Source organism: Teichococcus rhizosphaerae, assembly GCF_002631185.1.
Lineage (GTDB): Bacteria > Pseudomonadota > Alphaproteobacteria > Acetobacterales > Acetobacteraceae > Pseudoroseomonas > Pseudoroseomonas rhizosphaerae.
Window position 1 is genome coordinate 1 of record NZ_PDNU01000027.1, and the last position, 56807, is coordinate 56807.

Annotated in this window: 52 protein-coding genes and 3 pseudogenes (1 of these 55 running past the window's edge); 26 read left to right on the top strand and 29 right to left on the bottom strand. The window is 72.0% G+C overall.

The features are described 5' to 3' along the window. Positions 1-148 precede the first annotated feature (148 nt). The 5 genes from CR162_RS13605 to CR162_RS13625 are packed head-to-tail and all read left to right on the top strand — an operon-like array spanning position 149 to position 4676. Positions 149-1132, top strand: a complete 984-nt coding sequence (locus tag CR162_RS13605; protein WP_176559849.1) for a Bug family tripartite tricarboxylate transporter substrate binding protein — start codon at positions 149-151, stop codon at positions 1130-1132. Between the two features lie 5 nt (positions 1133-1137). Next, a complete protein-coding gene (locus CR162_RS13610) occupies positions 1138-1995 on the top strand; it encodes an IclR family transcriptional regulator (RefSeq protein ID WP_099096082.1) in 858 nt (285 codons plus the stop codon). Next, entirely contained in the window at positions 1992-2969 is a 978-nt protein-coding gene (locus CR162_RS13615; RefSeq protein WP_099096083.1) for a Bug family tripartite tricarboxylate transporter substrate binding protein, read from the top strand. Before CR162_RS13610 ends, CR162_RS13615 begins: the two co-directional genes overlap by 4 nt. Before the next feature lie 11 nt (positions 2970-2980). Continuing rightward, a complete protein-coding gene (locus CR162_RS13620) occupies positions 2981-3874 on the top strand; it encodes an SDR family oxidoreductase (protein ID WP_099096084.1) in 894 nt (297 codons plus the stop codon). Positions 3875-3878: 4 nt separating this feature from the next. After that, complete coding sequence (locus tag CR162_RS13625; RefSeq protein ID WP_218014895.1) at positions 3879-4676, top strand: enoyl-CoA hydratase/isomerase family protein; 798 nt, start codon at positions 3879-3881, stop codon at positions 4674-4676. Here CR162_RS13625 and CR162_RS13630 read toward each other — a convergent pair. Next, the gene (locus CR162_RS13630) at positions 4642-5865 is read right to left on the bottom strand and encodes a CaiB/BaiF CoA transferase family protein (RefSeq protein ID WP_099096086.1); all 1224 of its coding nucleotides are present in this window, start codon (positions 5863-5865) and stop codon (positions 4642-4644) included. The two genes, CR162_RS13625 and CR162_RS13630, sit on opposite strands and share 35 nt — an antisense overlap. A 116-nt stretch (positions 5866-5981) precedes the next feature. Here CR162_RS13630 and CR162_RS13635 point away from each other — a divergent pair, with 116 nt between their 5' ends. From CR162_RS13635 to CR162_RS13690, 12 genes are all read left to right on the top strand, one after another. Further along, positions 5982-6965 (top strand): Bug family tripartite tricarboxylate transporter substrate binding protein, encoded by a 984-nt coding sequence (locus tag CR162_RS13635; protein ID WP_099096087.1) that lies wholly within the window; start codon positions 5982-5984, stop codon positions 6963-6965. Positions 6966-7071: 106 nt separating this feature from the next. Further along, positions 7072-7809 (top strand): FadR/GntR family transcriptional regulator, encoded by a 738-nt coding sequence (locus tag CR162_RS13640; protein ID WP_176559850.1) that lies wholly within the window; start codon positions 7072-7074, stop codon positions 7807-7809. Next, positions 7806-9011 (top strand): CaiB/BaiF CoA transferase family protein, encoded by a 1206-nt coding sequence (locus CR162_RS13645; RefSeq protein WP_099096089.1) that lies wholly within the window; start codon positions 7806-7808, stop codon positions 9009-9011. Before CR162_RS13640 ends, CR162_RS13645 begins: the two co-directional genes overlap by 4 nt. 5 nt (positions 9012-9016) lie before the next feature. Then, on the top strand, positions 9017-9412 hold the full coding sequence (locus tag CR162_RS13650) for a PaaI family thioesterase (protein ID WP_099096090.1): 396 nt from the start codon (positions 9017-9019) through the stop codon (positions 9410-9412). Positions 9413-9431: 19 nt separating this feature from the next. Next, positions 9432-10610 carry a CaiB/BaiF CoA transferase family protein gene (locus CR162_RS13655; RefSeq protein WP_176559851.1) on the top strand — a complete coding sequence of 393 codons (1179 nt, stop codon included), beginning with the start codon at positions 9432-9434 and terminating at the stop codon, positions 10608-10610. Then, a complete protein-coding gene (locus CR162_RS13660) occupies positions 10607-11734 on the top strand; it encodes an NAD(P)H-dependent flavin oxidoreductase (RefSeq protein WP_099096092.1) in 1128 nt (375 codons plus the stop codon). The genes CR162_RS13655 and CR162_RS13660 overlap by 4 nt, the downstream gene beginning before the upstream one ends. Positions 11735-11797: 63 nt before the next feature. Continuing rightward, positions 11798-12781: a tripartite tricarboxylate transporter substrate binding protein gene (locus CR162_RS13665; RefSeq protein ID WP_099096093.1), complete on the top strand. Its 984-nt coding sequence runs from the start codon at positions 11798-11800 to the stop codon at positions 12779-12781. 37 nt (positions 12782-12818) lie between these two features. Further along, positions 12819-13628, top strand: a complete 810-nt coding sequence (locus CR162_RS13670; RefSeq protein WP_099096094.1) for an enoyl-CoA hydratase/isomerase family protein — start codon at positions 12819-12821, stop codon at positions 13626-13628. 6 nt (positions 13629-13634) lie between these two features. After that, positions 13635-15818, top strand: a complete 2184-nt coding sequence (locus CR162_RS13675) for an acetate--CoA ligase family protein (protein WP_099096095.1) — start codon at positions 13635-13637, stop codon at positions 15816-15818. Further along, the gene (locus CR162_RS13680) at positions 15815-17449 is read left to right on the top strand and encodes an AMP-binding protein (protein ID WP_099096096.1); all 1635 of its coding nucleotides are present in this window, start codon (positions 15815-15817) and stop codon (positions 17447-17449) included. Before CR162_RS13675 ends, CR162_RS13680 begins: the two co-directional genes overlap by 4 nt. A 90-nt stretch (positions 17450-17539) precedes the next feature. Beyond that, entirely contained in the window at positions 17540-18769 is a 1230-nt protein-coding gene (locus tag CR162_RS13685) for an ABC transporter substrate-binding protein (protein WP_099096097.1), read from the top strand. Between the two features lie 123 nt (positions 18770-18892). Next, positions 18893-20536 (top strand): flavin-containing monooxygenase, encoded by a 1644-nt coding sequence (locus CR162_RS13690; protein ID WP_099096098.1) that lies wholly within the window; start codon positions 18893-18895, stop codon positions 20534-20536. A 49-nt stretch (positions 20537-20585) separates the two neighbouring features. Here the strand turns inward: CR162_RS13690 and CR162_RS13695 are convergent, their stop codons facing one another. The 8 genes from CR162_RS13695 to CR162_RS13730 form a co-directional block, all read right to left on the bottom strand. Further along, on the bottom strand, positions 20586-21572 hold the full coding sequence (locus CR162_RS13695) for a Bug family tripartite tricarboxylate transporter substrate binding protein (RefSeq protein WP_099096099.1): 987 nt from the start codon (positions 21570-21572) through the stop codon (positions 20586-20588). 61 nt (positions 21573-21633) lie between these two features. Beyond that, the gene (locus tag CR162_RS13700; RefSeq protein ID WP_099096100.1) at positions 21634-22614 is read right to left on the bottom strand and encodes a Bug family tripartite tricarboxylate transporter substrate binding protein; all 981 of its coding nucleotides are present in this window, start codon (positions 22612-22614) and stop codon (positions 21634-21636) included. A gap of 55 nt (positions 22615-22669) precedes the next feature. After that, positions 22670-23656: a Bug family tripartite tricarboxylate transporter substrate binding protein gene (locus CR162_RS13705; protein WP_176559852.1), complete on the bottom strand. Its 987-nt coding sequence runs from the start codon at positions 23654-23656 to the stop codon at positions 22670-22672. Between the two features lie 123 nt (positions 23657-23779). Beyond that, positions 23780-25762 carry an ATP-binding protein gene (locus CR162_RS13710; protein ID WP_099096102.1) on the bottom strand — a complete coding sequence of 661 codons (1983 nt, stop codon included), beginning with the start codon at positions 25760-25762 and terminating at the stop codon, positions 23780-23782. 9 nt (positions 25763-25771) lie between these two features. Then, positions 25772-26590, bottom strand: a complete 819-nt coding sequence (locus tag CR162_RS13715; protein ID WP_090664803.1) for an enoyl-CoA hydratase/isomerase family protein — start codon at positions 26588-26590, stop codon at positions 25772-25774. Between the two features lie 17 nt (positions 26591-26607). Beyond that, positions 26608-28227, bottom strand: coding sequence for an acyl-CoA carboxylase subunit beta (locus tag CR162_RS13720; RefSeq protein ID WP_099096103.1), 1620 nt, complete (start codon positions 28225-28227; stop codon positions 26608-26610). 19 nt (positions 28228-28246) lie between these two features. Then, complete coding sequence (locus tag CR162_RS13725) at positions 28247-29413, bottom strand: acyl-CoA dehydrogenase family protein (RefSeq protein ID WP_090571750.1); 1167 nt, start codon at positions 29411-29413, stop codon at positions 28247-28249. A gap of 26 nt (positions 29414-29439) precedes the next feature. Next, on the bottom strand, positions 29440-31554 hold the full coding sequence (locus CR162_RS13730; RefSeq protein ID WP_245870356.1) for an acetate--CoA ligase family protein: 2115 nt from the start codon (positions 31552-31554) through the stop codon (positions 29440-29442). A 284-nt stretch (positions 31555-31838) separates the two neighbouring features. Between CR162_RS13730 and CR162_RS13735 the strand changes: the two genes are divergently transcribed. Together CR162_RS13735 and aliB are read left to right on the top strand one after the other, a co-directional pair. Further along, positions 31839-32819 carry a hydroxymethylglutaryl-CoA lyase gene (locus CR162_RS13735; RefSeq protein ID WP_099096105.1) on the top strand — a complete coding sequence of 327 codons (981 nt, stop codon included), beginning with the start codon at positions 31839-31841 and terminating at the stop codon, positions 32817-32819. A 38-nt stretch (positions 32820-32857) separates the two neighbouring features. Beyond that, the gene (gene aliB, locus CR162_RS13740) at positions 32858-34024 is read left to right on the top strand and encodes a cyclohexanecarboxyl-CoA dehydrogenase (protein WP_099096106.1); all 1167 of its coding nucleotides are present in this window, start codon (positions 32858-32860) and stop codon (positions 34022-34024) included. Here the strand turns inward: aliB and CR162_RS23225 are convergent. From CR162_RS23225 to CR162_RS23240, 19 genes and pseudogenes are all read right to left on the bottom strand, one after another. Beyond that, entirely contained in the window at positions 33957-34316 is a 360-nt protein-coding gene (locus CR162_RS23225; RefSeq protein ID WP_367604123.1) for an AMP-binding enzyme, read from the bottom strand. The two genes, aliB and CR162_RS23225, sit on opposite strands and share 68 nt — an antisense overlap. Continuing rightward, positions 34304-35140: an AMP-binding protein gene (locus CR162_RS23230; RefSeq protein WP_367604124.1), complete on the bottom strand. Its 837-nt coding sequence runs from the start codon at positions 35138-35140 to the stop codon at positions 34304-34306. Before CR162_RS23230 ends, CR162_RS23225 begins: the two co-directional genes overlap by 13 nt. Before the next feature lie 22 nt (positions 35141-35162). Beyond that, positions 35163-35681: pseudogene (locus CR162_RS23235) on the bottom strand (AMP-binding protein); the annotation flags it as partial. 34 nt (positions 35682-35715) lie between these two features. Further along, positions 35716-36891 carry an acyl-CoA dehydrogenase family protein gene (locus CR162_RS13750; protein ID WP_099096107.1) on the bottom strand — a complete coding sequence of 392 codons (1176 nt, stop codon included), beginning with the start codon at positions 36889-36891 and terminating at the stop codon, positions 35716-35718. Between the two features lie 34 nt (positions 36892-36925). Then, positions 36926-37912, bottom strand: a complete 987-nt coding sequence (locus CR162_RS13755; protein ID WP_099096108.1) for a tripartite tricarboxylate transporter substrate binding protein — start codon at positions 37910-37912, stop codon at positions 36926-36928. A gap of 82 nt (positions 37913-37994) precedes the next feature. Next, entirely contained in the window at positions 37995-38780 is a 786-nt protein-coding gene (locus CR162_RS13760) for an enoyl-CoA hydratase-related protein (protein ID WP_099096109.1), read from the bottom strand. Positions 38781-38842: 62 nt separating this feature from the next. Then, entirely contained in the window at positions 38843-39586 is a 744-nt protein-coding gene (locus CR162_RS13765) for an SDR family NAD(P)-dependent oxidoreductase (protein ID WP_099096110.1), read from the bottom strand. 9 nt (positions 39587-39595) lie between these two features. Further along, positions 39596-40357, bottom strand: coding sequence for an enoyl-CoA hydratase/isomerase family protein (locus tag CR162_RS13770; protein ID WP_099096111.1), 762 nt, complete (start codon positions 40355-40357; stop codon positions 39596-39598). Between the two features lie 31 nt (positions 40358-40388). Next, on the bottom strand, positions 40389-41591 hold the full coding sequence (locus CR162_RS13775; RefSeq protein WP_099096112.1) for an ABC transporter substrate-binding protein: 1203 nt from the start codon (positions 41589-41591) through the stop codon (positions 40389-40391). 28 nt (positions 41592-41619) lie between these two features. Further along, the gene (locus CR162_RS13780) at positions 41620-42318 is read right to left on the bottom strand and encodes an ABC transporter ATP-binding protein (protein WP_099096113.1); all 699 of its coding nucleotides are present in this window, start codon (positions 42316-42318) and stop codon (positions 41620-41622) included. Continuing rightward, positions 42315-42899, bottom strand: coding sequence for an ABC transporter ATP-binding protein (locus CR162_RS13785; protein WP_099096114.1), 585 nt, complete (start codon positions 42897-42899; stop codon positions 42315-42317). The genes CR162_RS13780 and CR162_RS13785 overlap by 4 nt, the downstream gene beginning before the upstream one ends. Continuing rightward, positions 42896-43858 (bottom strand): branched-chain amino acid ABC transporter permease, encoded by a 963-nt coding sequence (locus CR162_RS13790; RefSeq protein ID WP_176559853.1) that lies wholly within the window; start codon positions 43856-43858, stop codon positions 42896-42898. Before CR162_RS13790 ends, CR162_RS13785 begins: the two co-directional genes overlap by 4 nt. Then, the gene (locus tag CR162_RS13795; protein ID WP_099096116.1) at positions 43855-44703 is read right to left on the bottom strand and encodes a branched-chain amino acid ABC transporter permease; all 849 of its coding nucleotides are present in this window, start codon (positions 44701-44703) and stop codon (positions 43855-43857) included. The genes CR162_RS13790 and CR162_RS13795 overlap by 4 nt, the downstream gene beginning before the upstream one ends. Beyond that, complete coding sequence (locus CR162_RS13800; RefSeq protein WP_245870358.1) at positions 44700-45377, bottom strand: TetR/AcrR family transcriptional regulator; 678 nt, start codon at positions 45375-45377, stop codon at positions 44700-44702. Before CR162_RS13800 ends, CR162_RS13795 begins: the two co-directional genes overlap by 4 nt. 117 nt (positions 45378-45494) lie before the next feature. Further along, positions 45495-46304 (bottom strand): NUDIX hydrolase, encoded by an 810-nt coding sequence (locus CR162_RS13805; RefSeq protein WP_099096118.1) that lies wholly within the window; start codon positions 46302-46304, stop codon positions 45495-45497. A gap of 84 nt (positions 46305-46388) precedes the next feature. Then, positions 46389-47354, bottom strand: coding sequence for a type I pantothenate kinase (gene coaA / locus CR162_RS13810; RefSeq protein WP_367604121.1), 966 nt, complete (start codon positions 47352-47354; stop codon positions 46389-46391). Positions 47355-47429: 75 nt separating this feature from the next. Then, positions 47430-49070, bottom strand: coding sequence for a flavin-containing monooxygenase (locus tag CR162_RS13815; protein WP_218014897.1), 1641 nt, complete (start codon positions 49068-49070; stop codon positions 47430-47432). Between the two features lie 34 nt (positions 49071-49104). Beyond that, positions 49105-49593: pseudogene (locus CR162_RS22850) on the bottom strand (tripartite tricarboxylate transporter substrate-binding protein); the annotation flags it as partial. A gap of 73 nt (positions 49594-49666) precedes the next feature. Next, a pseudogene (locus CR162_RS23240) lies at positions 49667-50005 on the bottom strand (Bug family tripartite tricarboxylate transporter substrate binding protein); the annotation flags it as partial. Between CR162_RS23240 and CR162_RS23245 the strand changes: the two are divergent. From CR162_RS23245 to CR162_RS13855, 7 genes are all read left to right on the top strand, one after another. Next, the gene (locus CR162_RS23245) at positions 49979-50179 is read left to right on the top strand and encodes a hypothetical protein (RefSeq protein ID WP_141563158.1); all 201 of its coding nucleotides are present in this window, start codon (positions 49979-49981) and stop codon (positions 50177-50179) included. The pseudogene CR162_RS23240 and the gene CR162_RS23245 overlap by 27 nt on opposite strands. 188 nt (positions 50180-50367) lie before the next feature. Then, complete coding sequence (locus CR162_RS13830) at positions 50368-50850, top strand: MarR family transcriptional regulator (protein WP_245870362.1); 483 nt, start codon at positions 50368-50370, stop codon at positions 50848-50850. 46 nt (positions 50851-50896) lie between these two features. Further along, positions 50897-51973 carry an HlyD family secretion protein gene (locus tag CR162_RS13835; RefSeq protein ID WP_218014898.1) on the top strand — a complete coding sequence of 359 codons (1077 nt, stop codon included), beginning with the start codon at positions 50897-50899 and terminating at the stop codon, positions 51971-51973. Then, entirely contained in the window at positions 51966-53588 is a 1623-nt protein-coding gene (locus CR162_RS13840) for a DHA2 family efflux MFS transporter permease subunit (protein ID WP_245870364.1), read from the top strand. Before CR162_RS13835 ends, CR162_RS13840 begins: the two co-directional genes overlap by 8 nt. Before the next feature lie 138 nt (positions 53589-53726). Continuing rightward, positions 53727-54893 carry an acyl-CoA dehydrogenase family protein gene (locus CR162_RS13845; RefSeq protein ID WP_099096123.1) on the top strand — a complete coding sequence of 389 codons (1167 nt, stop codon included), beginning with the start codon at positions 53727-53729 and terminating at the stop codon, positions 54891-54893. A 46-nt stretch (positions 54894-54939) separates the two neighbouring features. Next, positions 54940-55689 carry an electron transfer flavoprotein subunit beta/FixA family protein gene (locus CR162_RS13850; RefSeq protein WP_099096124.1) on the top strand — a complete coding sequence of 250 codons (750 nt, stop codon included), beginning with the start codon at positions 54940-54942 and terminating at the stop codon, positions 55687-55689. A gap of 2 nt (positions 55690-55691) precedes the next feature. After that, positions 55692-56615: an electron transfer flavoprotein subunit alpha/FixB family protein gene (locus tag CR162_RS13855; RefSeq protein ID WP_099096125.1), complete on the top strand. Its 924-nt coding sequence runs from the start codon at positions 55692-55694 to the stop codon at positions 56613-56615. Between the two features lie 139 nt (positions 56616-56754). Here CR162_RS13855 and CR162_RS13860 read toward each other — a convergent pair whose 3' ends face one another. Continuing rightward, positions 56755-56807: the final stretch of a CaiB/BaiF CoA transferase family protein gene (locus tag CR162_RS13860; protein ID WP_099096126.1), read on the bottom strand. 1129 nt of this gene lie beyond the right edge of the window; 53 of the gene's 1182 nt are visible here — the last part of the coding sequence; its start codon lies off the right edge, out of view; it ends in the stop codon at positions 56755-56757.

Sequence of the window (56807 nt, forward strand, 5' to 3'; positions counted from 1 at the left end):
GCCTTTCGGCGGAGCCGGTGCCCGACCCGACGCCGGCCGCAACCATGGCCTTCATCCGTTCGGAATACGACAAATGGACGCCGGTGATCCGCGCGCTTGGCCTGCGGGTCGAGTGAGCCGGCGCGACAAGCGACCAGGGTGCAAGATGATGAACCGCCGCAACATGCTGGGACTGCCGCTGGCCATCGGCGCCGCGGTGGGTCTGCCCGCCCCGGCCCGGGCGCAGGGCGTCTATCCCGACCGGCCCATCCGCCTGCTGATCGGCTTCGCCGCCGGCGGGCCGACCGACATCGTCGGCCGGCGCTTCGCCGACCGGCTCGGCGCGGTGCTCGGCCAGCCGGTGGTGGTGGAGAACCGCTCCGGCGCCAGCGGCGCGATCGCCTCGGTCGAGGTGGCGCGCGCGCGGCCGGACGGCTACACGCTGATGCTCGCCACCTCCTCGAGCCATGCCATCTATGCCACCCTCGCGGTGCGCCCGGGCTTCGACCCGGTGGCCGACTATGCGGCGGTGGCGCTGATCGGCGTGGTGCCGATGGTGCTCGGCGCCCATCCCGCCTTCGCCGCCGACCTGCCCGAGGCGCTGGGCAAGATCCGCGCGTCGCGGGGGGAGATCGCGCTCGCCACCTCCGGCAATGGCGGCATCGCGCATTTCGCCGCCGAGCTGCTGCTGCACCAGGCGGGCGGGCTGCGCGCCAACCTGGTGCATTACCGCGGCGGCGGCCCCGCCGTGCAGGACGCCATCGCCGGGCATGTGCCGCTGGTGGTCGAGACCTTCGCCACCACGCTCGAGCACCACCGCGCCGGACGGCTGCGAATCCTCGCCGCCTTCGCCGAGCGGCGCTCGGCCGCCGCGCCGGACGTGCCGACCGCGATCGAGCAGGGCGTGCCCGACATGCTCGCCAACACCTACAATGCCCTGCTCGCGCCCGCGGGCACGCCCGCGCCGGTGATCGCCAAGCTCGCCGAGGCCACCGCCAAGGTGGCGGCGGAGCCGGAGTTCCAGGCCTTCCTCCGCAGCGTCTCGGTCGAGCCGACGCCCGACAGCACGCCGGCGCGCACGGCCGAGTTCATCCGCAGCGAGCGCGCCAAGTGGGAACCCATCATCCGCGCCACCGGGCTGCGGATCGAATAGGAAAGGTGCCCGCCGCGCCCCGCCACGGTCGCGAAGCCGCCGAGGAGGCGGGGCCGCCGCGCGCGCTCGGCCGCACGCTCGGCATCTTCGCCGCCGTCGCGGCGGCGCCGGATGGGCTGCCGCTGGCGGAACTCAGCGCCGCGCTCGGCAGCCCGAAAAGCAGCCTGCTCGCGCTGCTGCGTCCCCTCGCCGAGGAAGGCTTCCTGCTGCATGGCGCGGGGCGCTACCGGCTGGGGCCGGGGGCCTTCCGCCTCGCCGCGGCGATGCTCGCGGCACGGCGGCTGCCCGAGCAGCTGCGCGCGGCGATGGAATGGCTGGCCGAGCGCAGCGGCGAGACGGTGATCCTCACCTCCATCGACCGCGCGGCCGGGCTGGTGGTCTATGCCGAATGCATCGACAGCCGCCAGCCGGTCCGCTACGTGGTGCCGGCCGGCTCGACGCGGCCGCTGCATTGCTCGGCGGCGGGCCGCCTGCTGCTCGCCTTCCAGGACGAGGCGTTCCGCGAGCACTACCTGGAAACGACGCCGCTGCGCCCGCTGACGCCGCTGACCGTGACCGACCGGGCGGCGCTGCGGGGCATCCTCGAACGGACGCGGCGGGACGGCATCAGCGTGACCGTGGGCGAGACCGTGCGCGGGGCGGCCGGCTGCGCCGCGCCGGTCTTCGACGCCGATGGCGGGGTCTCGCGCGCGCTGCTGCTCGGCGCCCCGGCCGACCGCTTCGGGCATGAGATGCCGCGGCTGGCCGCGCTGCTGCGCGAGGCGGCGGCGCGCGCCTCGGAACGCGGCGCCGGCCCGCCCGCCGCCCTCATGCCTTGCCGGCGCAGGCCGGCCAACCAGGTCAAGGGAGCAAGAGCGTCATGACCCATCGCCGCAGCCTGCTGCTCGCCGCCGCGGGCTGCCTCGCCGCGCCCGGCCTGCGCACCCAGGGCGCCGAATGGCCCTCGCGCACCGTGCGCGTCATCGTCGGCTTCCCGCCGGGCGGATCGGTGGACGTGCTGACGCGCATCCTCGCCGAACGCATGCAGGCGCGCACCGGGCAGGCCTGGGTGGTGGAGAACCGGCCCGGCGCGGGCGGCAACATCAGCGCCGAGGCGCTCGCGCGATCGGCGCCGGACGGGCACACCATCGCGATGCTGCCGATCAGCATCTACGCCATCAACCGCTTCCTCTATGCCCGGCTGCCCTTCGACCCGGACCGCGACCTGATCCCGGCGAGCCTGGTGTGGGATTTCCCCAACGTCGCCGTGGTGCCGGCGCAGCATGTGCCGGCGCGGACGCTTGCCGAGTTCGTCGCCTGGGCGAAGGCGCGGCCCGGCGGCATTTCCTATGGCTCCTCGGGCGTCGGCACGACGATCCACCTGTCCGGGGCGCTATTCGCCGCGCGCAACGGGATCGCGGCCACCCATGTGCCCTTCCGCGGTGCCGCGCAGACCATCCCGGCGATGCTCGCGGGCGACATCCACTTCGCCATCGACGGGCTCGCCTCCTACATGCCGCTGATCCAGGAGGGCAAGGTGCGCGCGCTCGCCATCACCTCCGACCGACGCTGGCCCACCCTGCCCGATGTGCCGACCATGGCCGAGGCCGGCGTGCCGGATTTCGTCATCATGCCCTGGAGCACCTGGAGCTTCCCCGCCGGCACGCCGCCGCGCATCGTCGCGCGCCTGGCCGAGCTGGTGCGCGAGCTGACGGCAGGCCCCGAGATGGAACGCCGCGCGATCGAGGTGGGGGCGCACTGGCGCGCCACCACGCCGGAGGAAACGCGCGCCTTCATCCAGAGCGAATTGCCGCGCTGGCAGGAGATGGTCCGCATCTCGGGCGCAAGGGTCGAATGAGGAACACAGGCATGGAAACTTCCGCCACATCACGACGCTACGGCTTCGACGACGCGGAGCTGCTGGCGCAGCCGACGGTGTTCCGTCCGGGGCTGTTCGCCGGGCAGACGGTGCTGGTCTCGGGCGCCGGCAGCGGGCTCGGCAAGGCGGTGGCGGCGCTGTTCGCGCGGCTCGGCGCGCGGCTGGCGATCTGCGGGCGCGATCCGGCGCGGCTGGAGGCCGCCGCGGCGCTGCTGCGCGGCCTCGGCGCCGAGGTGATCGCGGTGCCGATGAGCATCCGCGACCCCGACCAGGTGCAGGTGCTGATCGAGCGCGTCTGGGCCGAGGCGGGCGGGCTCGACCTGCTGGTGAACAATGCCGGCGGGCAGTTCCCGCAGGCCGCGCTCGACTACACGCCCAAGGGCTGGAACGCGGTCATCGACACCAACCTCAACGGCACCTGGTACATGATGCAGGCGGCCGCGCGCGCCTGGGTGGCGGCCAAGCGGCCCGGCGCCATCGTCAACATCGTCGCCGACATCTGGCGCGGCATGCCCGGCATCGCCCATACCTGCGCCGCGCGCGCGGGCGTGGTCTATGTCTCGAAAAGCGTCGCGGTGGAATGGGCGCCGCACCGCATCCGGGTGAACTGCGTCGCGCCCGGCTGCGTCGAGACAACGGCCTTCAGCCTCTATCCGCCGGAAGGCAGCGCGACCTTCTACGAATCCAACCCGATGCTGCGCGCCGGCGACGCGCAGGACATCGCCGAGGCGTGCTGCTACCTCGCCGCGCCATCGGGCAAGTTCGTCACCGGCGAGGTGGTCACGGTGGATGGCGGGCAGCAGCTCTGGGGCGACCCCTGGCCGATCGGCCGGCCCGACTATTTCAGGATCCCGCATGGCGCCGCCCCGGCGCCGAAGGAGTGAGAGCGTGGACGACAAGGACCCGATACTGTTCGATGTGGATGCGGCGAGCGGGGTGGCGACGCTCACCCTCAATCGCCCCGAACGCTTCAACGCCTTCAACCGGCCGATGCTGCTGCGCTGGCGCGAATGCCTCGACCGCGTCGAGCGCGACGGCGCCATCCGCGCCCTGGTGGTGACCGGGGCGGGCCGCGCCTTCTGCGCCGGCGGCGAGATGGACGAGCTGGAATCCTTCCTCGATGCCTCCTCGGAGGAACGCAAGGGCTTCCTGTGGGACAGCGTGCACCCGATCGCGCTGACGCTCGAGCGCATCGACCGCCCGGTGATCGCCGCGCTCAACGGCACGGCGCGCGGCGCCGGGCTCGACATGGCGCTGATGTGCGACATCAGGATCGCCGATCGCGGCGTGCTGCTGGCCGAAAGCTACATCGCCATGGGGCTGATGCCGGGCGATGGCGGCAGCTGGTTCCTGCCGCGCCTGGTCGGCGTGCCGAAGGCGCTGGAACTGCTGTGGACCGGCGATGCCATCACCGGGGAGGAGGCGGAGCGCATCGGCCTGGTCAACCGCGCCGTGGCCGACGGGCAGGCGCTGGCCGAGGCGCGCGAACTCGCCGCGCGCATCGCCCGCCAGCCCGCCGCCGCCATCCGCTTCACCAAGCGCGCGGTGCAGCAGGGGATGCGGATGGATCTGCGCGCGCATCTCGACATGGTGTCCTCGCACATGGCGGTGCTCGAGGACATGCCCGACTTCGCCGATCGCGTGCGCGCCTTCAAGGCGCGCCGGCAGGCGCCGCGAGGCGGGTGACGCCGGCCTCGGCGAGGGCGGCGATCTCCTCCTCCGTGTAGCCGAGCTCGGCGAGCAGCTCCGCGCTGTGCTCGCCGAGGCGCGGCGCGTGACGGCGGATCGCGGGCGGGCTCGCGCTCCAGTTGGCGGCGGGCGGGCGCATGGCGCGCACGCGCCCCTCGCTCGGGTGGTCGGTCCAGCGGAACATGCCGACCTGCCTGAGGTGCGGGTCCTCGAGCAGCGTCTCGAGCGTGTTGAGCGGCGTCGCCGGGATGTCGGCGCGCTCGAAGGCGGCCAGCCACTCGGCGGTGCTGCGGTGGCGCAGCTCATCCTCGAGCATGGCGTGGATCTCGCGCGCATGGATGGTGCGGCTGGTCAGGCTGGCGAAGCGCGGGTCGCGCTCCATCACCTCGGGCCGGCCGACCAGCTCGAAGAAGCTGCGCCAGTGGCGGTCGGTATAGACCATGGCGCAGACAAAGCCGTCGGTCGTCGCGTAGGGGTGGCGCTCGGGCGCGAGGGAACGCGGATAGCCCGGCGGGCCCGCCGGCGGGTCGTAGGCGAGGCCGCCCATGTGGTCGCCGAGCACGAGCTGGGTGACGGTCTCGAACATCGGCACCTCGATCGCCTGGCCTTCGCCGGTGCGGCCGCGATGCACGAGGGCGCCGAGCGCGGCATTGGCGACGGTGGCGCCGACATGGCGGTCCATGATGGCGAGCGGGATGTAGCGCGGCACGCCATCCCCCGCCTGCGCGATCAGCGAGGGGACCGAGGCGATGCCCTGGATCAGGTCGTCGAAGGCCGGGCGCGCGGCATAGGGGCCGTCCTGGCCGAAGCCGACGGCGGCGACGTAGATGAGGCGCGGATTGGCCGCGCGCACCGCCTCGGCGCCGAGGCCGAGCCGCGCCATCGCCGCGGGGCGGATGTTGGTGATCAGCACGTCGGCGCGCCCGGCGAGACGCAGCAGCGCGGCCCGGCCTTCCGCGCGCTTGAGGTCGAGCACGAGGCTGCGCTTGTTGCGGTTGGCGTTGAGGAAGAGCGGCCCCATGCCGGGATTCCGCATCGGCCCGATGCCGCGCACGGAATCGCCCTCGGGCGGCTCGACCTTGATCACGTCGGCGCCCATGTCGCCGAGGATCTGCGCGGCGACAGGCCCCATCAGGACCGAGGAGAGATCGAGCACGCGAATACCGTCGAGCGCCGCAACGGCCATGGAGTCTTCCTTCCCCTGATGCAGGCCGGCGGCGACGCTGGACGCGCGCGCGCCGGCTTCCGTAGTGTGCAGGCGCGGCGCGCGACGCGCCAGCCAATGCGGAGAGGAAACCTGCCATGCACCCGTCGCGACGCGCGATCCTGCTGTCCATGCCCGGCCTTGCCGCGGCGCGCGCCGGCCTCGCGCAGACGGCCGCCGCCTATCCCGCGCGCGCGGTGCGCGTGGTCATTCCCTCGGCGCCCGGGGGGCTGACCGACGGCTTCGTGCGGCTGGTCGGCGACGCGATGCAGCAGGCCTGGGGGCAGCCCTTCGTGATGGACCACAGGCCGGGCGCGGGCGGCATCGTCGGCACCGAGCATGTGGCGCGCGCGGCGCCGGACGGACACACGCTGCTGATGGGCAATATCGGCCCGCTGGGCATCAATCCCGGCCTCTATCCGCGCCTGCCCTACGACGCCGCGCGCGACCTCGCGCCGGTCTCGCTGGTCGCCGTCTATCCGAACGTGCTGGTGGTCAACCCCGCGGTGCCGGCGCGCAACGTCGCCGAGCTGGTGGTGCTGGCCAAGGCGCGGCCCGGCGCGCTGCGCTTCGCCTCGGCGGGGATCGGGCAGTCGCAGCATCTCTCGGGCGAGATGTTCAACGTGACCGCCGGGGTGCAGATGACGCATGTGCCCTATCGCGGCACCGGTCCGGCGCTGTCGGACGTGATAGGCGGCCATGTCGAGATGATGTTCAGCAACCTGCCGCCGGCGGTGGAGGCGATCCGCGCCGGGCGGCTGCGCGCCCTCGGCGTCACCGGCACCGCGCGCAGCGCGGTGCTGCCCGAGGTGCCGACCATCGCCGAGGCCGGCGTGCCCGGCTATGAGGTGTTCTCCTGGATCGCGCTGGTCGGCCCCGCCGGCATGCCCGGCGAGATCGTCGCCAGGCTGCACGCCGAGACCGCGCGGGTGGCGCGGACCGAGGAGGCGGGCCGCTACTACCTCTCCCTCGGCGCCGAGCCGCGCACGGAGCTGAGCCCGGAGCAGGCCGGCGCCTACATGCAGCGCGAGCGCGAGCGCTGGGCGGAGCTGATCCGCCGCGCCGACATCCGCCCGGAATAGCCGCCGCCGCGCCCCTTGCCGCGTGCCGGGGCGCATGCGATCCTGATTGCTCCAATAATTGACCGCGGTGCCCATGGCGGCGCCGCGGCGTGATGGGTGGACGTCGATGCGGCTGACCGAAGTCAAAACGCAGCGCGCCTTCGAGGCGATATCGAGCCAGATCACCGAACGGATCCGCCGCGGTGAACTGCGCGCGGGCGACCGCCTGCCCAATGAGCGCGAACTCGCCGACGCCTTCGCGGTCAGCCGCCATGCGGTGCGCGAGGCGCTGCGCTCGATGGAATCGGTCGGGCTGCTGCATCTCCGCAAGGGGGCGACCGGGGGCGCCTTCGTCTCGGGCGGGCGGCCCGAGGCGGTGGCCGAGGCGATGCGCGGCATGTTCTATGTCGGCGGCATCTCGCTGGCGGAACTGACCGAGGCGCGGCTCGAGATCGAGACGGCAGTGCTGCGGCTCGTCTGCGGCAGACTCGACGAGGCCGGGCTCGCGCTGCTCGAGGACAACGTCGCCGCCGCCGAGCGCGCCACCGAGGCGGGCGACAACGCCGCCAAGGTGACGCTGAACATCCGCTTCCACGAATTGCTCGCCACCCTGACCGGCAACACGGTGCTGGTGGTGATGATGAAGGCGCTGCTCGACATCCTGCGCGAATTCGCCCAGCGCGCCGGGCCGGTGACGCAGATGGACGTCATCGCCTCCCGCCGGCGGCTGCTGCGCCACCTGCGCGCCGGGCGGCAGGACAGCGCCGTGGCCGAGCTGGTCCGCTGCCTGCGCGCGGTGCACCGTCACTACCTCGGCGCGCTGAAGGGGCGCGGGGCCGCCGCGCCGGGGATGCCGGGGCGATGAGCACGCCCGCCGCCGCGTCCGGCCCGCTGGCGGGGATGCGGATCCTCGACCTCAGCACGCTGATCGTCGGGCCCTATGCGACGCAGATCCTCGGCGACTACGGCGCCGACATCATCAAGGTCGAGGCGCCGGACGGCGACATCATGCGAAACTCCGGGCCGGGGCGCGGGGCGGGGATGGGGCATATGTTCCTCCATGCCAACCGTAACAAGCGCTCGGTGGTGCTCGACCTCAAGCGGGAGGAAGGGCGGCAGGCGGTGCTCGCGCTCGCGCGCGGGGCGGATGCGCTGATCTACAACCTTCGGCCGGCGGCGATGGACAGGCTCGGGCTCGGGCACGACGCGGTGGCCGCGGTCAATCCCGGCATCGTCTATGCGGGCGCCTTCGGCTTCAGCCAGCGCGGCCCCTATGCCGACCGGCCGGCCTATGACGACCTGATCCAGGGCATGGCGGGCATCGCCTCGCTGTCGGCGATCGCGGCGGGGGAACCGCGCTACGCGCCGCTGGTGCTGGCCGACCGGGTGGTGGCGCTGCAACTGGCCAATGCGGTGCTCGGCGCGCTGCTGCACCGGGCGCGGACCGGGCGCGGCCAGCGGGTGGACGTGCCGATGTTCGAGGGGCTGCTCGAACTCGTGCTGGGGGAGCATCTCGCCGGCCTTGCCTTCCGCCCGGCGGAGGGGCCCTTCGGCCATGCCCGCAGCCTGTCGCGGGAGCGGCGGCCCTTCCGCACCGCCGACGGCCATGTCTGCCTGCTGCTCTACAACGACGCGCAGTGGCGCCGCTTCCTCGGCTGCATCGGCCGGTCCGAGCTGATGGAGGATGCGCGCTTCGCCACCTATGCCGAGCGGATGCGGCATGTGGACGTGGTCTATGGCTTTCTTGCCGAGACGCTGGCCGCGCGCTCGACCGAGGAATGGCTGGCGCTGCTGGCCGAGGCCGACGTGCCGGTGGCGCGCATGGCCGCCATCCCCGACCTGCTCGAGGACGAGCACCTGCGCGCGATCGGCTATTTCCGTGAGATGGAGCATCCGAGCGAGGGCGCCATCCTCGGCCTCGCGGTGCCGTCGGAATGGTCGGATTCGCCGCCCTCCATCCGCCGCCACGCGCCGCTTCTCGGCGAACATACCGAGGAAGTGCTGCGCGAGGCCGGGCTCGATGTCGAGGCGATCGCCCGGCTTTGCAAACCCACCGAGAAGATCTGAGGGACATGGACCGCGACACGCTCGCCGAACGCATCGTCAGGGCGCCCTTCCACCGCTGGCTCGGCCTTGAGGTCGCGTCGGCGGACGCGACCGGCGTCGAGCTCATCATGCCCTGGCGCGAGGAGATCATCAGCCGCGCCGACCCGCCCATCATGCATGGCGGGGTGGTGGCGGCGCTGATCGACACCGCCGGGCTCTATGCCGTGCTGGCGGCGGGCGGCAGCGCCATCGGCACCGCCTACATGCATGTGGACTACCATCGCCCGGTGGTCAGCGGCACGGTGCGGGTGCGCGCCCGCGCGCTCAAGCTCGGGCGCCGCATCTCGGTGGCCGAGGCGATGGTCTATGGCGAGGGGCCGGAGCCGCTGGCCAGCGGCCGCGGCGGCTATTTCCCGCCATGAACGACGGACGGAAGGACGCATGACGACGATGATGGGACTTGCCGGCACGCTGGCGGGCATCCGGGTGCTCGATCTCAGCCAGGGCATCGCGGGGCCGCATGGCGCCTGCCTGCTCGGCGACCTCGGCGCCGATGTGGTGAAGGTCGAGCCGCCCGAGGGCGACTGGGGCCGGCGCCTCGGCGCCGCGCCGGGGGAGGTCGGGCCCACCTTCCACAGCTTCAACCGCGGCAAGCGCAGCATCGTGCTCGACCTGCGGCAGGAGAGCGCGCGCGAGACGGCGCGTGCGCTCGCCGCGCGCGCCGATGTGGTGATCGAGAGCAACCGCCCCGGCGTGGCGCGGCGGCTCGGCCTCGACCATGCCACGCTGTCGGCCGGGCGGCCGGAGCTGATCTACGTGGCGGTCAGCGGCTTCGGCCAGGACGGCCCCTATGCCGAGCGGCCGGCGACCGATTCCATCGTGCAGGCCTTCACCGGCCTGCCGCACGGCGCCAGCACCACCGGCGAGCCGCTGCGGATCCGCTTCGGCATCGTCGATGTCGGCGCCGGCATCTATGCCAGCCAGGCGGTGCTGGCGGCGCTGCTGCTGCGCGCCCGCACCGGGCGGGGCGGGCTGCTCGACATCAACCTCACCCATGTCTCCGCCGCGCTGCAGGCCTACAAGCTGGCCGAGGCGGCGGGCCCCGCGGGCAGCGAGCCGCGCGAGCTGGTCGCGGGCATCGGCACCTATGCCACCGCCGATGGCCACCTGGTGGTGGCCGGCGTGCAGGAGCGGCATTTCGGCATCCTGCTCGACGTCGTCGGCCGCGCCGACCTGCGGAGCGATCCGCGCTTCGCCGAGCCCGGAGCGCGGCTGGCCAATCAGGCGGCGCTGCGCGGCCTGATCGCCGAGGCGATCCGCCTGCGGCCCACCGCGCATTGGGTGGCGGCGATGGGCGCGGCGGGGCTGCCCTGCCAGGAATTGCTGACCTATGGCCGCTTCCGGCAGGACCCGCATGTGCGTGCGGTGAACCTCGTGGAAGATGTTGCCTATGCGGGGCAATGGCCCCTGCCATCCGTGCGTTGCCCCGGCCTTCCGCAAACGGAGTTCGCGGCCCGCCGCGCCCCCGCGCTCGGCGAGCATACGCGCGAGATCCTGGCCGAGGCGGGGCTCGGCCACATGTCCGACTGCGAAACCCAGCGCCAAGAGGCCATGCGATGACTGCGAAACTCAAGGAACAGCTCGGCTACGACGCGCCGATCTTCGCCTTCAACCATTGCCGCGACGTGGTCGTGGAATGTACCCGGGCCGGCGGCTTCGGGGTGCTGGGCAGCAGCCTCTTCTCGCCCGAGGAGCTCGACCAGGAGCTGAACTGGATCGACCGCCATGTCGGCGACCGCAGCTATGGCGTCGATATCCTGATGACCTCCAACTACGACGAATCGACGCAGAAGGTGGCCGGGCCGCTGGCCGATTCGCTGCCCGAGGCGCAGCTGCGCTTCGTCGATGAGGTCCTGGCGCGCGAGGGCGTGGCCCCGCTGCCCAAGGAGGTCGAGCGCGAGCGCCGCGCCACCATGGCCGCCCGCGAGCGCTACATCACCCGCGACGGCGTGCGCGCCCTGGTCGATGTGGTCTGGCGCCATCCCAAGGTGAAGCTGCTGGTCAGCGCGCTCGGCGTGCCGCCGGCGGACATCATCGCCAAGGCGCATGAGCGCGGCATGCTGGTGGGCGGCGTCTGCGGCGCGCCCGAGCACGCCGAGCGGCAATGCGCGGCGGGCGTGGACGTGCTGGTCGCGCAGGGCAGCGAGGCGGGCGGGCATACCGGCACGATCTCGACCATGGTGCTGGTGCCGCAGGTGGTGGATGTGGCGAAGGGCCGCGCCGCGGTGCTCGCCGCCGGCGGCATCGCCCGCGGCAGCCAGATGGCGGCGTCGATGGCGCTCGGCGCGGATGGCGTGTGGTGCGGCTCGGTCTGGCTGGTGACGCGCGAGAGCGACCTGCTGCCCAACCACAAGGCGGTGCTGCTGAAGTGCCGCAGCCAGGACACCCTCCAGAGCCGCAGCATGACCGGCAAGCCGGTGCGGATGAACCGCAGCCGCTACACCGATGCGTGGTCGGCCGCGGGCGCCCCGGCGACGCTGGCGCCGCCGATGCAGAAAGTGCTCTACGAATACGCCCGCAGCCGCATCGACCGCGCCCAGCGCGACGACCTCTATTCCTATCCGGTCGGTCAGGTGATCGGCATGGTGCGGGAGGAGACCACGGTGCGCGAGGTGATGCTGCGGATGCAGACCGAGTATCTCGAGACGCTTGAGCGCATGGGACGGCAGACGGAATCAGCCTGACGCCGGCCGGCCGGCGCATGGCGCGCCGGCCGCCGGACATCGGGACAAACGGGAGGACGGAAGATGGCCATCAACAGGCGCGCCCTGATCGCGGGCGCTGGCGCGGCGATCGCCCCGGCATGGGCGCCGGCGGCCCTTGCCCAGGCCTATCCGGCGCGTCCGGTGCGCCTGATCGCGCCGATCCTGCCCGGCGGGGTGACCGACATCCTCGCGCGGCTGTTCGCGCTGCGGCTGACCGAGCGCATGGGCCAGCCGGTGGTGGTCGAGAACAAGCCCGGCGCCGGGCTCATCATCGGCATGGAGCATGTCGCGCGCTCGGCGCCGGATGGCTACACCATCATCATCGCCAGCCAGGGCGCGATGGCGGTGAATGCCTCGCTCTTCGCCCGCCTGCCCTACGACACGCTGCGCGACTTCGCGCCGATCACCCAGGTGGTCGAGTTCCCGGTGATGCTGGTGGTCAGGCCGGATTTCCCGGCCGCCGACATCAACGCCTTCCTGGCCATGGCGCGGGCGCAGCCCGGCGCGCTGACCTTCGGGTCGGCCGGCATCGGCACCATCTCCCATCTCGGGATGGAGCTGCTGAAGGCGCGGGGGAATGTCGACCTGACCCATGTGGCCTTCAACGGCGAGGCGCCGCCGCTGCAGGAGGTGATCGCCGGGCGCGTCTCGGCCCTGCTCGCCACCTTCGCGGTCGGCATGCCGGCGGTGCGCGGCGGGCAGGTGCGCGCGATCGGCATCGCCTCGCGCCGGCGCTCGGCGCTGGCGCCGGACATCCCGACCCTGGCCGAGACGGGCCTCGCGGATTTCTCCGTCACCGGCTGGTTCGGCATGCTGGCGCCCGCGGGCACGCCGCCTGCGGTGGTGCAGCGCCTGCACCGCGAATTCCTCGCCGTCCTGGAGGAGCAGCAGAGCCGCGAGCGGCTGCTCGCCCTCGGCGTCGAGCCGCAGGGGTCGGAATCGCCCGCCGCCTTCGGCAGATTCATCGCCGAGGAGACCGCCCGCTGGCGGGAGGTGGTGACGCGCGCCGGCATCCGTGCCGGCTGAGACCCGCCCCCGCCCCGCCACAGGAGGAAACAACGAGATGAACGCAGCCGAAGCCACCCCAACCCTGGTGCGGACCGAGCGGCGCGGCGGGGTGATGGTCATCACCCTCGACGACCCGCCGACGCGCAATTCCCTGACCAACCCGCTGCGCGCGCAGCTCGGCGCGGCGGTGGCCGAGGCCGAGGCCGACCGCTCGGTGCGCGCGGTGCTGGTCAATGCCAGGGGCCCGACCTTCTGCGCCGGGGGCAACCTCGAATCCATCCGCGACGACAGCGCGCCATGGAACGTGCACCAGCGCTTCCGCCGCTTCACCCAATGGCTGTTCCCGCTGATCTGGCTCGACCGCCCGGTGGTGATGGCGGTGCAGGGCCAGGCGGTGGGCGGCGGGCTCGGCCTCGCGCTCACCGGGGACCTGCTGGTGGCCGGCGAGAGCGCGGTGTTCATGGCCGGCTTCTTCCGCCTCGGCGTCATCCCCGACATCGGCGTGATGTATCACCTGCCGCGGCTGATCGGCATGGCGCGCGCCAAGCGCTTCCTGTTCGAGAACGCCACCATGACGGCGCGCGAGGCGCATGAGATCGGCCTCGTCGCCCATGTCGTGCCCGACGCGCAATTGCAGGAGGAGGCCTTCGCCCGCGCCGAGCGCCTAGCCGCCGGGCCGACCGCGGCGATGGGCCTGGGCAAGCAGTTCATGGCCCGCAGCTTCGAGACCAGCCTGCTCGACATGTTCGGCTATGAGGGGCTCGGCCAGATCCTCGCCATGACGCATCCCGAGTTCCGCGAGGGCATCGGCGCGATGATCGACAAGCGCAAGCCAGATTTCCCCGGTGCGGCGCAGGGGGGCTGAGCCGGCATGGACGACACCGAGGTGGGCTACGTGCCCGGCCCCCGCGCGCTGTTCGGCCAGGCCGAGCTGCGCCGCATGATGCACCCGCGCTCGGTCGCCGTGGTCGGCGCCTCGGAGACCCCGGGGTCGTTCGGGCGGCGCACCATCGAGAATCTCGACATCGGCTTCCCCGGCCGCATCCTGCCGGTCAACCCGCGCTACCGAGAGATGTTCGGCCGGCCCTGCTACGCCTCGCTCGAGGACCTGCCCGAGCCGCCGGACTGCGTCATCCTCACCGTCCCGCGCGAGCATGTCGAGCCGCTGGTCGAGCGCGCCGCGGCGATCGGCGCCGGCGGCGTGATGCTCTACAGCTCGGGCTATGCCGAGGTCGGGCGGCCGGAGCGCGTCGCCGCGCAGCGCCGCCTGGCCGAGATCGCCGCGCGCACCGGCCTGCGGATCCTCGGTCCCAATTGCGCCGGCATCGCCAACCTGACGCTGCCGGCCGGCCTGACCTTCATGCCGAAATTCTTCGAGATGCGGCGGGTCTGCGGCCCGGTCGGGCTGGTCTCGCAGAGCGGCGCGCTCGGCTATGTCGTGCTGCAGGCGATGGAGCGCGGCATCGGCTTCTCGCACTACCTCACCGCCGGCAATTCCTGCGATGTCGATGTCTGCGACCTGGTGAACTACCTGGTCGAGGAGGAGCAGACGCGGGTCATCGCCTGCATGCTCGAAGGCGTGCGCGACGGGGCGCGGCTGCTCGGCGCGGCGCAGGCGGCGCTGCGGGCGGGCAAGCCGCTGGTGGTCTACAAGCTCGGCGGCAGCGAGATCAGCCGGCAGACCGCGATGTCGCACACCGGCACGCTGGTCGGCGCCGACGAGGCCTATCGCGCCGCGCTGCGCCGCGCCGGGGCGGTGATCGTGGACCATTGGGAGGAGGTGCTGGAGACCGCCACCCTGTTCGCCCGCGCTGGCGCCCCGCGCTGCCCGGGCGTGGGCGTCATGGCGCCTTCGGGCGGGGCGGCGGTGATGGCGGCCGACGAGGCCGAGCGCGTCGGCCTGTCGCTGCCGCCGCCGCAGCCGCAGACCTCGGCGAAGCTCGAGGCGGTGATCCCGGAATTCGGATCGAGCGCCAACCCGAGCGACATCACCGCCGAATCGGTCAAGGACGTGACGATGTACGGCACCTGCATCCGCGCCTTCGCCGAGGATCCCGGCTATGGCGCGGTGGTGGTGCCGATGATGTCGGTGCACCTGCCCGGCGCGGTGGAGCGCGCGCACTACATGGCGAAGCTGGCGCCGGAACTGCCGGTGCCGCTGTGCGTGGTGTGGCTGAACGAGTGGCTGCAGGGGCCGGGCAGCGAGATCTACGATGGCTGCGAGAACCTGCCGACCTTCCGGACCATGGCCCGCTGCATCACGGCGCTGGCGCGCTGGAATGCCTATCATGCCGGGCGGGCGGAATTGCTGCGCGAGGACGCGCCGGCCGCCGCCCCGCCCGGCGCCGCGGCGGCGGCCCGCGCCGTGCTGGCCGCCGCCCCGCCGGGGCGGACCCTGGGCGAGCGCCTGTCGAAGGAGGTGCTCGCGGCCTACGGCATCCCGGTGACGCGCGAGGTGCTGGCGCGCGATGTCGAGGCGGCGGTCGCCGCGGCGCGCGGGATCGGCTTCCCGGTCGCGCTCAAGGCCGATTCGCCCGACATCCCGCACAAGACCGAGGCCGGCGTGATCCGCCTGGGCATCGCCGACGAGGCCGCGCTGAGGGCCGCCCATGCGGCGATCCTGGCGGCGGCGGCGCGCGTGCCCGGGGCGCGGGTCGATGGCGTGCTGGTGCAGCAGATGGCGCGGCCGGGGGCGGAGATGATGGTCGGCGCGCGGCTCGACGCGCAGTTCGGCCCGCTGATCACCTGCGGCTTCGGCGGCGTGGCGGTGGAGGTGACGCGCGACGTCGCCACCGCCCTCGCCCCGGTCGGCGCGCGCGAGGCGGGGGCGATGATCGCCTCGCTGCGCGGCCACCGGCTGCTGACCGGCTACCGCAACCTGCCCGCCGCCGATACCGGGGCGCTGGCGGAGATCGTCGGGCGGCTGTCGCGGCTCGCTTGCGACCTCGCGGACGAGATCGAGGAGATCGACGTGAACCCTGTCATCCTCGGCCCCGGCGGGGCGCTGGCGGTGGACGCGCTGGTGGTGCGCCGCGCCGCGGCGGGCGCGCCATGATCGGCGCCGCGCTGCCCGACGAGGCCACCGCGCAGGGCTGGCGCGAGGCCGGCTGGTGGGCCGGGGTCACCATCCTCGACGCGCTGGCCGAGGCGGTGCGCCGGACGCCGGGCAAGACCGCCGTGGTCGCCCCCGGCGGGGTAAGCATGACCTATGCCGAGCTCGACGCCGAGGCGGGGCGCCTCGCGGCGGGGCTGGCGGCGCTGGGGGTGGGGCCGGGCGACGTGGTGGCGCTGCAGCTGCCCAATTGCGCCGAGTTCGTCTGCCTGCACCTCGCCATCAGCCGGCTGGGCGCGGTGACCAACCCGCTGCTGCCGAACTACCGGGCGAAGGAGCTGGGCTACATCCTGCGCCATGGCGGGGCGAAGGTGGCGGTGATCCCGGCACGGCACCGCGGCTTCGACTATCCGCCGATGTATGCCGCGCTGGCGGCCGGGCTGCCGGGGCTGCGCGCGGTCGTGGTGATGGGCAGTGAGGCGCCGGGCATGGTCGGCTTCGCCGATCTGCGCGCCGGGGCGGCGGCCCCGCCGCCGGCGCGGGTGGACAGCGGCGAGATCACCGCGCTGATCTTCACCTCGGGCACCGAATCCACGCCCAAGGGCGTGATGCACAGCCACGACACGACGATGTACGCCACCCGCACCATGGCGCGGCTGATCGGCCTCGGCGCCGATGACGTGGTCTGGATGCCCTCGCCGATCGCGCATGGCAACGGCTTCCTGTGGGGCATGCGCCAGGCGCTGACCATCGGCGGCACGCTGGCGCTGCAGGACGCCTGGGACCCGGAGGAGGCGCTGCGCCTGATCGAGACGCATCGCTGCACCTTCACCCTCTGCGCCACGCCCTTCGCGGCGATGCTGGTCGAGCAGCCCTCGGCGGCCAGCCGCGACCTTGCCTGCTTCCGCATCTTCGCCACCGCCGGGGCGCCGATCCCGCGCCACCTCGGGCCGCTGGCGCGCGAGCGCATCGGCTGCACGCTGATCGGCATGTGGGGCATGACCGAATGCTTCGTCGGCACCGCCTCCCCCCCCGATGACCCGGATGAGCGGCTGTGGGGAACCGATGGGCGGGCGATGCCGGGCACCGAGGTCGCCATCTTCGACGAGGACCGCCAGCGCATCCTGCCGCCGGGCGAGGTGGGGGAACTGGCGACCCGCGGCCCGCATGTCGCGCTCGGCTACCTCAACGACCCGGAGCGGACGCTGCAGACCTTCACCCCCGGGGGCTGGCTGTTCACCGGCGACCTCGCGACCCTCGACGCGGCGGGCTACATCCGCATCGCCGGGCGGCGCAAGGACATCATCAACCGCGGCGGGCTGAAGGTCAGCGCCAGCGAGGTGGAGGAGATGCTGCTGCTGCACCCTGCCGTGCGCGAGGTGGCGGTGGTCGGCGTGCCCGATGACCGGCTCGGCGAGAAGGGCTGCGCCTTCGTGGTGCCGCGCGGCGATGCCGCGCCCGACCTCGCGGAGCTGGTGCGCCACCTGGAGGCGCGCGGTGTGGCAAAATACAAACTGCCCGAGCATATGAGGCTGGTGCCGGGACTGCCTATGACGCCGAGCGGCAAGGTGCAGAAATTCATGCTGCGCGAGAGTTTCACGCGCGAGCATGGGCAGGCGGGCGGATCGGCGTGATCCCCGCCGGGCGTCGCGCCGCGGGCGCGAGGCTGATGCGCGGGACCGGCGCGGAGTCACCGCAACCGGAGGAACGGACAGGGACAATCAATGACCATTGACAGGCGCAGCCTTCTCAAGACCGCGGCGGCGGCCAGCACCGCGGGCGCGCTGCCGTGGCGCAGCGCGAAGGCGCAGGCGGCCAATACCGTCAAGCTCGGCCTCATCATCGACATGTCGGGCACTTATCGCGACATCACCGGGTCGACCTCGGTTGCCGCCACGCGGCTCGCCATCCAGGAATTCGCCGGCCGCGGGATCAATGTCGAGCTGGTCTTCGGCGACCATCAGAACAAGCCCGATGTCGGCGTGGCCATGGCGCGGCAGTGGCTGGACCGCGACGGCGTGGACGCGCTGATCGATGTCGGCACCTCCTCGGTGGCGCTGGCGGTCAACGAGGTCTGCCGCGAGAAGAACAAGGTCCATCTCAACAGCTCGGCGGCGACCACCGACCTCACCGGGCCGCGCTGCTCGCCCAACACCGTGCACTGGACCTACGACACCTGGATGCTCGCCAATTCCACCGGCGGGACCATGGTGCGCGCGGGCGGCGACAGCTGGTTCTTCATCACCGCCGACTACGCCTTCGGCCATACGCTGGAACAGCAGACCGGCGGCTTCGTGCGCGCCGCGGGTGGGCGCGTCCTCGGTTCGGTCCGCACGCCCTTCCCCGGCACCACGGATTTCTCCTCCTTCCTGGTGCAGGCGCAGGCCTCGCGCGCCAAGGTGATCGGGCTGGCGAACGCCGGCGCGGACACGATCAACTGCATCAAGCAGGCGGCCGAGTTCGGCATCACCCGGCGCGGCACCAAGCTCGCCTCGCTGCTGATGTTCATCTCCGATGTCCATGCGCTCAGCCTACAGGTGGCCCAGGGCCTGGTGCTGACCGAGACCTACTACTGGGATCTCAACGACCGCACGCGCCGCTTCGCCGAGAAGGTGCGCGCGATCACCCCCACTAACCTCCCCGGCATGGGCCATACGGGCTGCTATTCCGCCGCGCTCCATTACCTCAAGGCGGCGTCCGACATGGGCGTGGCGGCGACCAAGGCGAGCGGCGCGGCGGCGGTGGCGCGGATGAAGGCGATGCCGACCGACGACGACTGCTTCGGCCCGGGCTCGATCCGCGCCGACGGGCGGAAGCTGCACCCGGCCTATCTGTTCGAGGTGAAGAAGCCCGAGGAAAGCCGCGGCCCCTGGGACTACTACAAGCTGCTGCAGACCACCGCGGCGGACCAGGCCTTCCGCCCGCTGGCCGAGGGCGGCTGCACGCTGGCCTAGCCCGCCGGCCGAGGAATCGCGGCGCGGCGGCCGGCTGCCCCCGGCCGCCGCGCCCGAAGCCCCCGGCGCGGCTGCACGCGCCGGAGGCATCCGCTGAGAACAAAACGGAAGGGAGTGACTGCCATGAATTACATCGCGCCCGGTTCAGGCGCCGGAGCACCGGCCCATGGCGGCGACTTCGACGCCATTGTCATCGGCGCCGGCTTCTCCGGCCTGTATCTGCTGCACCGCCTGCGCGACCAGCTCGGGCTGTCGGTGCGCGTGCTGGAAGCCGCCGACGGCGTCGGCGGCACCTGGCATTGGAACCGCTACCCCGGCGCGCGCTGCGATTCCGAGAGCCATTCCTACTGCTACTACTTCTCGAAGGAACTGCTCGAGGAATGGGAGTGGTCGGAACGCTACCCCACCCAGCCCGAGATCCTGCGCTACCTCAACCACGTCGCCGACCGCTTCGACCTGCGGCGCGACATCGCGCTCAACACCCGCGTCAGCGCGGCCCGCTTCGACGAGGCGGCGAACCTCTGGCATGTGACGACCGCCGAGGGCCGGACGCTCAGCGCGCCCTTCCTCATCACCGCGGTCGGCTGCCTGTCGGCCGCCAATGTGCCGAAGATCCCGGGCCTCGAGGATTTCGCCGGCCAATGGTACCACACCGGCGAATGGCCGCATGAAGGCGTGGACTTCACCGGCAAGCGCGTGGGCCAGATCGGCACCGGTTCGACCGGCATCCAGGCGGTGCCCGTGATCGCCGAGACCGCCGGGCATCTGTGGGTGTTCCAGCGCACCGCCAATTACAGCGTGCCCGCCCACAACGCCCCGTTGTCACCCGAGACCAAGCGCTGGATCCGCGAGCACCGCGAGGATATCCGGCAGGTGATGACCACCAACACCAACGGTCATCCCTTCCACATCGAGGACCGCTCCGCGCTTGAGGTGAGCGAGGAGGAGCGCCAGCGCCTGTATGAGCAGGCCTGGGCCAAGGGCGGGCTACAGTTCCGCGCCACCTTCCGCGACCTGCTGGCGGACAAGGCGGCGAACGACACCGCCTCGGAGTTCCTGCGCGCCAAGATCCGCTCGATCGTGAAGGACCCGAGGACGGCGGCCATCCTGTCGAACATCGACCATCCCTATGCGACCAAGCGCCCGCCGATCGACAGCGGCTATTTCGAGGCCTTCAACCGCGACAACGTCACCCTGGTCGATCTGCGCGCCGCGCCGATCGAACGCATCACGCCGCGCGGCATCAAGACGAAGGATGCGGAATATCCGCTCGACATCATCGTCTTCGCCACCGGCTTCGACGCGCTGACCGGGCCGCTGCTGCGGATCGACATCCGCGGCAGCGGCGGCCGGTCCCTGCGCGATGCGTGGGAAGCGGGGCCGGTCAACTATCTCGGCCTGCAGGTGCCGGGCTTCCCCAACATGTTCACCATGACCGGGCCGGGCAGCCCCTCGGTGCTGTGCAACATGCCGGTGGCGATCGAGCAGCACGCCAACTGGATCGCCGACTGCATCGCGGGAATGCGCGCGAAGGGGCTGAGGCGGATCGAGGCGCAGCCCGAAGCCGCGCAGGCCTGGGTGCGCGAGGTGAACGCCGCGGCCGAGGCGACGCTGCTCCCCGAGGCCGGCAGTTCCTGGTATCTCGGCGCCAACGTGCCGGGCAAGCCGCGCGTCTTCATGCCCTATGCGGGCGGCATGGCCCATTACCGCGCGATCTGCGACGAGGTCGCGCGCAAGGACTACGAGGGCTTCGCCCTCTCTGCCTGACGGCAGGCCGGGCGGCGGGCGGAACGCGCCCGCCGCCCGCGCCCCCGCTTCAGGTCGGCTCCATTCCGGCCTTGGCCATCAGTTCGCGGTTCGTTGCCAGTTCGCGGCGGATCCGCTCGACCAGCGGCGCCTCGCCGATCTCGGGCGGTGCCATGCCCTGGGTGGCCATGAAGGCCCGCACCGCCGGATCGGCGAAATGCTCCGCCAGGGCGCCGCGGATGCGCTCGATGATCGGCGCGGGGGTGCGCGGCGGGGCCTCCACCGAATACCAGGTGGTCGAGATGAAGCCGGGAAAGCCCTTCTCGATGAAGGTCGGCACATTGGGCAATTGCTCGGTCCGCGCGGCTGTGGGCACCGCCAGGGGGCGCAGCCGCCCGGCCTCGATATGCCCCTTGCAGGCACCGAGCAGGGCGAACATGCAGTCGGTGCGCCCGGCGATGGTGTCGGTCATCGCCGGCGGCGAACCTGCATAGGGGACGTGCAGCATCTCGATGCCGGCGCGATTGCAGAGGTCGAGCATCGCCATGTGCGCGGTGGTGCCGACGCCCCAGGTGGCATAGGAGATCGACTGGGGCCGCGCGCGCGCCGCCGCCAGCAATTCCTCAAGGCTGTTCCAGCGCGGATTGGCGACCAGCAGATAGAGGCTGTCGCAGACCTGGGTGATGTGCGTGAAGTCGGTGATCGGGTCGTAGCCCGGGTTGCGCAGCGCCAGCGGCGTCAGCGTGAAGGTCGAGATGGTGCCGAGCAGCAGCGTCAGCCCGTCCGGCCGCGCGCGCGCGACGTAGCGCGCCCCGATCGAGGTCGAGGCGCCGGGCTTGTGGTCCATGATGAAACTGCCGCCCAGGCGCGCTTGCAGCCCGTCGGTCACGATGCGCCCGATCACGTCGGAGGCGCCGCCCGGCGCATAGGTCACCACCAGCGCGACCGACTGCCCGGCCGGATAGGGCGCCTGCGCCTGGGCAGCCGGGGCGGCAAGGCTTGCCGCGGCTGCCCCCAGCGCGCCGCGGCGCGTGATGTTCATCTGTCTCATGGTCATCCTCTCCCTTCCTCAGGCGGTCGCTCGGGGCCCCGGCGGCCCGCTCAGCGGTGCCCGCGGCTCATGATGGCTCGACACCCGAGCGGGCCATCAGCTCCCGGTGCAGGGCCAGTTCGCGCCGGATGCGGGCCAGCAGCGGCCCCTCGCCGATCTCGGGCGGCAGCATCCCCTGGGTCGCCATGAAGGCCTGCACCGCGGGATCGGCGAAGTGCTCGGCGAGCGCGTCGCGGATCCGCGCCGCGATCGGCGCCGGCATGCCCGGCGGCCCCTGCACCGAATACCAGACCGTCGAGACGAAATCCGGAAAGCCCTTCTCGATGAAGGTCGGCACGTCCGGCAGTTGGGGCGGCCGCGTCGCGGTCGGCACGGCGAGGCCGCGCAGCCGCCCGGCCTCCATATGCCCCTTGCAGGCGGCCAGCAGCGCCGGCAGGCAATCGGTGCGCCCGGCGATGGTGTCGATCATCGCCGGCGGCGAGCCAGCATAGGGGACGTGCAGCATCCGCACGCCCGCCCGCCGGCACAGATCCTCCATCCACAGATGCGAGGTGGTGCCGATCCCCCAGGTCGCGTAGGAAATCGATTCCGGCCGCGCCCGCGCCGCGTCGAGCAGCGCCTCGAGGCTGGGCCAGCGCGGATTGGCCGCCAGCAGGAACAGGCTGTCGCAGGCCTGGGTGATGTGGGTGAAGTCGTTGATCGGGTCATAGCCCGGGTTCCGCATGGTCAGCGGCGTCAGCGCGAAGGTCGAGACGCTGCCGAGGAACAGCGTGCTGCCGTCCGGCCGGGCGCGCGCGACATGGCGCGCCGCGATCGAGGTCGAGCCGCCGGTCCGGTGCTCGAGAAAGAAGGTGCCGCCGAGCCGTTCCTGCAACCCCTGGGTGACGATCCGCCCGATCACGTCCGAGGCGCCGCCCGGCGCCAGCGCCACCACCAGGGCCACGGACTGGCCGGCTGGATAGGGCGCCTGCGCGCGCACCGACGGGGCGGCGAGGCTTGCGCCGGCGGCGAGAACCGCGCGGCGGCGGGTGATGGTCCCATAGGCCATCTACGCTTCCTCCCTTGCTTGCGGCGCGACAGCGCCGAACCCCTTGATTCCGGCCTCAGCCCTGGCGGGCGGCGATGCGGGCGAGGATCGGCCGCCAGCGTTCCGCCTCGACCTGCATGAACGCGCTGAATTCAGCCGGCGTGCTGCCGGCGAGGAATTGCGCCTCCTCGGTCAGGCGCCGCTCGATCCTCTGGTCGCGCAGCGCCTCCACCGTGGCGCCGTGCAGGCGGTCGATCACCGGCTGCGGCGTGCGCGCCGGCGCCACCAGGCCGAACCAGCTCTGCGCCACCAGGCCCGGCGTCACCTCGCCGAAGGTCGGGATCTCCGGCGTCGTGGGCACGCGCCGCTCGCTGGTCCAGCCGAGCAGCCGCCCCTGCCGGTTGCGATAGACCGGCAGCGCGGTGCTGCCGGCGACCACCATCAGGTCGAGGTTGCGCGCGAGGAAGTCGTTGAGCTGCCCGGCATCGCCGCGATAGGTCACGTCCTGCATCTGCAGGCCGAGCCGTTCGAGCACCATCAGCATCGCCATGTTGGTCAGCGTGGTCGGGCCGTTGGTGCCGTAGGTGATCTGCCCCGGCCGCGCCCGCGCCGCCGCCACCATGGCGGCGATGTCGGCCGGCCCGTCATTCTGGGCGATGATCGCGAAGGGAAAGGTCGAGACCAGCGAGATCGGCGCGAAATCCGCCACCGCATAGGGCAGGTTCGGCACGATCACGGGATTGATGGTCAGCGTGGTGCCGGCACCCATCAGCAGCGTCTGGCCGTCCGGCCTGGCGCGGGCGACCGATTCGGCGCCGATCACGGTATTGCCGCCGGGACGGTTCTCGACCAGCACGGTCTGGCCGAGCAGCTGGCCCATGCGCTCGGCCAGCAGCCGCGTGACGACATCGGTGCTGCCGCCGGCGGCGAAGGGCACGACGATGGTGACCGGCCGCTGCGCGCCGCCCTGCTGGGCCAGCGCCGGGCGGCCCAGGCTCGGGCCTGCCGCCAGCGCGCCGATGCCGGCGGCAAGACTGCGGCGCGTAAAGGACAACAAACCCATCTGCTTCCTCCCCATTTTTCCTTGTTCTTCTTTTCCCCGGCTGCGGGTCCGGCCGTACCGCCATCGCCCCGCCCCGTGGCGCATCATCGCGCTTCCGGCCGGCGACGGCCAGCGCGCAGCAAGTTAGGCGCCCACCGTCTCCGCCACTTCCAGCCGCGCGAGCAACTGCCGCGGCCGCACCTGCTCGCCCTCCGCGACGCGCAGTTCGACAACCTTGCCGGCGGCCGCCGCGGTGACCGCGAGGTGCATCTTCATCGCCTCGAGCACCAGCAGGGGCGCGCCCTTCTCCACCTGCTCCCCCGCCGTGACCTTCACGGCGACGACGCGCCCGCTCATCGGCGCCAGCACCTCGCCGCCCGCCGCCCCGTCCTGCAGCCGCGCATCCGACAGCGGCGCCGGCTCGAAGCGCAGCACCCGCCCGCCAAGGTCGAGCAGCAGCGCCTCGCCGTCGAAGGCGTGGCGGGCCGTCGCCTGCACGGGGCCGATGCGGAAGCGCAGCCGGTCGCCCTCGCGCGCCAACAGCGCCACCGCCAGCCCCGGCGCGTCATCGCCCGGCGGGGCCGCGCCCTCGCCCAGGCTGACCGCGAGATGGCCATCGGCGCGCGCGATGCGGGCATGGCGCAGCGTCTCGCCATGGCGCAGCCGCAGCGGCCGGCGCATCCGCCCCGCGCTCCACCAGCCCTGCCCGGCGCCCTCGCGCCCTTCCAGCAGCACCGCCGCCAGCGCCCAGGCCGCGTCGTCCGGCGCCGGGGCCGGCGGCATGGCCAGGCGGTGGTCCACCCAGTCGGTGGTCGCCTGCCCCCCGGCGAAGACCGGATCGCGCAGGATGCCGAGCAGGAAGTCGCGGTTGGTGGTCGGCCCCAGCAGCGCCAGTTCCTCGAGCGCGCGCACCAGCCGCCGCCGCGCCTCCTCGCGGCCGCGGCCATGGGCGATGACCTTGGCAAGCATCGGGTCGTAGAAGGCCGTCACCTCCTGCCCCGCCAGGATGCCGGCATCCACGCGCAGCCCCGGCCCCGCCGGCGGGTCGAAGACCAGCACCGGGCCGGTCTGCGGCAGGAAGCCCTGGCGCGGATCCTCGGCATAGAGCCGCGCCTCGATGGCGTGGCCGCGCAGCGCCACCTCATCCTGCGCGAGCGGCAGGCGCGCCCCGGCGGCGACCTCGATCTGCAACGCCACCAGGTCGAGGCCGGTGACGCATTCGGTGACCGGGTGCTCGACCTGCAGGCGCGTGTTCATCTCGAGGAACCAGAAGGCGCCCTCGGCGTCGAGCAGGAACTCCACCGTGCCGGCCCCGACATAGCCCACCGCATGGGCGAGGCGCACCGCCGCCTGCCCCATCGCCGCGCGCAGCGCCGGGTCCACCGCCGGGGAGGGCGCTTCCTCGATGATCTTCTGGTGGCGCCGCTGCACCGAGCAGTCGCGCTCGCCCAGATGCAGGCAGTTGCCATGGGTGTCGGCGAAGACCTGCACCTCGACATGGCGGCCCGACAGCACGGCGCGTTCGAGGATCAGCTCGTCGTCGCCGAAGGCGGATTGCGCCTCGGCCGCCGCGAGGGCGAGGGCGGGGGCGAGGTCGGCCTCGCGCTCGACGAAGCGCAGCCCGCGCCCGCCGCCGCCCGCCGCCGCCTTGACCATCAGCGGCAGGCCGAGGCCGCGCGCCACCGCGAGGATGCCGGCCTGGTCGAGGCCGCGGCATTCGAGCCCGGGCAGGCAGGGCACGCCCGCCGCCGCCGCCCGTTCCTTGGCCTCGCGCTTGTTGCCCATGGCCTGGATCGCGGCCGGGGGCGGGCCGATGAAGGTCAGCCCCGCGGCGATGCAGGCGGCGGCGAATTCCGCGTTCTCGGCCAGGAAGCCGTAGCCCGGATGCAGCGCGTCGGCGCCGGTCAGCGCCGCCGCCTCAAGCAGCCGCGGCACCGAGAGGTAGGATTCGCCCACCGGCGCGGGGCCAATCTCCACCGCCTCGTCGGCCAGGGCGACATGCGGCGCGCCGGCATCGGCGGCGCTGTGCACCGCCACCGTGCGATAGCCCAGCGCGCGCGCGCTGCGGATGATGCGCGCGGCGATCTCGCCGCGATTGGCCACCAGGATCTTGGAGAAACCCGCCACCGGCGCCCCCTATGCCTCGCCGGCCCAGGCCGGGCGGCGTTTTTCCAGGAAGGACCTCGTGCCCTCGATGCCTTCCTCGGTGGTGACGCAATCGGCGAAGACCTCGGCGGCGAATTCGATCATCGCCGCGTCGTCGAGCAGCGATGCGGCGTTGAGCACCCGCTTGGTGCCCGCCAGCGCCCCCGGCCCGCAGCGCCGCACTGCGCGCTCGATCTCGGCGAGGCGCGCCTCGATCGCCGCATCGTCCTCGCACAGGTGATGCGCGAGGCCGAGCGACGCCGCCTCCCGCCCGTCGATCCGCGCGGCGGTGAGCGCAAGCCGGCGCGCCTGCGACAGGCCGAGCCGCCGCACCACATAGGGGGCGATCTGCGCCGGGGCGACGCCGATGCTCGCCTCCGGCATGGCGAATTGCGCGTCGGGCCGCGCCAGGGTGATGTCGGCCGCGCAGGCAAGGCCGAAGCCCCCGCCCATCGCCGCCCCCTCGACCACCGCGACGACCACCTGCGGCGCGTGGTTGACGGCGCGGAACAGCTCCCCGCCCAGGCGGTTGCGCTCGCGCGCCGCGACGCGCGGATCCGCGGCCTGGTCGTGCAGGCTCTGGTCGCGCTCGCGCATGTCGCCGCCCGAGCAGAACCAGCCGCCGGCGCCGCGCAGCACCACCAGCCGCACCGAGCGGTCATCGGCCAGCGCTGCGAACAGCGCGCGCATCTCCCGGTTCAGCGCGGCGCTCATGGCGTTGCGGCGTTCCGGCCGGGTGAACAGCACGTCGAGCCGCATGCCGCGGCGGGCAAGCGCCAGCGCCTCATGCTGACCGGTGGCGATCTCCATCTCTCGTCTCTCCGTCGTCACAGGCGCGCCGCGCCGAAGGTGATCGGGCTCAGCGGCCGCAGCGCGCCCTCGCGGCAGATCGACAGGCAGAGCCCGAGCACCCGGCGCGTGTCGCGCGGGTCGATGATGCCGTCGTCCCACAGCCGCGCCGTGGCATAGAGCGCGGTGGAGACGCGGTCGTATTTCTCGATGATCTCGCGGCGCAGGGTGGCGATCCGCTCCTCGTCCACCGGCTTGCCGGCGCGCTGCAGCTTCGCCTCGGTCACGGTGCACAGCACGCCCGCCGCCTGCTCGCCGCCCATCACCGCGATGCGCGAATTGGGCCAGGAGAACAGGAAGCGAGGGTCGAAGCTGCGCCCGCACATGCCGTAGTTGCCGGCGCCGAAACTGCCGCCGACGATGACGGTGATCTGCGGCACGGTGGCGTTGGTGACCGCCTGGATCATCTTCGAGCCGTGCTTGACGATGCCCTCGGTCTCGGCCTCCCGCCCCACCATGTAGCCGGTGGTGTTCTGCAGGTAGATGATCGGGATGCCCGACTGGCAGCACAGCTGGATGAACTGCGCCGCCTTGACCGCGCCGCGCTGCGTGATCGGGCCGTTGTTGCCGATCAGCCCGCAGGGGTGGCCCTCGATCCGGCCGCGGCCGCAGATGGTGTAGGGGTCGAAGGCGGCCTTGAACTCCAGGTAGTCGGAATCGTCGAGGATGCGCGCGAGGATCTCGCGCATGTCGTAGGGCGTCTGGTGGCGGGGCGGCACCAGGCCGAGCAGCTCCTCGGCCGCATGGCGCGGCGGGCGGGCCGGCGGCACCTCGATCTTCGGCCGGCGGTCGTTCCAATAGAGCTTCTCCACCACCTCGCGCGCCAGGGCGATCGCGTCGGCGTCGTCCTCGGCGAGGTATTCGGTGGTGCCCGGCCCGGTCGCGTGCATGTCGGCGCCGCCGAGCTCCTCGTCGTCGGCGATCTCGCCGGTGGCGGCGCGCAGCAGCGGCGGGCCGGCGAGGAAGACGCGCGCGCGCCGCCGCACCATGATGACATGGTCCGACATGCCGGGCACATAGGCGCCGCCGGCGGTCGAGCTGCCATGCACCACCGTCACCTGCGGGATGCCGGCGGCCGACAGCCGCGCCTGGTTGAAGAACTTGCGGCCGCCGCGGACGAAGGTCTCCTCCTGGCGGAACAGGTTGCCGCCGCCGCTCTCGACCAGCTGGATCAGCGGCAGCTTCTCGCGCAGGGCGATGTCCTGCGCACGCAGCGCCTTCTCGGTGCCCATCGGCACCGTGGTGCCGCCCTTGATGGCGCTGTCATTGGCGATGACCATGACGCGCGTGCCCGCGACCTGGCCGATGCCCACGATCAGCCCGCCGCCGAACACCTCCTCCACCCCGTCATCGTCATGCATGCCGAGCCCGGCGAGGGTCGAGAGGGCAAGGAAGGGCGCCCCGGGGTCGAGCAGCAGCTCGACCCTCTCGCGCGGCAGCAGCTGGCCGCGGCGGCGGAAGCGTTCGCGCTCGCGCTCCGAACGCTGCCGCACCTTGTCCTCGAGCGCGCGGAAGCGGGCGATCTCCGCCAGCATCCGCTCCCGGTTGTCGTGGAAGGCGGGCGCTGCGGTGTCGAGCCGCGATTCGATCACCGGCATTGCCGGACCTCCCGCCGCCTCAATGCCGCTTCCGCTGCCGGTGCGACAGGCCCATGTCCTTGGCGATGATCTGCAGCATCACCTCATTGGCCCCGCCGCCGATCGAGCTGATGCGCGAATCGCGGTAGATGCGCGAGACCGGGTTCTCCCACATGAAGCCCTGGCCGCCCCAGAACTGCAGGCAGCCGCTCGGGATCACCTGCAGCAGCTGGCCCGCCTTGAGCTTCGCCATCGAGGCCAGCCGCGTGACGTTGCCGCCATTCACATAGATCTCGACCGCGCGGTAGATCAGCGAGCGCAGCGCCTCGATCTCGGTCTGCCATTCGGCCAGCTTGAACTGGATCCACTGGTTGTCGAGCAGGGCCTGCCCGAAGGCCTGGCGCTGGCCGGTGTATTCGGCCGTCATCGCCACCGCGTCCTCGAGCTGCGTGATGCTGCGCGTCGCCCCGTAGAGGCGTTCCTCCTGGAACTGCTCCATCTGGTAGATGAAGCCCTTGCCTTCCTCGCCGATGCGGTTGCGGACCGGCACGCGCACCTCGTCGAAGAAGATCTGCGCGGTGTCCGAGCAGCGCAGGCCGAGCTTGTCCAGCACCCGCGCCACCGTCACGCCCTTGGTCTTCATCGGCACCACGATGAGCGACTTGTTGCGGTGCGGCGCGCCTTCTTCGCCGGTGTTGCACAGCAGGCAGATCCAGTCGGCCTGGGCGCCGTTGGTGATCCACATCTTGCCGCCGTTGATGACGTAGTCGTCGCCGTCGCGCCGCGCATGGGTGCGGATGCTCGCCACGTCCGATCCCGCGCCTTCCTCGCTGACGCCGATCGCGCCGACCATGTCGCCGGCGATCAGCGGCACCAGGAACTCGCGGCGCAGCTCGTCCGAGCCATGCTTGGCCAGCGCTGGGCAGCACATGTTGGTCTGCACGCCGATCGAGGTGGACACGCCCTGCGCCGCGACATGGCCGAGCTCCTCGGCCATCACCGTCTCGTAGGAATAGTCGAGGCCGAGGCCGCCGAAGGAGGGCGGGCGGGTGATGCCGAGCAGCCCGGCCTTGCCGAGGATCTTCATCACCTGGTGGGCGGGGTAGCGGCCGGCCTTCTCCCACTCATCGACATGGGGGTTGATCTCCTCCTTCACGATGCGGGCGATCGTGCGGCGGATGGCCTCGTGTTCCTCGGTGAACAGCATGCGCGTCTCCTCGTTCGTTGTGTCGGTCAGAGCGTCTGGATCAGGGCGTCCACGGCGACGCCGCCGCGCCCGCGCGGGTGCAGGATGAAGGGGTTGACGTCCACGCCGAGCAGCCGGTCGCGGTGGCGGTCGGCGAAGACCGACAGCCGCGCGAGTGCGGCGGCCAGCGCCTCGACATCGGCCGGCGGCGCCCCGCGCGCGCCTTCGAGCAGCGGCCAAGCGCGCAGCTCGCGCAGCATCCGCATCGCCTCGGCCTCGCTGAAGGGCGCCACGCGGAAGCTGACATCGCCGAGTGCCTCGACATGGATGCCGCCGAGCCCGGCCATCACCACCGGGCCGAAGACCGGGTCGCGGTGGACGCCGAGGATCATCTCGGTGCCCCGCCCGACCATGGGGGAGACGATCACGCCCTCGATGCGCGCGCCCGGCGCCTTCTCGCGCGCCGAGGCGCCGATGCGCGCGAAGGCGTCGCGCACCGCCGCGGCGGAGGCGAGGCCGAGCGCCACGCCGCCCACCTCGGTCTTGTGGGCGATGTCGGGCGAGAGGATCTTCATCGCCACCGGGAAGCCCAGCGCCTCGGCCGCCGCCGCCGCCTCCTCGGCCGTGCGGGCGATGCGGTCGGGGACCATCGGGATGCCGGCGCCGGCGAGGATCGCCTTGGCCGCGCGCTCATCGAGCGGGCCGGCCGGCAGGTCCGGCTGCGGCGGCAGCACCGGCGGCGCCTCGGCCGCGCCGCGCTCGGCGAAGGCGCGCCCGAAGCGCACCAGCGCAGCGATGGCGCGCGTCGCCTCCACCGGGTCGCGATAGACCAGCATGCCGCGTTCCTCGAGGCTGCGGCGGACCTCCGGCGCGGCATCCATGGCCAACGCGAAGACGCGGTCCGAGAACTCGGCCGACAGCGCCTCGAAGATCGGGCGCAGGCGCTCGACGAAAACGGGGTTGCGGCCGAGATGCGCCATGAACAGCACCGCCGTCGGGCAGCCGCCCTGCTGCATCAGGATCCGCAGCGACTTCGGCCACAGCGAGAAATCGTGCAGCGCCGCGCCGGTCAGGTCCACCGGGTTGCGAAGCCCGCCCGCCGGCACCAGCGCGCGCAGCTCCTCCCGCGCCGGGGCCGGCAGTTCCGGCACGTCCAGCCCCTCGCGCCGCGCGGTGTCGGCGGTCAGCACGCCCGCCCCGCCCGAGATGGTCAGCACGCCGAGCGCCGGCGTGGTCGGGAAGCGCCCGAGGTTGCAGGCGTAGCCGATCGAGAGGAACTCCTCGAGCGAGCGGGCGCGGTGCACGTCGTACTGGCGGAACAGCGCGTCATAGACCTCGTCCGCGCCGGCCAGCGAGGCGGTGTGCGAGGCCGCCGCCGCGGCGCCGACATCCGAGGCGCCGACCTTCATCATCACCACCGGCTTGCCCAGCGCGCGGGCGCGTTCCAGCGCGCCCACCAGCGCCTGCGGCCGGCCGCAGCCCTCGATATAGGCGAGCACGACGCGCGTCTCGGGATCCTCGAGCGCATAGGCCAGGGTGTCGGTGAAATCCACATCCGCCTGGTTGCCCGTGGTGGCCCAGAGGTTGAGGCCGATCCCCTGGTCGCGCGCGAGGCCGAGGCAATAGGAGCCGAAGGCGCCGGACTGGCTGACGATGCTGACCCCGCCCGGCTTCGGCCAATTGCCCGAGACGATATAGGTGAAGGAGGCGATGAGCCGCCGGCGCACATTGATCGTGCCCATGCAGTTCGGCCCCATCAGCCGCATGCCGTGCCGGCGCGCCAGCGCGACCAGGCTGTCCTGCGCCTGCCGTCCCGCCTCGTCCACCTCGGCGAAGCCGGCGCTGAACACCACCGCGGCGCGCACGCCCTTGGCCGCGCAGGCCTCGATCGCGCCATGCACGTCGCGCGTCGGCACCGAGACGATGGCGAGATCGACCTCGCCCGGCACATCGGCGATGGAGCGGTAGGCGGGCAGGCCCTGCACCGTCGGGTAGTTCGGGTTGACGGGCAGGATGCGGCCCTCGAAGCCGGCCTCGATCAGGCCGGCGACGGGGCGGCCGCCGATCTTGAGCGGGTCGGCCGAGGCGCCGATCACCGCCACCGAACGGGCATTGAAGAAGGGCGCGACCGTGGCGGCCGCCGGCCAGGAACCGAGGGTCACGGGCGCCGCGCCCACCGGCGCGAAGCGCCCCGCATGGCGCGCCGCGATACGCGGCCCGCGCCGTCGTGCCGCAGCGCGGCCCGCAAGCGAGTCGTCATCCTGAACTTCCCCACCCATGGCCGCGGCTGCGTCGCGCCGCGTGCCTTGTTCTTGTGGTCCAATCATTGAGCGCCGGAACAGGGCTGTCAAGGATGCCGAGACGGCTGGCGCGATACCGCCCTCATGCCGCAAGATGGCGCGGCGGGCGCAACGCGCCGGCGCAAATGGGGAGGAGGCCAGGACGCATGTCCGATCTGCCGAAGCGCGTCGAGTTCCACGAGGAAGGCCCGCGCGAGGGCTTCCAGATCGAGCCGCAGGTCTATCCGCTCGAACAGCGCGCCGCGCTGGTCGAGGCTCTGGCCGAGACCGGCCTCAAGGCGGTGCAGGTCGCCTCCTTCGTCTCGCCCAAGGCGGTGCCGCAGATGGCGGATTCCGAGGCGCTCTTCGCCGCCATCCGCCGCCGCCCTGGCGTGCGCTACGAGGCGGTCTGGCTGAACGAGCAGGGCTTCGAGCGCGCCCGCGCCACGCCCGGCGTCGATCTCGCCGGCAAGATCAGCCTCTATGCCTCCGACGCCTTCGCGCGGCGCAACAACAACTGCTCGGCCGAGGAGATGCGCGGGCGCGTGCTGCGCTGGCTCGACCTCTATGCCGAGGCGGGGCTGAAGGTCGAGCGCGCGCTGGTCATGGCCGCCTTCGGCTGCAACTTCGAGGGCGAGATCCCGCCGGCCCGCGCGGTGGACGAGCTGGTCTGGGCGCACCGCACCTGCGCCGAGCGCGGCATCGTGCTGCCGAAGGTCTATCTCGCCGACACCATGGGCTGGGCCAATCCGCAATCGGTCCGCCGGCTGGTTGGCATGCTGCGCGAGGCGCTGCCCGCCACCCGCATCGGGCTGCACCTGCACGACACGCGCGGGCTCGGCGCGGCGAATGTGCTGGCGGCGCTCGAGATGGGGGTCGATCTGTTCGACAGCTCGATCGCCGGGCTCGGCGGCTGCCCATTCGCGGGGCATGGCGACAGCCGCGGCGCGGGCAACATCTGCACCGAGGACATGGTGTTCCTCTGCCACGAGATGGGCATCGAGACCGGCCTCGACCTCGAGAAGCTGATCGAGGCGGCGCGCCTCGCCGAGCGCATCATCGGCCGTCCGCTCGGCGGGCATGTCATGCATGCCGGCTCGCTCGCCAAATACCGCGCGCGGGCGGGCGCCGCCGCCGGCCACGGCTGATCGCGACCAGGGGCGGGACATCCGCGAGGGAACCACGAATGAGCTTCATACCGACCGAGGAGCAGCAGGCGATCTCCGACGCCGCGCGCCGCTTCGCCGCCAGCCGGCTCGCGCCCGGCTACCGCGCGCGCGAACAGGCCGGCGCGCTCGATCGCGCGCTGCTGCGCGAGATGGGCGGCCTCGGCCTGATCGCGCCCGAGATGCCCGAGAGCCATGGCGGCCTCGGCCAGTCCTGCGTGACGGCGGGGCTGGTGGTCGAGGCGGTGGCCCATGCCGACATCAATGTCAGCTACGTCCAGCTGCTCGGCTCGCTGATGGGCAGCATCATCCTGCGCCACGCGGCGCCGCCGCTGGCGCAGGACTGGGTGCGGCGCATCGTCGGCGGGGAGGCGATCGTCGCCATCGGCCTGACCGAGCCGCGCGGCGGGTCGGATGCGGCCAACCTCGCGCTGCGCGCCGAGCGCGCCGGCAATGGCTGGGTGCTGTCGGGCGAGAAGACCTCGATCAGCTGCGCCGACCAGGCCGAGGGGATCGTCGTCTTCGCCCGCAGCGGCCGCCCCGAGGACGGCGCGCGCGGCATCAGCGCCTTCCTCGTGCCGCTCGACGCGCCGGGCATCTCGCGCTCGCGCTTCGACGATTTCGGCACCTGCGCGGTGGGCCGCGGCTCGGTCTTCTTCGACGGCGTGAAGGTGCCGGCCGACCACATGCTCGGCGAGGAGAACCGCGGCTTCGTGCAGGTCATGCAGGGCTTCGACTACAGCCGCGCGCTGATCGGGCTGCAATGCATCGCCGCCGCGCAGGCCTCGCTCGACGAGAGCTGGGCCTACATCCAGGAACGCCGGACCTTCGGCGCGCCGCTGGCGCAATACCAGGGCGTGACCTTCCCCCTCGCCGAGGGGGAGACCATGCTCGCCGCGGCGCGGATGCTCTGCTACCAGACCCTGGCGCTGCGCGACCACGGCCTGCCGCACACCTCGGAAGCGGCGATGTGCAAGTGGCTCGCCCCCAAGACGGCGGTGGAGGTGATCCACCAATGCCTGCTGACCCACGGCCATGCCGGCTATTCGAAGGACCTGCCGCACCAGCAGCGGCTGCGCGACGTCATGGGACTCGAGATCGGCGACGGCACCGCGCAGATCATGAAGCTGGTGATCGCGCGCGAGAAGATCGGCCGCGTCGCGGTGCAATACGCGCGGCAGGGCTGATGCCCTGCCGCTGCTCGGGCGTCAGGCTCTTGGCCCGCTCGCGCAGCTGGAACTTCTGGATCTTGCCCGAGGGCGTCTTGGGCATCTGCTCCACCACTTCGAGCCGTTCGGGCAGGTACTGCTTGGCGATCCGCTCGCGCAGCAGGAAGGCGTTGAGTTCGGCGAGGCTCGGCGCGCCGGCGCCGGGGCGCGGCACGACGAAGGCGCAGGCCCGCTCGCCGAGCCGCGCATCCGGCATGGCGACCACTGCCGCCTCCTGCACGGCGGGGTGGCGGTAGATCAGGCCCTCCACCTCGACGACGGGAATGTTCTCGCCGCCGCGGATGATGATGTCCTTGGCGCGGCCGGTGATGCGGACATAGCCGTCCGCATCCAAGCGCGCGAGGTCGCCGGTCTCGAACCAGCCCTCGGCGTCCGTGGCGAACCATTCCGGCCGGCGCAGATAGCCGACGAAATTGCTGGCGCTGCGGATCTGCAGCCGGCCCTCCTGATCGGCCGGCAGCGGCTGGCCTCCGCATCCACCACCCGCAGCTCGACGCCGGGCAGCGGGCAGCCATCGGTCTCGAAGGCCTTCTCGGGCGGGTCGTCCGGCCGGGTGGTGGTGGTGGCGCCGTTCTCGGTCATGCCCCAGGCGGAGATGATGGTGGCGCCGAGCGACTCGGCGGCGCGCCGCGCCAGCACGCGCGGGATCGGCGCCCCGGCCGAAAGGAACATCCGCAGGCTGCGGACCGAGGCGGGCCGGCGCGCGCCCACCTCCGCGAGATCCGACAGGAAGGGCGTCGAGGCCATGGTGAAGGTGACGCCCTCGGCCTCGATCAGGTCGGCCGCCTCCTCCGGCTGCCAGATGTCCTGCAGCACCACCTTGGCGCCGAGCAGGATCGGCGCCATCAGCCCGTACATGAAGCCGGTCTGGTGCGCCATGGGCGAGGACATCATCAGCACATCCGCCGCCCCGAGGCCGATGCGCCCGATATAGCCGCGGACATTGCTGAACAGCGTGTTGGAGGTGTGCATCACCCCCTTCGGTTCCCCGGTGGTGCCGGAGGTGAAGAGGATCTGCACCACATCGTCGGCCGCCGGCCGCCGGCCGGCCGGCGGCGAAGATCGCGCGCGCATCGGCCCCGGGCTGCCGCGCCAGGAGCTGTTCGAAATCCTCCTCGCCCTCGCCGCCGACCACCAGCAGCCGGGCGAGCCGCGGCAGGCGCGGGCGCAGCGTCCGCGCCATCGCCGCGTGATCGAAGCCGCGATACAGCCGCGGCACGATGAACACCTTGCTCTCGGCCAGGGCGAGCATGAAGCCGAGCTCGCGCTCGCGGAAGATCGGCATCAGCGGGTTGGTCACCGCGCCGATCCTCAGGCACGCCAGGTGCAGGGCGGTGAACTGCCACCAGTTGGGCAGCTGGAAGGAGACCACGTCGCCGCGCCCCACCCCCATCCGCGACAGGCCGAGCGCGATGCGTTCCGCCCGCGCGGCGAGCTCGGCATAGGTCAGCGAGGCGCGCTCGCCGGTCAGGCTGTTGCGGCCGACGATGGCGGTCGCGCCCGGTTGCGCGGCGACCGCCGCATCCAGGCTGTCGGTCAGCAGATGGTCGCCCCACAGCCCCGCCGCGCGCATGGCGCGGATGCGGGATTCGGGCAGGATCGGGTCGAACTGCATGGACGTTGCCTCCGTTGATTGGGGGCCTGCCCTGTCAGTCGCGCCGGGCGAAACTCCGGCCGATCAGCTGGCGGTGCACCTGGTTCGTACCTTCCCATATCTGGGTGATCTTGGCGTCACGGAAAAGGCGCTCGACCCGGTAGTCCTGGATGTAGCCGTAGCCGCCATGCATCTGGATCGCGTCGGTGGCGATCCGCATGGCGAGGTCGGAGGCGCGCATCTTCGCCATGGAGGATTCGAGGCCGTAGCCCTCCTCGCCGTCCTCCATCACGCCGCACAGGTAGTCGAGCCACGCTTCGGCCATGGCGAGGTCGGTCGCGGCATCGGCGATGGTGAACTGGTTGGCCTGGAAATCCACGATCCGCCGGCCGGAGGAGCGGCGGTCATTGGCATAGGAGACCATGTCGCGGAAGGCCGCCCGCGCGATGCCGAGCGCATGCGCCGCCACCGAGGGGCGCGAGCGGTTGAGCGCGGCGAACAGCAGCTTCAGCCCCTCCCCCGGCGCGCCGATCAGGTTGGCGCGCGGCACGCGGCAGCCCTCGAAGGCGAGCGCGGCGGTGGAGGATGCGCGGTGGCCGAGCTTCTCCTCCAGCCGCAGCACCTTGTAGCCCTGCACCGCCTGCCGCTCGATCACCAGCAGGCTGATCGCGCCCTTGGGGTCGGCGATGCCCTCCCACTTGCCGAAAAGAAGCAGGAAATCGGCCACGTCGCCGCTGGTGATGAAGACCTTGCCGCCATCGACCACGATCTCGTCGCCCTCGGGGCGGAAGCGCGTGGTCATGGCGGTGGCGTCGGAGCCGCCGGCCGCCTCGGTGATGGCGAGCGCGCCGAGCGCGCCCTCGGCGATGCGCGGCAGCACGCGCGCCTTCAGCTCCTCGGAGCCGAAATCCATCAGCGGCCCGAGCGCATGGTAGTTGGTGGCATAGATGATGGCGGTGGAGGCGCAGGCCTCGGCGAGGATCTTGACCACCTCGAGATAGGTGCGGAAGCGCAGCCCCACCCCGCCATGGGCCTCGGGCAGGAAGATGCGGTTGAGGCCGAGCTCGTTGATGCGGCGGATATTGTCCCAGGGGAATTCGCCGCTGCGGTCGTGATGGGCCGCGCGCGGGGCGATGTGCTCGGCGCAGAGCCGGCGCACCTGGTCGAGCAGCAGCGTCTCCTCGGCGGTCCAGCCGCGGCGGCGTTCGAGGCGTTCGAAGATAGGGTTCATGGGTTCCTGCCTTTCCTGCGCTGGCGCCGCCCGGTCATGCCGGCCGCATGGCGGAACGGCGGACGACATCGCCCCAGCGCTCGATCTCGTGGGTGATGAAGGTGCTGATCGCCGCCGGCGGCATGGGCTCGCCCGGATTGGCGCCGAGTTCGGCGAAGCGCGCGCGCAGCGCCGGTTCGGCCAGCGCGGCGATGATGGCCTCGTTCAGCCGCGCCACCGCCTCGGGCGGCGTGCGCGCGGGCGCGAGCGCCGCGTTCCAGGTGCGGCAGTCGAAGCCCGCGACGCCCGCTTCCTCGAGCGTGGGCACGCCGGGGAAGACCGGCGAAGGGGTGCGGGTGCTGATCGCGAGGGCCCGCACGCTGCCCGAACGCACCAGCGCCGAGGCGGTGGAGACCGGGTCGAACATGAACTGGATCTGTCCCGCCACCAGATCCTGCAGCGCCGGGCCGTTGCCGCGATAGGCGACGTGCAGGATGTCCACCCCGGCCAGCAGCCGCAGCAGCTCGCCCGCCAGGTGCGGCGTGCTGCCCACCCCGGCCGAGCCATAGGTGAAGGCGCCCGGCCGCGCGCGCAGCAGCGCCAGGAAGGCGCGCGCATCCGCCGCCGGCACCGCCGGGTGGACGATCAGCGCCATCGGCACCTCGCTGAACATGGCCACCGGGGCGAAGTCGCGCTCGGTGTCGTAGGGCAGGGAGGGCAGCAGCGTCGGGTTGACCGTGTGGCTGGTGGTCGCCACCAGCAGCGTGTAGCCGTCGGGCGCCGCGCGCGCGACGAATTCCGAGCCACCGACGACCCCGCCGCCGGTGCGGTTCTCGACCACCACGGGCTGGCCGAGCCGGGCGGTGATCGCCTGCGCCACGAGACGGGAGACGACATCGGTGCCCCCGCCCGCGGCATAGGGCACGACAAGACGCACCGGGCGGTCGGGAAACGCCGCCGATGCGGGCGCCGCCAGCGCCACGCCGCCCATCCCGGCCATCAGCGACCGGCGCGAGATGCCAGGATTGTGCTTGTTGTTCATCGCCGCCTCCTCCCTGCCTTGTGGCGGGCGCGGGCGGTGGTCCGCCCGCGCCCGTGATGGTCCGGTTTCCCGCCGTCGCGCCTCAGCGGAAGGGCGAGAAGTCCGGCTTGCGCTTCTCGACGAAGGCGCGCTTGCCTTCCATCGCTTCCTCGGTGTGGCCGAAGCCGTCAAGCGCGGCCATCGCCATCTTGGTGGTACCGTAGGCATGGGCCGAATCGGCGTTGAAGGAATACTTCAGGAACTTGATGGCGGTCGGGCTCAGCGCCGCGATCTCCGCCGCCCAGCCCTTGGCCTCGGTCATCAGCTGGGCCTGCGGCACGATCTTGTTGACGAGGCCCATCTCCTTCGCTTCCTCCGCCGTGTACTGGCGGCAGAGGAACCAGATCTCGCGCGCCTTCTTCTCGCCGACGATGCGCGTCAGCAGCGCCGTGCCCCAGCCGGCGTCGAAGGAGCCGACGCGCGGCCCGGCCTGGCCGAAGCGGGCATTGTCGGATGCGATGGTCAGGTCGCACAGCACATGCAGCACATGGCCGCCGCCGATGGCGAAGCCGTTCACCGCCGCGATCACCGGCTTGGGGATGTCGCGGATGGTGGTCTGCAGCGTCTCGACCTCCCACAGCCCGTTGGCGCTGGTGCCGTAGCCGCCGGTCTCGACGTATTCCTTCTGGTCGCCGCCGGTGCAGAAGGCCTTGCTGCCCGCGCCGGTCAGGATCACGCAGGCGACCTTCTGGTCCACCCAGGCGCGCTGGAGGGCATTGATGAGCTCCTCCACCGTGCGGCCGCGGAAGGAATTGTAGCGGTCGGGCCGGTTGATGGTGATGATCGCCGTGGAATCCTCCACGGCATAGAGGATGTCGGTGTAGTCCATCGGTGTGTTCTCCTGGAGATGGGCGAGAAGGGAAGGCGCGGGGCGCGGCGGCCCCGCACCCGTCACGACATGGTCAGCCCGCCCGAGACGCTGAGCGTCTGGCCGGTGATGTAGCGCGAGCGGTCGGAGGCGAAGAACAGGATCGCGTCGGCGATCTCCTCGGGCTTCGCCACGCGCTTGAGCGGGATGGCTCGGGCCAGCGCCTCGCGCATCCGCTCGGGCTGGGCGGCGAAGAGCGGCGTGTCGGTCGGCCCCGGGCAGACCACGTTGCAGGTGATCTCGTGGCGCGCCATCTCGCGCGCCAGCGACTTGGTGAAGGCGATGACGCCGCCTTTGGCGCCGGCATAGACCGTCTCGCCCATGCTGCCGACGCGCCCGGCGTCGCTCGCCACCGTCACCACCCTGCCGCCGCCGCCTTCCATCATCGGGTCGAGGAAGGCGCGCACGAAGCGCACGCAGCCGAGGTAGTTGATCTGCACGATCTGTTCCCAGAACTCGGGCGGATTCTTCACGAAGGGCTCGATGCGGTCCCACCCGGCGGTGCTGATCACCGCATCGGCGCGCTTGACCTTCTCGTGCACCGCGGCGGCGAAGGCGGCGACCGCCTCGGGCTTGGTGACGTCGAGCGGCAGCGCCTCGGCCTGGCCGCCGGCGGCGGCGATGCGCGCGGCGGTCTCGCGCCCGCCCTCGAGGTTGAGGTCGCCGATGAAGACGCGCGCGCCGGCCTGCGCCAGCGCCAGGCAGGTGGCGCGCCCGATGCCGGAGGCGCCGCCGCTCACCACGGCCACCTTGTCGTTGAGTTTCATCTCTCGCTCCTACTTTCGTCTGCTTTCGAGGAAGGCCGAGACGCGCTTGCGCGCCTCCTCCGTGGTCATCAGCCGCCGCGTCGCGTCGTGCTCCATCGCGTAGCCGTCCGGGGCACGGTCGGTCGAGGCGCGGATGCACGCCTTGCAGGCGGCCAGCGCCGGCCCCGCGAGGCCGGCCACCTGGTCGGCCAGCGCGCGCGCGCGCGCCGGCAATTCGGCGCCCGGCACCGCCCACTGGACGATGCCCAGGCGTTCGGCGGTGGCGCCGTCCACCATGTCGTTGGCGAGGATGATGCGCGCCGCGACGCCCGGCCCGCACAGCCGGGTCAGCCGCTGCGTGCCGCCGGCGCCGGGGATCAGGCCGATGCCGGCTTCCGGCAGCCCGATCCGCGCCTCCTGCGCGGCGATCCGCAGGTCGCACGAAAGCGCCAGTTCCAGCCCGCCGCCGAGCGCCGGGCCGTTGATCTCGGCGATGGTGACGAGCGGCAGCCGCTCGATACGGTCATAGAGGTGATGGAAGGCGGCGACATGGCGCAGCATGTCGCGCACCCCATCCTCGGCGCCGAACCGCCCGCCGATCTCCTTGAGATCGGCGCCGGCCGAGAAAAACCGCAGCGCGCTGCGGATGTGCAGCGCGCGCGGCAGGCCCTCGCGCTCGATCCCGTCGAGCACGCGGTTGAAGCCGGCGAGGAACTCCTCGCTGATGGCATTGGCGGGCGCGCGGTTCATCGTCATCACGACGACGCCTTCGCGCCGCTCGACCTCGAACATCCTGATTCCTTCCTTCCCTTCTGCGGGCGCCTCAGCCCATCCGGCAGGCCGCCGATGGCGGCGGCGTCGCCTCGGCGGCCGGCACCGTCATCTCGATCGCGCGGTGCACGCGCCCGCCGTCGCGCACCACGCGGCCCATCAGGTTCGGCATCACCAGCTGGTGGTCCTCGGCGCGCATCCGCACCATGCCGAAGGGCGATTCGAACTCCAGGCCGTTCATCGCCTGCGCCACCTTGTCCGCATCGGTGCTGCCGGCCTTGCGGACGCCCTCGAAGATCAGGCGCATGCCGGTATAGGTCTCGGCCTCGTATTCGCCGGGGTCCTGGTTGAAGCGGCGGCGCCAGGCCTCGACGAAGCGGCGGTTCTGCGGCGTGTCGAGGGAGGCGTCGTAGTTGATGACGCCATAGGAGCCGACCACGTCCTCGCCCGCCGCGCGCAGCGTCGTCGGCACGATATAGGCGTGCCCGACGATCGTCAGCTCCGCCGCCAGGCCGAACTGCCGCGCCTGCTTGGCGAAGTTGATCGCGTCCCCGCCCGAGAGCACCACCCACACCCCCTGCAGCCCGGCCGCCTTGAGCTGCGAGATGTAGGGCGCGTAGTCGCGGGTGCCGAGCGGCGGGAAGACGCTGAGCGCGACCTCCTTGCCGGTTTCCTGCGCCGCGCGGGTGAAGCCGGCCGCCGAATCGCGGCCCCAGACGTAGTCCGCCGCGCAGATGCCCCATTTGCGTTCCGGCCGGCCGCGCAGCCACGGCCCCACCACCATCAGGTCCATCGCATCCGAATGGTTGGCGCGGAACAGCCGCCGCCCGCAGGCTTCGCCCGTCAGCCGGTCGGCCTTGTTGACCGTCGAGACGTAGAGCGCGTTCCACCGATCGAGCTGGCCCGCGATGGCAAGCCCGCTCGCCGAGGAGATGGCCTCGATCAGCAGCCCGTGGCCGCCCAGCGCGAGGCGCTCGGCGGCGCGGCGCGCGGCGTCGGGGTTGCTCTGCTCGTCGCCGATGCGGAACTCCACCTGGCGGCCGTCGATGCCGCCAGCGGCATTGGCCTCATCCACCGCGAACTGCACGCCGCGGATCACCTCCTCGCCCAGCACGGCATAGGCGCCGGTCTGCGAGGTGGGCACGCCGACGCGGATCGGCTCGCGCCGCGCCTGGGCGCGCGCCGTCCCGGCAAGCCCGGCGGCGGAAGCGCCGAAGGCGGTGGCGCCGATGATCGCTTCTCTCCTGCTTCGCATGACGTTCCTCCTGTTCCCTTGGTTGACGCTAGACGCCCAGATGCTCGTGCAACACCGCCTCGTCGAGGCCGGCAACCGGCCCCGAGGCGACGATCCTGCCCTTCGCCATCGCGTGGAACTGCCGCGCGGCGCGGCGGATCAGCCCCAGATGCTGCTCGATCAGCAGCAGCGCCGTGCCTTCGCGCGTCGCCAGGCGGTCGAGCGCCTCGCCGAGCTCGTCCACCACCACCGGCGCCAGCCCCTCGCTCGGCTCATCGAGGATGAGCAGGTCCGGATTGGCCATCAGCGCGCGCCCGATGGCGAGCATCTGCTGCTGCCCGCCCGACAGCGCGGTGCCCGGCGTCGCCGCGCGCTCGGCGAGGATGGGGAACATCGCGCAGACCGAGGCGAGCGTCCATGGCCCCGGCCGCCGCACCGCGGCGCCGAGCGGGAGGTTCTCGCGCACCGTCAGGTTGGGCAGGATGCGCTGGCCCTGCACCACCACCGCGATGCCCGCCCGCGCCGCCCGGTAGGGCCGCAGCGGCAGCGTCTGCGCCGCCCCGTGGAAGCGCACCGCGCCCGCCCGCACCCGCACCAGCCCGAGCACGGCATTGACCGTGGTGGTCTTGCCCACGCCGTTGCGCCCGACCAGCGCCACGCGCTCCCCCTCGGCCACCGCCAGGCTGACGCCGTGCAGGATATGCGCCTCGCCGTAGAAGGCGTGCACGCCGTCGAGTTCGAGGATCATGCCGCCGCGCTCCCGAGATAGGCGCGCACCACCTCGGGGTGGCGGCGGATCTCCTGCGGCGTGCCCTCGGCGAGGAGGGCCCCGAGTTCGAGCACGGTGATGCGCTCGCAGATGCGGAACACCACCTCCATGTCGTGCTCGACCAGCAGCACCGTCACGCCCCGCGCGCGGGCGAGCTCGCGCAGCCGGTCCGCCAGCGCGAGGGATTCCTCGGCCGTCAGCCCCGCCGCCGGTTCATCGAGCAGCAGCACGCGCGGCGGGCCGACCAGCGCGAGGTCGAGCTGCGCGCCCACCGGCAGGGCGGGGAAGATGCTGGTGCGCTGGAAGGACCGCGCCAGCCCGGCATGGCGCCGCGCCGCCGGCCCCAGGCCGGTGATGTCCTGGCCGAACAGCCGCACGCTGCCGCCGCTGCCCGGCGCGCGGCCCGACAGCACGTCCACCAGCGTGGACTTGCCCGCCCCGTTGGGGCCGATCAGGCCGCAGATCTCGCCGGGCACGAGGTCGAGATCGACGCCGCGCAGCGCCGCGACGCCGCCGTAATGGCGCGCGAGACCCCGCGCCGAGAGCGCCGGCGCGCTCATGCCTCGGCCCCGTGCCGCCGGCGCAGCCGCCGCGGCAGGCCCGACAGCCCGTCCGGCAGGAACACCATGACCAGCACCAGCAGGATGCCAAGCAGGCCGAGCCAGCGCTCGGTCACCTCGACCAGCTGCTCGCGCAGCAGGAAATAGACCGCCGCGCCGGCGAGCGGCCCCCATACCGTGCGCGTGCCGCCGAGCAGCGCCATGATCAGCGCCGAGCCCGAGACGCTCCAATGCACCGTCTCAGGGGAGACGAAGCCGTTGTAGAGCACGTAGAGTACGCCGCCCGCCGCGGCGATGCCGCCCGACAGCGCGAACACCGCCGCGCGCGGCAGCACCGTGCCATAGCCGAGGAAGCGGGCGCGTTCCTCGTTCTCGCGGATCGCCTCGGTCAGCAGGCCGAAGCGGCTGCGCGCGAGCAGCGCGGCGAGCGCGGCCAGCGCCACCATCGCCAGCCAGGCGATGAGGAACATTCCCTCGGCCCGCTGGAAGGTGGCGGCGGGCAGGCCGAAGATCTCGCGCGGCAGGGCCACGGTCAGCCCGTCGGCGCCGCCGGTCACGCCGCGCGCCTTGTTCGCCGCCTCGAAGCAGGCCTGGCCGAGGGCGAGCGTCAGCATGGCGAAGGCGATGCCGTGCACCCGCACGACGATCAGCCCGAGGCCGAAGCAGACCGCCGCCATCGCCAGCACGGCCAGCGGCAGCGCCGCTTCCGCCGGCAGCAGCCCGGGCGCGCCGAGGCCGATGCCGGCGAGATAGGCGCCGGCGCCGAACATCGCCGCATGGCCGAAGCTGACCATGCCGTTCTGCCGCGCCAGCACGCCGACGGACAGCGCGAGGATGGCGTAGATGCAGGCCTGCGCCAGCAGCGAGAGCAGCACGCCCGGCGGCACCAGCGCCGCGATCGCCGGCCCCGCCGCCGCTGCCGCCAGCGCCCCGGCGGCGATCCGCCCTGCCCCGCTCACAGCCGCTTCCCCGCCAGCCCGGTCGGCCGCCACAGCAGCACCGCCGCCATGGTCAGGAACGGGATCAGCGCCGCGATGTCGGGCAGCAGCACCGCGCCCAGCACCTGCACCTGGCCGAGCAGCAGCGCCGCCAGCGCCGCGCCGCCCAGGCTGCCCAGCCCGCTCACCACCACCACCACGAAGCAATCCACCAGGATCTGCCCGCCCATCGCCGGGGACAGCGACAGGAACGGCGCGGCGATCACCCCCGACACCCCGGCCAGCGCGGCGCCGAGCGCGGTGACCAGCATCGCCACCGCGTCGGTGTTCACCCCCTGCACGGCGGTGATCGCCGGATCGAGGCTCGCGGCGCGGACGAACAGCCCGGCGCGGGAACGGTGCAGCCAGGCCAGCAGCGCGGCGGTCAGCGCCGCCGCCATGGCGATCACCGCCAGGCGATAGACCGGGAAGGCGTCGCCGCCCAGCGCGACGGAACCCGCCAGCAGCGCCGGCGCATCCATCGAGCGGCCCTCGGTGCCCCAGATCCACTGCACCGCATCCTCGATCACCAGCAGCAGGCCGAAGGTGACGATCACCGTCACCAGCGGGTCGCGGTCCTGCAAGGCGCGGAACACCAGCCGGTCGAGCACCGCGCCGAACAGCGCCAGCACCACCGCGCTCGCCGCCAGCCCGGCCCAGAAGCCGCCCGCCTGCGCCGCCGTGTAGCCGGCATAGGCGCCGAGCATGTAGAAGGCGCCATGGCCGAAATTGACCACGCGCCGCAGCCCGTAGATCAGCGCCAGCCCCGCCGCCAGCACCAGCAGCAGGCTGCCATAGACGAGGCCGTTGAGGATCTGGATGGTCACCGCGCCGCCTCCGCCCGCCGTTGCGCGCCGAGCGGCGTGAGCAGCGCGCCGAGCAGCATCTCAAGGCTGTCGGCGATGTAGTCGTCGATCGTCATCCGCCCCGCCAGCCGCCAGGTCTTGAGCGCCCATCCATGCGCCATCATCACCACGCGATAGGCGGTCAGCTCGGCATCCACCGGCCGGAACAGCCCCTGCGCGATGCCGTCGCTGATGCAGTCGGCGATCAGCGCATTCGTCTCGACCTCGCGCCGCTTGATGTGCTCGCGCAACGAGCGGCGCAGCGAACGCGATTCCTGATAGGCGAGCAGGGTCGCCTCGGGCCTTTCGGCGACGATCCGGCAATAGGTATCCACCGCGGCGGCGAAGCGCGCGAGCGGATCGCGCAACCCGGCGAGCGCCGCCGGGATACTGCTGGCATAGGCATCAAGCAGGCTGTCGAGGACCAGGAGCAGGAGTTCCTCCTTGTCCTCGACATAGTTGTAGATGAGCCCGGGGCTGACGCCGACGCGAAGGGCGATGTCGCGCATCGTCGCCGCGTGATAGCCGCGGCGCCCGAACAATTCGCCCGCCGCCTCGGTGATCTGGGCCCGGCGCTCGGCGGTCAGCCTGGTCGCGGCGGGCTGGCCGCCGCCGGCCGCGCGCGCCGACACGGGGGCACCGCGTCCCGCGCTCACCGACCGGCTCCGCGTGCGCCGGTGTCCCGCCGGGGCGCCATGCCGCGGCACTTCCGCCCGCCCACCTGGGCGGGCGGGCGCCCTTCGATGGAAGGTCCGATCATCGCCGCGCGCCGGTCAACGCGGCGGCGCCCCGCCCGAGGCCGGCATGTCGTGGGCGAGGAAGATCTCGCCGCCATAGCCGGCGGCGAGCGGGATGCGGAGTTCGCGCCCGCCGGGGACGGCGCGCACGAATTCCGGCTCGACGGTGATGACGGGCGCGCTGCGCGCGGCGCCGATCGAGGCTTCGGCGGTGGTCTCGCGCGCCAGCTTCATCAGGTTGAGGCGGGTCGGGAATATCATCTTGCGGCGCCCGTTGGCGGCATCGTCCAGCGCGTCGGCCGGCCGGATCCAGACGGAATCGACCGCCTCCCCGCCGTCATGCAGGGCGAGATGGTCCTCCGGCGCGACGGTTAGGAAGAAATGCGTGTCGAAGCGCTTGGGCTGGGTGCGCGGCGTGATCCAATGCGCGAAATGCACCAGCAGGTCGGTCGCCGGCACCAGGTCCTCGGCGGCGAGGATATCGGCGAAGGCGGCCTCGCGCCGGCACAGCGCGGCGCGCGGCGCCTCCAGCCGCTGCACCACCTCGGCGCCGACCAGCCCCTGCTCGCCGCGCCGCCGGGCCAGCAGCACGCCGCATTCCTCGAAGGTCTCGCGCACCGCCGCGACATGGATGGGCGTGGCGTGCGAAGCACCGCCGAGGGCCTCGGCGATCGCGGCATCGTCCGGATCGACGCGGCCGCCGGGAAACACCAGCGCGCCCGAGGCGAAGTCGATCTCATGGTGGCGGACCACCATGAACACCTCCATGCCCTGCGGGCGGTCGCGCAACAGCAGCACGGTGGCGGCGGCGCGGGCGGAAACCGGGGAAGCGGGGCTGACGGACATGGGCAGGGGAGCCTCGGGCGGCGTGCAGGCAGGGGCCGGCTGCACAGGCGGCGTGGGGCGCCATCGCGGCGCGGGGAGGCGTGGTCAGTGGCGGCGCAGCAGCACCTCCCCCACGGCATGGTCGCTGCGCTTGGACAGCACGAGGCGCGCGCGCTCGCGCGTCGGCGCGACATTGCGGCGGAGGTTGACGAGGTTGACGCGCCGCCAGATGTCGCGCGCCATCGTCTCCGCCTCCGCGCGCGGCAGGTCGCGGTAGCGGTGGAAATAGGAGGCCGGGTCGCGGAAGGCGGTGCGCTGAAGCAGCAGGAAGCGCTCAAGGTACCAGGCCTCGATGTCGGCCGTCTCGGCATCGACGTAGATCGAGAAGTCGAAGAAGTCCGAGGCGACGACCGCGGCGGCGGTGGTCTGCAGCACGTTCAGCCCCTCGAAGATCAGGATATCGGGCCGGCGCACCGCCTGGTGCTCGCCGGGCACGATGTCGTAGGCGAGGTGCGAATAGACCGGCGCCTGCACCTCGAGCCCCGACTTCGCATCGGCGAGGAAGCGGATCATCCGGCGCTGGTCGTAGCTTTCGGGAAAGCCCTTGCGGTGCATCAGCCCGCGCTGTTCCAGCACCCGGTTCGGATGCAGGAAGCCGTCGGTGGTCACCAGATCCACCCGCGGATGGTCGGGCCAGCGCGCCAGCAGGAAGCGCAGCGTGCGCGCCAGCGTGCTCTTGCCCACGGCGACGCTGCCGGCGATGGCGACGATGAACGGCCGGCGTTCCGCCGCGCGGCCGAGGAAGGCGGCCTTGTCCGCCGCCAGCCGCCGCGCCGCCGCCACCTCGAGGTTGATGAGGGAAGCGAGCGGGGTCAGCGTCTCGGTCACCTCGGCGAAGGAGACCGGCTCGCTCAAGCCGCACAGCGCGGCGTACTCGGCTTGCGTCAGGGCGGGCGGCGTGCCGGCTGCGAGCGCGGCCCAGTCGCGCCGCGTGAAATGTTCCCATTCCTGCGGGCGGGGGTTCGCGCAGGACGCGCCGCGCGCCGAGGCGAGCATGACCAGCCGCGGCATCAGCCGCCATGCTCCGCGGTGCGGGGAGGCGAGGGAACCACCGGAAAGGCAGCGCGGTCCATGGCGGGCCCGGCCTCAGCTCAGCGCCAGGCCGGCATAGCCGCGCGCGGCGATGTCCTCGGCCCATGCGCGATAGGCCGGCGCGCTGCCGGTGTAGCGCGCGACTCGGCGCACCTGCCGGCCCTCGACATTGACGTTGACGCCGGTCATCCAGGAATCGACCTCCATGGAGAGCAGCCCCTGGGCGACCTCCATCACATGGTCCATCCACTTTGCCATCGCCTCGGGCGTCGCCTCGGCACGGGTCAGGCCATTGGCCTGCATGTGGCGCAGCAGGCGCGTCACCCAGTCCACGTTGAACTCAATCGAGCGCGGGATGTTGCCGAGCGCGGCGTGCGGGCCGAGCAGCATGAACATGTTCGGGAAGCCGTCCTGCAGCATGCCGACCAGCGATGTCGCACCGTCCTTCCACATCTCCTTCAGCGCCACGCCGTCCTTGCCGCGGAACTCGATGCGGTCGAAGGCGCCGCGCAGGGCATCGAAGCCGGTGGCATAGACGATGATGTCGAACTCGTAGTCCCGCTCGCTGGTGCGGATGCCGGTCGCGGTGATGCGCTCGATCGGAGTCTCGCGGGTGTCCACCAGCGTCACGTTGGGCTGGTTGTAGACCTCGTAGTATTTCGTCTCGAGCGGCACGCGGCGGGTGCCGAAACCATGATTCTTCGGGATCAGCTTCTCGGCGACCTGCTGGTCCTTCACCCGCTGGCGGATCTTGTTGGCGACGAAGTCCGAGATGACCCGGTTGGCCTCGCGGCTGGTCAGCATGTCCTTGAAGTTGCCGACCCAGATGCCGAAGCCGCGCTCATTGTAGAGCTTCTCGAGGATCGCGTTGCGCTCCTCCTCGGACACCTCGAAGGCGCCCTTGTCCATCGGCGTGTGCAGGAAGCAGGAGAAGGTCTCCTCGCAGCGCCGGAAGATCTCGTCGTAGCGGGCGCGGATCTGCTCCATCTCCTCGGGCGTGATCCTGCCGTTGCCGAGCGGGGCGCACCAGTTCGGCGTGCGCTGGAACACCACCAGTTCCCGCGCCGTCTTGGCGACCTCCTGGATGGTCTGCACGCCCGAGGCGCCGGTGCCGATGACGGCGACGCGCTTGCCGGCGAAATCCACCGGCTCCTTGGGCCACAGGCCGGTGTGGAAGGACTGGCCGCGGAAGTCGCCGATGCCGGGGAAGTTCGGCATGGTCGGCGCCGACAGCGCGCCGATCGCGGTGATCAGGAAGCGCGCGCGGTGGCGGCTGCCATCCTCGAGCGTGACGGTCCAGCTGCGGCTGGCCTCGTCCCATTCGGCCGCCTTGACCCGGGCATTGAACTGGATGTCGCGGCGCAGGTCGTATTTGTCGGCGACACGGTTGAGGTAGCGCTCGGTCTCCGGCTGCGGGGCGAAATGCTCGCTCCAGCTCCATTCCTGCAGCAGGTCCTTGTCGAAGGAATAGCCGTAGGAATAGCTCTCGGAATCGAAGCGACAGCCGGGGTAGCGGTTCCAGTACCAGGTGCCGCCGACGCCGGTGCCGGCCTCGAAGACGGGCGCGCTGAGGCCGAGCTCGCGCAGGCGGATCAGCTGGTAGAGGCCCGACATGCCGGCGCCGATCACGATGGCGTCGAAGGTGGTGCCAGGGGCGCCGGAGGGCGCGGCGCGCGTCTCGGTCATGGTGGTCATCGGTATTGGTCCTTGGCGATTGGCGGCCCGCCGGTCAGTCCGCGCGGGCGCCGGATATGCGGACGATCTCGGCCCAGCGGTCGATCTCGGAGGCGATGATCCGGCGCGTCTCCTCGGGCGAGGTGAAGGCGATCTCGAGCCCGAGCGTGTCGCGGAAGCGTTCCTCGACGCCCGGCGCGCGAAGTCCGCGCTGCAGCGCGGCCGAGCTGCGCTCGACCGCGGCGCGGGGCATCCCGGCCGGGCCGATCACGGCGAAGAACACGTCGGTGACGCTGTCCGGCACGCCGGCCTCGGCCATGGTCGGCACGTCGGGCAGCGCCGCCGCCCGCGCCGCCCTGGTCACCGCCAGGGCCCGGAACTGCCCGGCGCGGATCGCGGCGAGGCCGGTCGTCATGGTCTCGAAGGTGAAGGCGACGTCGCCGCGCATCATCGCGGTGTTCGACGGCGCATTGCCGGCGTAATGGACGGCGAAGATGTCGATCCCGGCGCGCACGCGCAGCAGCTCGCCCGCCAGGTGGCTCGACGAGCCGACCCCGGGGGGTGGCGTAGGACGACTCGCCCGGCCGCGCCCGCGCCGCGGCGATCAGTTCCGGCAGGGTGCGGATCGGCGATTGCGCGCTCACCACCAGGATGTTCGCCGTGCGTGCGACCTGGGCGATCGGCTCATGGTCGCGACGCGGATCGTAGGGCATGCGGCGGAACAGCGAGATATTGATGGCCAGCGCCCCGCCCGCCGAGACGCCCATCGTGTAGCCGTCGGGCGCCGCCTTGGCGATGGCGTCCACGCCGATATTGCCGCCGGCGCCGGCGCGGTTCTCGACCACCACCGGCTGGCCGAGCCCGTCGCGCAGCATTTCGGCCAGCAGCGCCCGAGCACGTCGGTCGAGCCGCCGGCGGGGAAAGGCACGATGAAGCGGATCGGCCGGATTGGCCATTCCTGGGCCCGGGCCGGGCCGGCCAATGCCGGCGACAGCAGCGCCGCGCCGCCGATCAGCGCCTGCCGGCGCGGCAAGGCCGCACCCTTCGGTCGTTCCATGGTTTCCCCCACTCAACTTTTTATTTCAGTTTGCTTTTCCAGCGTCTTTGTCCAGCGGGTGGCAGCCCGCTGAACAGGCGTTCAGTCTGCGCAGCCGGCGCGGCAATCGTCAATCACCTCTCCAGCGGTCCACGAGCTCGCCATCGGGCGACGCATCGGCGGATGCCGCCTCGGGCGGCGGACCGCCGCGAGGACCGCGCATCGCCGCTTTTTCGGTTGCAGGAGATTAATTGCCCGGCTAATTAGTCGCCTGCGATGAGAGTGAATGCAACCCTGCTCGGTGGTCAGGAACGCTTCGGCGTGCTGCTCGGACAGATCGCCCGCCATTGGCGCGCGCGCCTGGACCGCCGGCTGAGCGAGTTCGGGCTGACGGATGCCCGCTGGGTGACCCTGCTGCACCTCGCGCGCGGTGGTGACGGCCTCACACAGAAGGACCTCGCCGCCCGCGTCGGCGTGGGCGCGCCGACGCTGGTCCGCACCCTCGACCGGCTGGAGCGCGAAGGCATGGTCGTCCGGGTGGGCGACGCGCAGGACCGGCGCGCCAAGACCGTCCATTTGACGGGCAAGGCGATCCCGGTGCTGCGGGTGATCGAGGACACGGCGGCCGCGGTGCGGTCGGAACTGCTGAGTGGCATCTCCGCGGCGGAGCTCGATCTCTGCCTCGCGGTGTTCGATCGCGTGGCGGCCAATCTCGCCGCCGCGCCGGCAAGGACGGATTGCGAGAATGGACATAGGGCAGCCTAGCGGCATCCCGGCGGAGACGGCCGGCCGGCCTGCGCGGATGCGGGTGATGCGGCGGATCGTGGGGCGGGCGGTCGCGGTGGTGGTCGGCGGGGCCCTGCTGGTCGCCGCCGGTTCGTGGCTGATGAAGCAGTTCACCCATATCCATGTCGATGATGCGCGCATCGCCGCCGACATGGTCGTGCTGAGCAGCCGCATGCCGGGCTGGGTGACGGAGGTCAACGTCGCCGAAGGCGACTCCGTCACCCGGGGAACGGTGATCATCGCCATCGACGAGCGCATCGCCTCGCTCGACCTGCGCAACGTCGAGGCGCAGCTCGCCGGCGTGGCCGCCCGCCGCGCCGAGACCGAGGCGCGCATCGTGATGATCGACCACCAGACCGCCAGCCAGGAGGAGGCCCAGCGCGCCCGGATCGAGGCGGCCGAGGCGGCGCTCGCCGGGGCGGAGGCGCAGTTCGAGCTCGCCCAGGCGGATTTCGCGCGCGCGCAGGAACTCGTGGCCACCGGCGCCGGCACCAGGGCCCGCTTCGACCAGAGCCGCGCCGCCCTCGATTCCGGGCGGCAGGCGGTGCTCGCCCGCCGCGCGGACCTGACCAATGCGCGTGCCACGCTCGCCGAGGTCATCGCGGCGCGCGAGCAGCTCAACGTGCTGCGACGGCAGCTCGACACCCTGTCGGCCGAGGAGGCGAGCCTGACGGCGCAGCGCGAGCGCGCCGCGCTCGACCTCGCCGACCGGCGCATCGTCATGCCGTTCAACGGCCGGGTGGACCGCGTCTTCGTCGATCCGGGCGAATACGTCACGCCGGGCCAGCGCCTGCTGATGGTGCACGATCCCGACGCGGTGCGCGTGGATGCCAACGTCAAGGAAACCGACATCCGCTATTTCCGCCCCAGCGGGCGGGTGCGGGTCACGGTGGATGCCTATCCCGGCCAGGTCCTCGACGGCACGGTCGATCGCATCGGCCAGGCCGCGACCAGCGAATTCGCGCTGCTGCCCAATCCGAACCCGAGCGGCAACTTCACCAAGATCTCCCAGCGCCTGCCGGTGCGGATCCGCGTGCCGCAGCAGGAAGGGCGGCTGCGCCCGGGCATGATGGTGGAGGTCGAGGCATCCATCCGTGACTGACCAGGCGCCGGCACCCGGCTCGCTCCCCGCGCTCATGAAGCGCTGGGGGGCCAACTACCGGTGGTATGTCACGATCACGGCGATGATGGGCACCATCAGCACCGTGCTCAGCTCGACCATCGTCAATGTCGCCCTGCCGGACATCATGGGGACATTCGGCATGGGCCAGGACAAGGCCCAGCTGATCTCCACCGGCTTCCTCGCCGCGATGACCGGCACCATGCTCATCAATGCCTGGCTGGTGGACAGTTTCGGCCAGCGCGCCACCTTCTCCGGCACCATCGCCGTGTTCATCGTCGCCTCGGCGATGGGCGGCCTCGCGCCCAGCGAGCCGGTCCTGATCCTCGCCCGCGTGCTACAGGGCGGCGCGGCGGGGGTGCTGCAGCCGCTGGCGATGGTGACCATCTTCCAGGTCTTCCCGCCCGAGCGGCGCGGCTCGGCCATGGGCATCTATGGCATCGGGGTGGTGCTGGCGCCCGCGCTCGGGCCGACCATCGGCGGGCTGATGGTGGACAACTTCGACTGGCGATTCGTGTTCTTCCTGGTGCTGCCGTCCTGCGTCATCGGGCTGTTCCTCTCGGCGCTGTTCATGCCCGGGCGCGCGTCCAGCGGCCCGCGCAAGCCCTTCGACTGGATCGGCTTCGCGCTGCTGTCGGTGTTCCTCTTCGTGCTGCTCAACGGGCTGTCCAACGGCCAGCGTCATGGCTGGCTGTCGCACATGGTGCTGGCCGACTTCACCCTCGCCGCGGTCTCGGGCCTCGCCTTCCTGGCGTGGGAGAGCTGGACCGCCGCGCCGATGCTGAACCTCGCGCTGTTCCGCTTCCCCAGCTTCTCCGGCGCCTCCATCGTCGCCATCGTGTTCGGCGCCGGCATCTTCGGCTCGACCTACCTGGTGCCGATCTTCGTGCAGACCATCCAGGGCTATACCGCGACGCGCTCGGGGCTGGTGCTGATGCCCGCCGGGCTCATCCTGACCATCGCCTTTCCCATCGCCGGGCGGCTGACGGACAAGCTGCCGGCCGACGTGATGATCACCGCCGGGCTGCTGCTGTTCGCCTGGTCCTCGCTGCTCATGGCCGGGCTCGACACCAATACCTCCTTCTGGTCGCTGGCGATATGGATCGCGCTGGGGCGCATAGGGCTTTCCCTCATCATGCCGAGCCTGAACGCGGGGGCGCTGCGTGCGCTGCCGCCGCACCTGCTGGGCCAGGGTTCGGGGGCGCTCAACTTCGTCCGTCAGCTCGGCGGGGCGATCGGGACCAACCTGCTCGCCGTGATGAGCGAGCGGCGCGGCCAGCTCTACGCCCATGCCTTCGCCGCCTCCCAGGACACCGCCAATCCGGCCACAGTAGACATGCTGCGGCAACTTCTTTCCTATCTCCTGGCCGAGGGGGGCATTGCCGAAGGCGGCGTCGCCCCGGGCTTCGGAGCGGAGAGCATCGGCCTGGCCGAGGGACAGCGGCTTGGCTACGCGCTGGATTATCTCGGTCGCATGCTGGCCGCGCAGGCGATGATGATGGGCTACCGCGACGGCTTCCTGCTGGTCGCCATCGCCTTCGTCGTCGCCATCCCGCCCGCCTGGCTGATGCGCCTGCGCTCCCGCCGGGCAGGCTGAACGCCGCCGCGCCATCGGGTTTCGCGGAGGTGCTTCCGCGAATGGCAGGGCCATGCCAGCCTGGGATGGCGACTTGACGGATGCCGGTCCGACCCGATAGCCGCGGATGGCGATTGAGGAATGAAGGGGGATAACGTCGTGGATTTCGCTCTGACGCCGCAGCACGAGGCGCTGCAGGAGGCCATCGGGCGCATCTGCGCCGATTTCGGCGACGAATACTGGCTGATGCGCGACCGCCAGGGCGGGTTCCCGACCGAGCTGCACCAGGCGCTCGCGAAGGGCGGCTGGCTCGGCGTCTGCATGCCCGAGGATGTGGGCGGCGCCGGCCTCGGCATCACCGAGGCGGCGCTGATGATGCAGACCATCGCGCAATCCGGCGCGGGCATGAGCGGCGCCTCGGCCATCCACATGAACATCTTCGGGCTGCAGCCGGTGGTGGTGTTCGGCACCGAGGAGCAGAAGCAGCGGATGCTGCCGCCGCTGATCGAGGGCCGCGAGCGCGCCTGCTTCGCCGTGACCGAGCCCAATACCGGCCTCGACACCACCCAGCTCAAGACCCGCGCCGAGCGGCGCGGCGACCGCTATGTCGTGCATGGCCAGAAGGTGTGGATCAGCACGGCGCAGGTCGCCGAGAAGATGCTGCTGCTGGCGCGCACCACTCCGGCCGAGCAGGCGCGCAAGCGCACCGAGGGGCTGTCGCTGTTCTACACCAACTTCGACCGCAGCCGCATCGAGGTGCGCGAGATCGAGAAGATGGGCCGCAAGGCGGTCGATTCCAACCAGGTGTTCATCGACGGACTCGAGATTCCGGTCGAGGACCGCATAGGCGAAGAAGGGCAGGGCTTCCGCTACATCCTGCACGGCATGAACCCCGAGCGCATCCTGATCGCCGCGGAGGCGGTGGGCCTCGGTCATCTCGCGGTCTCGCGCGCCGCCGCCTATGCCAAGGAGCGCGTGGTGTTCGGGCGCCCGATCGGCCAGAACCAGGCGATCCAGCATCCGCTCGCCGAATGCTGGATGGAACTCGAGGCGGCGCGGCTGATGACGATGAACGCCGCCTGGCGCTACGACAGCGGGCTCGAATGCGGGGCGCAGGCGAACGCGGCGAAATACCTCGCCGCCGAGGCCGGCTTCAAGGCATGCCAGCAGGCGGTGATGACGCATGGCGGCTTCGGCTACGCGAAGGAATATCACGTCGAGCGCTACCTGCGCGAAAGCATGATCCCGCGCATCGCTCCGATCAGCCCGCAGCTCATCCTCAGCTTCGTCGCCGAGCGCGTGCTCGGGCTGCCGAAATCCTACTGAACGCGCCGCCGCAGGGCGGTCCCTTGAGCAAACCAGGAAGATGCCGATGAAGGTTCTCGTCCCCGTCAAGCGGGTGGTCGATTACAATGTGAAGGTCCGCGTCAAGGCGGATGGGTCGGGCGTCGAGACGGCGAACGTCAAGATGTCGATGAACCCGTTTGATGAGATCGCGGTCGAGGAAGCCGTGCGCCTGAAGGAGAAGGGCGTGGCGGAGGAGATCGTCGCGGTGTCCTGCGGCCCGAACGCGGCGCAGGAGCAGCTCCGCACGGCGCTGGCCATGGGTGCCGATCGCGGCATCCTGGTCGAGCATGACGGCGTGCTGGAGCCGCTGGCGGTGGCCAAGCTGCTGAAGGCGATCGTCGGCAGGGAAGGCCCGGCGCTGGTCATCCTGGGCAAGCAGGCGATCGACGACGACATGAGCGCGACGGGGCAGATGCTGGCGGCGCTGCTCGGCTGGGGCCAGGGCACCTTCGCCTCCAGGGTCGAGAAGGAGGGCGACGCCATCAGGGTTACCCGCGAGGTCGATGGCGGGCTGGAGACGGTGTCGGTGAAGCTGCCGGCGATCGTGACCGCCGACCTGCGGCTGAACGAGCCGCGCTACGCCTCGCTGCCCAACATCATGAAGGCGCGCAAGAAGCCGATCGAGACGGTGAAGCCGGCCGATCTCGGCGTTGATGTGACGCCGCGGCTGAGCGTGCTGAAGGTCGAGGAGCCGGCGAAGCGCCAGGCCGGCAAGAAGGTGGGCTCGGTGCAGGAACTCGTCGAGAAGCTGCGCAACGAAGCGAAGGTGATCTGACCATGGCCGTGCTTGTTCTCGCCGACCACAAGGACGGCGCGCTGACCCAGCCCACCCGCAGCACGGTGGCCGCGGCGCGGAAACTCGGTGAGGTGCATGTGCTGGTGGCCGGCGAAGGGGCCGGCGCGGCCGCGGCCGCCGCGGCAAGGCTGCCGGGGGTGGCGAAGGTGCTGACCGGGTCCGAGGCGCCGGCGCTGGCCGAGCCGCTGGCGGCGCAGCTGGTGGCGCTGGCGCCGGGCTATTCGCACCTGCTGGCCCCGGCCTCGGCCGCGGGCAGGAACGTGATGCCGCGCGCCGCGGCGCTGCTCGACGTGCAGGTGCTGTCCGATGTCTGCGGCGTGGTCGATGCCGACACCTTCATCCGCCCGATCTACGCGGGCAACGCGCTGGCCACCGTGAAGTCGGCGGATGCGAAGAAGGTGCTGACGGTGCGCGCCACCTCCTTCGACCCGGTCCCGGCCGAAGGCGGCAACGCGACGGTGGAAGCCGCCCCGGCCGCCGCCGACCCCGGCCTGTCATCCTTCGTGGGCGCCGAGATCGTGAAGTCCGAGCGGCCGGAACTGACGGCGGCACGGATCGTCATCTCGGGCGGGCGGGCGATGGGCTCGGCGGAGAACTTCGCCATCATCGAGAAGGTGGCGGACCGGCTGGGCGCCGCGGTCGGCGCCTCGCGCGCGGCGGTGGATGCGGGCTACGCGGCGAACGACATGCAGGTCGGCCAGACCGGCAAGATCGTGGCGCCGGAACTCTACATCGCGGTGGGCATCTCGGGCGCCATCCAGCACTTGGCGGGGATGAAGGACAGCAAGGTCATCGTCGCCATCAACAAGGACGAGGAAGCGCCGATCTTCCAGGTGGCCGACTACGGGCTGATGGCGGACCTGTTCAAGGCAGTGCCGGAACTGGAAGCCGAACTGGCGAAGTGAAGGTCGGGGGAGGAGAACCTCCCCCGAACCCTCTCCCTTCCTTGACCATTGGCACCGGCCGCCGCCGCCGGTCCCCAAATGACAAAGAAGGTTGAGGGGGGCCGGGGGGAGAAGTTCTCTTCTCCCCCCGTTTCAGGGTTCAGCCCGCGAGGACGATGCCTTCCTCGACCAGCGCGGCGATCTCGGCGCTGG

Bases quoted from the DNA above. Each gene is read 5' to 3' on its own strand.
- CR162_RS13660 (WP_099096092.1), top strand. From the start codon at position 10,607: ATGACTGCGAAACTCAAGGAACAGCTCGGCTACGACGCGCCGATCTTC.
- aliB (WP_099096106.1), top strand. From the start codon at position 32,858: ATGAGCTTCATACCGACCGAGGAGCAGCAGGCGATCTCCGACGCCGCG.
- CR162_RS13680 (WP_099096096.1), top strand. From the start codon at position 15,815: ATGATCGGCGCCGCGCTGCCCGACGAGGCCACCGCGCAGGGCTGGCGC.
- CR162_RS13620 (WP_099096084.1), top strand. From the start codon at position 2,981: ATGGAAACTTCCGCCACATCACGACGCTACGGCTTCGACGACGCGGAG.
- CR162_RS13780 (WP_099096113.1), bottom strand. From the start codon at position 42,318: ATGATCCTCGAACTCGACGGCGTGCACGCCTTCTACGGCGAGGCGCAT.
- CR162_RS13645 (WP_099096089.1), top strand. From the start codon at position 7,806: ATGAGCACGCCCGCCGCCGCGTCCGGCCCGCTGGCGGGGATGCGGATC.
- CR162_RS13770 (WP_099096111.1), bottom strand. From the start codon at position 40,357: ATGTTCGAGGTCGAGCGGCGCGAAGGCGTCGTCGTGATGACGATGAAC.
- CR162_RS13605 (WP_176559849.1), top strand. From the start codon at position 149: ATGAACCGCCGCAACATGCTGGGACTGCCGCTGGCCATCGGCGCCGCG.
- CR162_RS13850 (WP_099096124.1), top strand. From the start codon at position 54,940: ATGAAGGTTCTCGTCCCCGTCAAGCGGGTGGTCGATTACAATGTGAAG.
- CR162_RS13785 (WP_099096114.1), bottom strand. From the start codon at position 42,899: ATGAGCGCGCCGGCGCTCTCGGCGCGGGGTCTCGCGCGCCATTACGGC.
- CR162_RS13760 (WP_099096109.1), bottom strand. From the start codon at position 38,780: ATGGACTACACCGACATCCTCTATGCCGTGGAGGATTCCACGGCGATC.
- CR162_RS13695 (WP_099096099.1), bottom strand. From the start codon at position 21,572: ATGACCATGAGACAGATGAACATCACGCGCCGCGGCGCGCTGGGGGCA.
- CR162_RS13805 (WP_099096118.1), bottom strand. From the start codon at position 46,304: ATGTCCGTCAGCCCCGCTTCCCCGGTTTCCGCCCGCGCCGCCGCCACC.
- CR162_RS13690 (WP_099096098.1), top strand. From the start codon at position 18,893: ATGAATTACATCGCGCCCGGTTCAGGCGCCGGAGCACCGGCCCATGGC.
- CR162_RS23245 (WP_141563158.1), top strand. From the start codon at position 49,979: ATGAAGCGGATCGGCCGGATTGGCCATTCCTGGGCCCGGGCCGGGCCG.
- CR162_RS13735 (WP_099096105.1), top strand. From the start codon at position 31,839: ATGTCCGATCTGCCGAAGCGCGTCGAGTTCCACGAGGAAGGCCCGCGC.
- CR162_RS13720 (WP_099096103.1), bottom strand. From the start codon at position 28,227: ATGCCGGTGATCGAATCGCGGCTCGACACCGCAGCGCCCGCCTTCCAC.
- CR162_RS13615 (WP_099096083.1), top strand. From the start codon at position 1,992: ATGACCCATCGCCGCAGCCTGCTGCTCGCCGCCGCGGGCTGCCTCGCC.
- CR162_RS13635 (WP_099096087.1), top strand. From the start codon at position 5,982: ATGCACCCGTCGCGACGCGCGATCCTGCTGTCCATGCCCGGCCTTGCC.
- CR162_RS13775 (WP_099096112.1), bottom strand. From the start codon at position 41,591: ATGCGAAGCAGGAGAGAAGCGATCATCGGCGCCACCGCCTTCGGCGCT.
- CR162_RS23230 (WP_367604124.1), bottom strand. From the start codon at position 35,140: ATGCGCGCGCGATCTTCGCCGCCGGCCGGCCGGCGGCCGGCGGCCGAC.
- CR162_RS13725 (WP_090571750.1), bottom strand. From the start codon at position 29,413: ATGCTGTTCACCGAGGAACACGAGGCCATCCGCCGCACGATCGCCCGC.
- CR162_RS13815 (WP_218014897.1), bottom strand. From the start codon at position 49,070: ATGACCACCATGACCGAGACGCGCGCCGCGCCCTCCGGCGCCCCTGGC.
- CR162_RS13835 (WP_218014898.1), top strand. From the start codon at position 50,897: ATGCGGCGGATCGTGGGGCGGGCGGTCGCGGTGGTGGTCGGCGGGGCC.
- CR162_RS13700 (WP_099096100.1), bottom strand. From the start codon at position 22,614: ATGGCCTATGGGACCATCACCCGCCGCCGCGCGGTTCTCGCCGCCGGC.
- coaA (WP_367604121.1), bottom strand. From the start codon at position 47,354: ATGCCGCGGCTGGTCATGCTCGCCTCGGCGCGCGGCGCGTCCTGCGCG.
- CR162_RS13715 (WP_090664803.1), bottom strand. From the start codon at position 26,590: ATGGAGATCGCCACCGGTCAGCATGAGGCGCTGGCGCTTGCCCGCCGC.
- CR162_RS13655 (WP_176559851.1), top strand. From the start codon at position 9,432: ATGACGACGATGATGGGACTTGCCGGCACGCTGGCGGGCATCCGGGTG.
- CR162_RS13640 (WP_176559850.1), top strand. From the start codon at position 7,072: ATGCGGCTGACCGAAGTCAAAACGCAGCGCGCCTTCGAGGCGATATCG.
- CR162_RS13650 (WP_099096090.1), top strand. From the start codon at position 9,017: ATGGACCGCGACACGCTCGCCGAACGCATCGTCAGGGCGCCCTTCCAC.
- CR162_RS13705 (WP_176559852.1), bottom strand. From the start codon at position 23,656: ATGGGTTTGTTGTCCTTTACGCGCCGCAGTCTTGCCGCCGGCATCGGC.
- CR162_RS13855 (WP_099096125.1), top strand. From the start codon at position 55,692: ATGGCCGTGCTTGTTCTCGCCGACCACAAGGACGGCGCGCTGACCCAG.
- CR162_RS13750 (WP_099096107.1), bottom strand. From the start codon at position 36,891: ATGAACCCTATCTTCGAACGCCTCGAACGCCGCCGCGGCTGGACCGCC.
- CR162_RS13685 (WP_099096097.1), top strand. From the start codon at position 17,540: ATGACCATTGACAGGCGCAGCCTTCTCAAGACCGCGGCGGCGGCCAGC.
- CR162_RS13675 (WP_099096095.1), top strand. From the start codon at position 13,635: ATGGACGACACCGAGGTGGGCTACGTGCCCGGCCCCCGCGCGCTGTTC.
- CR162_RS13630 (WP_099096086.1), bottom strand. From the start codon at position 5,865: ATGGCCGTTGCGGCGCTCGACGGTATTCGCGTGCTCGATCTCTCCTCG.
- CR162_RS13755 (WP_099096108.1), bottom strand. From the start codon at position 37,912: ATGAACAACAAGCACAATCCTGGCATCTCGCGCCGGTCGCTGATGGCC.
- CR162_RS13665 (WP_099096093.1), top strand. From the start codon at position 11,798: ATGGCCATCAACAGGCGCGCCCTGATCGCGGGCGCTGGCGCGGCGATC.
- CR162_RS13765 (WP_099096110.1), bottom strand. From the start codon at position 39,586: ATGAAACTCAACGACAAGGTGGCCGTGGTGAGCGGCGGCGCCTCCGGC.
- CR162_RS13670 (WP_099096094.1), top strand. From the start codon at position 12,819: ATGAACGCAGCCGAAGCCACCCCAACCCTGGTGCGGACCGAGCGGCGC.